This window comes from Flavitalea flava (assembly GCF_054461575.1).
This window is the reverse complement of the sequence record NZ_JBTLQH010000036.1, coordinates 1-57671: the sequence shown is the minus strand read 5'-3', so window position 1 is coordinate 57671 and position 57671 is coordinate 1. Positions and strand designations below refer to the sequence as shown.

The following is a 57671-nucleotide window of genomic DNA, read 5'->3' as shown; positions in this document are numbered from 1 at the left end:
AGAGATCAAAGAGCGCCGGCAGGTTTTCATGATGGGATGTTTCGTAGATGACAATCTTCCTCTCTGACATCAGGGGATATTAAAAAATGAGTTTTGACAAGAACTGTTTTTCCGGATGGCGATTATGAAAATGCCTGGAAAACGCTAGTTTCTTAACTTGGCTACAAGATCTGCGTATTCCTGCATGGCCGATTCTTTTGTCTTCCCTTTCAAGGCAACCCATGACTCGTATTTGGCCTTGCCAACAAAATCAAAGGGATTGGAGGGGGCTTCCGTATTCACATCCCCATCCGTAGCCTGTTTGTAAAGAGAGTATAATTGTAACAAGGTGTCATTACTGGGACGCTCGCTCAGACTTTTACTATCAGCAACCGCGAGATCGAATAATTCTTTCAAATCAGTGGTCATTCCTTGAATTTTTGTGAAAATAAGAAATATTATTGAGCTGCAGGTTTCATGCTGCCTGCTGGCAACCTGATCCGGGTTGGCTAATTAAGTCGGTTCATCGGCTTGCTGCTTGCGGCTATTTACTTACTTTTGCAGCCTATCTATAAATGGTATCAGAAGGAATGAAGAATATCAGAAATTTTTGCATTATCGCGCATATTGACCATGGTAAAAGTACCTTGGCAGACAGGTTGTTAGAGATCACCCATACCATTTCCGAAAGGGATATGCAAGCCCAGGTTTTGGACGATATGGACCTGGAGAGGGAAAAAGGGATCACGATCAAGAGTCATGCCATCCAGATAGACTACCCCCATAATGGGCAACAATATGTGCTGAACCTGATCGATACGCCCGGCCACGTCGATTTCAGCTATGAGGTTAGCCGGGCCCTGGCCGCCTGCGAAGGGGCGCTTTTGCTGGTTGACGCCACACAGGGCATCCAGGCTCAGACCATATCCAACCTCTATTTGGCTATTGAGAACAACCTGGAGATCATCCCTGTCATCAATAAGATCGACATGGATGGGGCAATGGTGGAAGAAGTAAAAGACCAGATTATCGAACTGATCGGCTGCAAACCGGAGGATATATTACTTGCCAGCGCCAAGACCGGGTTGGGCGTACAGGAGATCCTGGATGCTATCGTTGCCAGGATCCCTGCCCCTAAAGGAAACCCCGAAGCGCCTTTACAGGCTTTGATCTTCGACAGCGTATTTAATTCCTTCAGGGGGATCATCGTCTATTACCGTATTTTGAACGGTACGATTAAAAAAGGAGATATCGTAAAATTTGTGTCCACGGATCTTCAATATGGGGCGGATGAAGTGGGTGTCCTGAAGCTTGCCCTGACGCCAAAAACGGAAGTAAAGGCAGGAGATGTGGGTTATATTATCACCGGGATTAAAAATGCCAAGGAAGTAAGAGTGGGGGATACGCTAACCCTGGCCAATAACCCTACCCAGGAAATGATCAAGGGTTTCCAGGAGGTAAAACCGATGGTATTTGCAGGTATATTCCCCGTGGAAACGGACGATTTTGAAGAATTAAGGGATTGCATGGACAAATTGCAGTTGAATGACGCCTCCCTTACTTATGAGCTGGAGACTTCTCAGGCCCTGGGTTTTGGTTTCCGTTGCGGTTTCCTCGGCATGCTCCATATGGAGATCATCCAGGAAAGACTGGAAAGGGAGTTCAACCAGACCGTCATCACGACGGTTCCCAACGTAAGTTTTATCGCCCACACACATAAAGGGGAAGTGATCATCGTAAATAACCCTTCTGAGATGCCTGAGCCGACCCGCATCGAGCGGATCGAAGAACCCTATATCCGGGCCCAGATCATCACCAAGCCCGATTATATCGGTAATATCATGACCCTTTGCCTGGGCAAACGAGGCAACCTGATCAATCAGAGTTACCTGACAACTACCAGAGTGGAACTGATCTTCGAAATACCGCTCACGGAGATCGTATTCGACTTCTATGATAAATTGAAAAGCCAGACCCGGGGATATGCTTCCTTTGACTATTCTCCCATCGATAGGCGGGACAGCGATATAGCAAAAATGGATATTCTCCTGAACGGAGATAAAGTGGATGCGCTCAGTGCTCTGATCCATCGTGGTAAGGCACAGGAATTCGGAAGAAAACTCTGCGAGAAGTTAAAAGAACTGCTGCCCCGCCAGCAATTCGCGATTGCCATCCAGGCTGCCATCGGTGCCAAAGTCGTAGCTCGGGAAACGATCAGCGCTTTGCGCAAAGACGTTACCGCCAAATGTTACGGCGGCGATATCAGCCGTAAAAGAAAGCTGTTGGAAAAGCAAAAAGAAGGGAAGAAACGTATGCGCCAGATAGGTAATGTGGAAGTGCCCCAGGAAGCTTTCCTGGCCGTGTTGAAACTGGATGAATAAAGACCAAACCGGTAAATCCATATACGTTTATGCGCACTCCGCTCCAAAAAGGTGAAACAATCCTTTTGACCACCTACAGCAGTTGGACTTCTCTGATCATTCCCGTATTTATAGCCCTTGCGGCTGTCGCAGGTTCTTATTTTATAGGCTTTCTGCCCTGGGGATGGACATTAGCTCTTGCCGGTGTCCTCTATTTTCTGATCAGATATTATTCCTGGAAAGTAAATATCTGGGTAGTAACCAATTTTCGGGTGATCGATGAAACAGGTCTGTTAAGCCATTATGCGAAAGAAAGCCCCCTGGATAAGATCAATAATGTATCCTACGATCAAACCCTGATTGGCCGCTTATTCAATTACGGGCATGTAGAGATCCAAACCGCTGCTGAAGTTGGTGCCACCGATTATTTTAATGTGAACCACCCCAAACGGTTAAAAGACACGATTACCGCAGCTCAGGCAGAATATAAGATGGGAAATAATCCATACGTAATGGGTTTGAAGAATGCCGGACCTGGTATGGCAATGGAACTGGAAAAATTATTCGAATTGAAAGAAAAAGGAGCTATTTCGGAAATAGAATATAATAAGGCTAAACAAACAATACTGAACCGGAATTCCTGATGATATTTTCCTGGGAGATCCATGCGATTAATGCCCTGAGCCTTCCCTTACTGATTTCCGGGTTTTTTAACAGGATCTTTCACCGGTATTTTGGTTTTCCCCTTTTTTTGCAGATTCTTTTCGGATTGATCCATTAGTTTTTGCTCATTTGAATTTCCGGATTCATCCAGGATCTTTTCATCCATAGGAAATTCTCCGTCTTTGAGCTTAAAATTGAATAATTTATCGGCCAATTTGTCCACATGCACCCATTTCCCGTTTTTCCAGGTAAATCCTTCAAAATCTCCGTCCGGGATGTAGCTGTCCTTTTTTTCTGCTTCCCCGCCTTCAGGTATCAGATGATCAAAAACGATCATATCCATGTCCGGATCATAGTTGAAATGCGTTGACGCTTCTTTTTTATATTCCATGCTAAACCGGAATTGAACCGGCCTGCGGGCCGAATCCTCCTGAAAGGAGATAAATGGGCCGCCAAAAGCCGGTTCCCCGGAAGGGGTAAAGGTCAATACTTCCATCCATTTTTTATTGCTGGATTGGCTATAATCATCAAAACCAAGCAAAGTATAATAATTGGCGCCATTATAGGTTTTGAGGATGATCCGGTAATATATGGCCCCGATCCAATTTTTCCGTGTCCTTACGGAATCCAGGGGCTTTCCGGTAAACATGGAGACATCGAATAAGGGAAACAATTTTAAAGACCCGTCGGGCTGATTAACCTGAATTGCGCCTTCCTGCAGATACAAATAATCGTCTTTCTTAAATTGCCAGGTCAGGATCCGGAAACTGCTGTCGGGGGCATAAAGTCTTGAAATAGTTTGCAGCGAGTCAAAAGGGTAATAAAATGAATTTTTATTTTTTAAGGCCCTTACCAGTGATCTTACGAAAAGGCTGTCCGAACGTAAACGAACGGCCGGGGTATCCGAATAAACGATCTGATCGGAAAACCGTTTCAGGGAATCTTCATATTTGCGGAAAACCTTTTTTTCCGAAGTACTCAGGGGTTTGACCTTTTGGGCAGTCTGGGCAAATATACGGGTGGTGACCCCAATCAGGCATAACCCCGCCAGCAGGATAGAACGGTATTTTTTGCCGGGAAAAGACCCTGATTTGCCGGCTAAGGACCTGGATGGGGAATACCTGGTGAGCATACGATCGGAAATAAGTTAAATTGGCTAAGTTACGATTGAGAATACGGGCAATCCAAAGGGGAACGTTAAAACAGGCGCAAAATTTTGCGGATCATGATAAAGCTTTGGCAAAATCCAACAGTGAATCAAAAGCCAGGTCGATAGCGGGATGGGGGAGCGACTGTCCCGGATTAGTCGTTTTAAGGAAAACGGTATGCATTCCGGCATTTTTGCCGAACTCCATATCGCTGATATTATTACCAACCATAACTGAACGGACGAGGTCAATCTTCTCAAAATCCTTCTTCGCCTCAAAGGCCATCCCCGGATTGGGCTTACGGCAGGGGTGATCATTCGAAAGGGAATCGCAGAAATAGATCCGGTCGATCCTTCCGCCTGCTTCATCGATCTCTGCTGTCATTTTTTGATGTATATCCAGGAGATCTTCCCGGGTCATCAACCCTTTTCCCACCCCTTTTTGATTGGTGACTACCAGGATGCGGCCAAACTTTCCGGCCAGTAGTTTTAAGGCTTCTTTCACTCCGGAATAAAAAGCGAATTCTGAATAGTTAAAAATATAACTCTCCTCCTTCTCGTGATTAATGACGCCATCCCTGTCTAAGAATAGCGTCCAATCATCACCCCAACTCACCCCTTTATCCCCTGAAGGGGGTGCTGCCAATTCCTCTATGCTTGCTACCAACCTGCTCCAGGAATATTTTTGTTTTTCCTTCAGAAGCTGAGGAAGAAAATAGTCGCTCCCCGCCTGAAAAAAACGAAGGATAGCGTCTGCCAGGGCTTTTGCTTCGGGTTCTGCAACCAGGCCCGCTTTTTCATGAGGTACCAGGGCCGGCAGCCCGCCTACATTGGTGACGATCATCGGGCGCTCAAAATGATAGGCGAGAGGTGTTACACCGCTTTGTGTGGCATTCCGGTAAGGCTGGACGATAACATCGGCAGCGCAGAGATAATATTTTACTTCCCGGTCGGGAATAAAATCAGTTCTCAGGATCAGTGAATCCGCAATATTCAATTTCCCGATCTGCTCCTGGTATGGTTTAGGATCTTCATAGTATTCTCCGGCAATGAGTAATTTAATGCCTGAGGATCTGATCCTTTTATCGGCCATGGCATCCAATAATATATCAAGACCTTTATAACGGCGGATAAAACCAAAAAAAAGGATCACCTTGTCTTCCTTCCCGATATTCAGTCCCTTCCTGCTCCTGAGTTCTTCCCTGGCCGCTTGCCTGCTTATGGCTTCTCCGAAGTTATCGTACAGGGGATGAGGGACCTCCCGGGCTGGTTTGGTCGTTTCAAATTCACGAAGATCCTGCATCACCTTCGAGCTCATGGTGATAAAAGCATCACAGCTTTTCAGGAAATACCTGGTGAATGTAGTATCACCCGGACGCTTTTCATGGGGCCGTATATTATCGGTAATCGCAATGATCTTTGTGTGGTTGTTTTTTCGTACCCTTCGCAGAATCGTACCCAAGGCCGGACCCATAAAAGGGATCCAGTAACGAACTACGATAATATCCGGTTTTGCTTTTCTTAACTCTTCTCCGATACGGATCCAGTTCAGCGGATTGATAGAATTGATCCGGGATAGGATCTTTAATCCTTCAGGTGCCGGCTCATTGGAATATTGGGAAGTTCCGGGGAAAAGGAAAGATGGATATTGGAGGGAAAAGGAATAGATCGTACAATCGTATCCTTCCTGTATGAATTCACGGGCAAGTCTTTGGTTAAAAGTAGTGATCCCCCCTCCGCGCAGAGGATGTGCAGGTCCTAGAATTAAAATGCTTCCTTTCATGCGCTCATTCAGGTTTTTTTTAAATAAATTCACCTTTGGGAGCGGGTGATGGAGACTCCAATCCCAGCTTTTGTTCGATGAGATAAGAATTTCGTCCGGGAGAATTCCGGGAGAGTAACTCCGCTATAAAACCGGCCAGGAATAACTGGCTGCCGATAACCATCAGGATCAGCGCAATAAAGAAAGTAGGCCGGTTCGTTAATGAAACGGCCGGATTCAGGATCTTGGAGATCGTAAGATATATGGTAATTCCCGACCCTACCAGGAAACATAATACGCCAAGCGGTCCGAAAAAATGCATCGGACGTTTGCCGTATTTCCCGACGAACATAATGGAAGCCAAATCCAATAGACCCTTCAGACCACGACCCAGACCGCCGAACTTGGTATACCCATATTTCCGGGCGCGGTGCTGGACCACTTTTTCACCAATTTTTTTAAATCCGGCCCATTTGGCGATAACGGGAATGTAACGATGCATCTCCCCATATACTTCAATGCTCTTTACTACACTGCGGCGGTAAGCTTTCAGACCACAATTAAAATCATGTAAGGGTATCTTGGTAACTTTTGAAGCGATCCAGTTAAAGAGTTTGGAAGGAAAGGTTTTGGAAAAAGGGTCATGACGCAGCTTCTTCCAACCGCTCACCATATCGAGTTTTTCCTCAAGGATCATGCGACGCAATTCGGGAATTTCATCCGGACTATCCTGCATATCTGCATCCATCGTGATCACGACCTCGCCTTTTGAGGCTTTGAAACCTTCGTTTAACGCTGCGGATTTACCATAATTCCTTTGGAATTTGATTCCTTTGATACTGGGATTGAATTCCCGGAGATTTTCAATTACCTGCCAGGAACTATCTGTACTGCCATCATCTACAAGAAGGATCTCGCAGGAAAGCCGATTCTCCTTAACTACGCGTTCGATCCAACTGCATAACTCCGGCAGCGATTCCTCTTCGTTGAGTACTGGTATGACTATAGAGATATCCATTTCTTTTTTATTGAATATTTCCGGATTATTGAATAGTTCCGGCCTGATAATCCCTGTCCGGAAATACTTCTTTTTTCTTTTTGACAATGGCCGCTATGATAAGGGCAAAAATAAAGTGAATGATGCACCAGATCGAGAATCCCTGGATCATACTGGTAAATGAAAATTGGTCCTTTCCCCGTTGTTCTGCCATGGTCTGATCCAATTTGTCCTCACTGAGGCCAAATTTTCTAAAGACTTCTTCCGTTTTTTCAAGCACAGCCTGCGTATAGGCCTTTTTAAAAACGGGATCTATATAATTCAGCAACAATTCGGTAAAAAGCGTCTGTGCTGCCAGACCTATGACAAATACAGTAAAACAGGTCTTCAGGGCCGATTGAAATGCAATAAACCCTCCGTTCGCTTTTTTTTCAGCCAAAGCTGCAGCAACAGCAAGACCGATTAAAATAACATAGGAAAGATAGTTGCCATTTCCCATAAAAGTCTTTACCCCACCACGGTATAGAACTGTTGTAAGAATCACAATACTTAAACCTGCGATCAGGCCAAAGACCAACCCATATGATCTTCTTTTTATCGGAGCGGCAGGCTGAATTTCCATGTTCACTTTATGGTTTTAATCGGTTCCCTTGTTATTCAAAATTATTTTCTCTCCATTAATAACCCCGATAACTTTCCCTTTCAGTTCCTGACCGGTAAATGCTGTGTTTTTTGACTTGGAAAGTATCGTTTTCTCCTGAACCAGGGTGGACCCTTCAGGATCGAAAAGAGTAAGGGAACAGGTCTGGCCCTCAGCAAGCGAAGGCTGCTCCATAGCAAACAAACGTCTTGCATTCAAGCTCAAAAGGTTCACGATCTTTTCCGGGCTTAACTCCGGAAGGGCAGTCCGGACAGCGGCGTAAGTTGTTTCCAGACCGATCATTCCTGGCCGGGCATATTCGAACTCCACGATTTTGCTGTCATATTCATGCGGAAAATGGTGAGAGGCAATACAATCTATCGTTCCGTCCAATACTGCCTTTTTCAGGCTGTCGACTGAATGCTGATCCCTTAAGGGCGGGAAAACCTTAAGATTGGTATCATAATTTACGAGTGCCGCATCCGTAAAAGATAAATGGTAAGGGGTAACCGAACAACTTACGGCTAAACCCCCATCTTTTGCCCTCCTGATATAGTCAAGCGAGCGGGGAGAGGTGACACCTGTAAAATGTATCCCGGATCCTGTATAACGGGCCAGCTTAATATCCCGGGCAATGATCAGTTCTTCGGCCATCATAGGTTTGCCGGGCAAACCCAGACGGGTGGAAATAATCCCTTCATTCATCAAACCATTGGATCCTACGGACCGGTCATCCGGAACTTGTATGATCACCCCGTCGAAGGCTTTTACATACTGAAGGCCCTTTAAAAGAAGGCCTGCAGACTGAACGGGATGGGTGCCATCGCTGAAAGCGATAGCTCCGCTATTACGCATATCGTACATTTCAGCCAGATCTTTGCCTTCCAGTCCCCTGGTCATGGCTCCGATTGGCCAGATATTCACCGGAAGCCATCTGGATTGCTGGCGGATATACTCAACCTGGGACTTGGTATCGATAACAGGCCGGGTATTGGGGATCACGAATACATCCGTATACCCACCGGCAGCAGCGGCACGGGAACCCGTTTCAAGGGTTTCCTTGTATTCATAACCGGGGTCGCAAAAATGGGAAAAGATATCCACCCAACCCGGGGATACATGATATCCCGATCCCTGAATAACCAGATCTGCGCCGGTACTTTCGGAAGTGGAAATACCCTCCCGGATAGTAATAATCCGGCCGTTCTCGATTAAAATATCCCTTTTCGTTCCGTTGTGGGAAGAATTCGGGTCAATAATGGTAACCTGTTGTATGAGAATCTTCATCAAAGAAAGAATTGCGCGAAGATATATATTTCTACGGACAAAAAAGGAGGCCCGGGAAATTTCCCGGGCCTCCTTTTTGCCTGATAAATGGCTAATTAATAAGGTAAAATGATTGGTTAATAAGGTAAAATGACCGAACCTGATTTGCCTCCGCTTCCTTCCCAGCTTGCCTTGAAATAGTAAGTTCCTTCTCCCGGACAGCCTGTTGGCGCTCCGGCTGAATCCAGGCCGAAAGTAAGGGTAGCCGTAATCTCTGGTCTGACAATTTCCATCTGGCCGGCAGTAAGCCTGAAACTGCAATCCTGACGACTGATCAAAGGCTGTGTTATAAGCGTTTCAAAGTTATTGCCAAAACGATTGATACCCCACTGCTCAATTCCGGTAGCAGTTCCATCTGAATGGGTACCGGTAAGGGTAATGACAATGCCATTATTGTAGGTATAAACCCGTTTGCGGGCTACCTGCCAGGCACGTTTGGTACCGTCGTCAAAAGTAATGGACATGTTGTCACTGGTAATAGTCTCAGTGATATTTTCTCTTTTAGCGAGGTCGATAAGACGCCCTCCGTAAACATTTGTATAAATATGGGTTCCGTTCAGGGTAATACTCTTATTATCACTGACCCGGGTAATTTTCAGATTCTGGATGTTAACGGTAACAACGGCTCCGGTATCACGCCAATGAACACCTGCCGGAATGGAAATCGTCACCACCCCGGTACGGGTGCGGTTACCGGCACAATTCGTTCCATTATAAGTGATCGTGATCACTTTGGGATTAACAGTTGTATCTACCGTGACACTGGCATCACAGATTAGCGAAGCCACGCTAACCGCACCTGATGTCTGGATTCCGGAAGAATAGCCCGTCCCTATGGTAGATCCTACCCCGGGGCTGTTAAGGGACGTTTCGACGTCGTTAGAAACGGCATCATTCTCACCGGACACCCGGGACTGGTCATCAGACTGGGTTTGAAGAGCGGCTGTGGTCAGACTGGCACTATCTCCATTGTCTTTGCCGTTATTCTTATTACAGGCAAAAATGAGCCCTACCAATGCGGTAAGGGTGGCAAAACGATAAAGGACCTTTGTGTTCATAAATGTTATTTTAGCTTTTTTTATGGGTTTCAAGAATGGTTTTATTTAGGACGACATAGAAATCGCATAGTTTAACGCATAGACATATTTATTATTTTCGTTAGAGGTTGATTCGGGAAAAATTCCGCAAAGCCTTGTGGTTATTGATAAAAAAGGGTTACTTTTTACTGTTAATTTGCGGAAATCCCCGCAACAGGACAATTAAATGCTGAAAAATATTGTGCTGAACAATAAAAAAAAAATTTAAAAAAATGCTGTACAGATTAATTTCATTTATCCTTTTGCTTAATATAGGAAACCTTGTTTCCGCACAGCAAACATCAATCGTTAAGACTCCTGTCATTTTCGATACAGATTTTGGTCCTGATTATGATGATGTGGGAGCTATCACCTTACTTCATGCTTTTGCCGATAGCGGATATATAGATATTCTGGCAACCGGCGCCAGCTGTGATCATAAAAATGCAGCGGCGGCATTAAGTGTATTTAATACTTATTTTTCAAGACCTTTTTTACCGGTTGGCGTGGTAAAAGGGAAAACAGTATCTATCGGGGACTGGCAGCATTGGACAGACACGGTTATTGCCCATTATCCGCATAATCTCCATTCAAATGAAGACGTACCCGATGCCGTTTCGGTTTATCGCCGGCAATTGTCCCTGCAACAGGACCATAGTGTGACGATCATAACCGTTGGATTTTTAACGAATATGGCCAATCTGCTGAGATCAGCGCCTGACAGTTTCTCATCGCTTAGCGGGACTGAGTTGGTAAAAATGAAAGTGAAACGGATGGTATGCATGGCCGGAAGGTTTCCTGGGGGAAAAGAATTCAATGTCGAGAAGGATGCCCGCTCTTCCATGGTGGTCTTCACTACCTGGCCTACTCCTATTCTTTTTTCAGGTTGGGAGATCGGGGTTAAGATACACACAGGGCTACCCCTGATCCGGAATGGCTCCATTAAGAACAGCCCGGTTAAGGATGCATTTGCGATAGCCATACCACAGGCCAAAGAAGACTCCGCCGGAAGGATGAGCTGGGATGAAACGGCCGTACTCATTGCCGTCAAAGGCTGGGAGGAATTTTATACGGTAGAGGAAGGCCGGTTCATTTGTGCGGCAGATGGCAGTAATACCTGGAACAAAGATGGTAAAGGGCATTTTTATATTAAGGAGAAAATTCCTCCGGCTGCCGTTCAGCAAATTATAAATAAGCTGATACAGCATCAGCCTGTCCGTCCCTAAAAAGACGGTTAATAAAAGGTCTCCTCCTTATAAGAAAATGATTTTCCGGGCGTTTCTATGGTTAACGAATAGAAATCAACGGATGAAATACCCCTTACTCTTTTTGTCCTTCTTTATTTGCGTGCAATCCTTTTGCCAGGATCCCTGCAGCAAAAAATCCAAAGTATTCCGGTTCGATCCGAATATTCATCCCTGGACTTTTACGGAGAAACTCGGTAACCATCCTCAATTTCCTTTTCTTCAAAAAGAAAAAGGAGTGATTACCAGGGCCCTTTTCCTTAAAGCGGCTAAAGATCCGGAAAGCAGGAAAAAGTATCCAAAGGAATTTGCCGAATTCAATGAATTGCTGCATGAGCTGGGGTTTAAGGACGGCTATAAAGGGCTATCCCTTTCACATGTTGAAAACCTGTACATCAATCCGGGAACAGCCGGTAATCTTGGATTTTATAATAAAGAAAAGCCGCTCAATAGTTATATCTATATCAGGCTCAACCCTGCCGGAGAAGAACCGGACGGCGTAAGTGCCTGGAAAATAACCGGTCCGGGAGGTTGTTATTTATATGTCCTGCATACTTGTGGAAACGCGTTTTATCCCAGCAAACCAACAGCAGATTGTTGTAAGGAAATTACGGTGGAAACGCATGTGAGTCCGCTGGAAATAAAGAACGAGGTTATTGACAAACCCCTTCATATACGGATCAACTTCTACCAGGCAAAAGTGGTCCGGTCAAAAAACAGGAACGGTAATAACCCCGAAGGCAAAGAGTTCGACACCCTCGTAAATCTGCTCCGGTCTATCGATACGGTTACTTCATTTAAGGATACTGCCGGACGGGGTTTGAAAATAACGGCTGGCCCACTCTTCAATAAAAGCATGATCTGCAAGGATACGATTTTGCACATTTATACTGCTTTGCAGGCGGATAGTACACCCGTTAGCCGTAATCCGATAAATTATATTCTTTCCGATACTTCCTATTTAAAAGAGAAATACGGAAAAAGCAATTCTCCCTGTCATAAAAAATGGGAGCTTTCCCTGGATGGAGGCATTTCTTTTAATACCATACCGCGTTTCGATAATACAACGGTTCATTCCCGTACGAATGGCGGACAGATTGCCGGTGAATTGGCCATTTCAAGGATCTTCAGTCATTGGTTCCAGGCAGGTATATCCGCTTCTTATATTACCCTCGCTTACCAGGATGACGTACCTTATCCGGGTTCTGTTGCAGGGGTCTATAACACGGTTTACCTGGGGAAACCGATCACCCCGGTTCAGTTATTTGGGAAAGCCACAATCGGCGGCCCCCTTGGCTGGCAATCGAATATCTCCCTATCGGCAGGATATTCCATCCCCACTAAAGGGAAGATCGATAACAATGGAAACACCCTGGCGACCAAACCCTCGGTTAAGGGGGGCGTAACCGCCGGGTTTAAATTGGGGGTAGCCTATTTTTTCAATTGTAAATTTGGGATGGGCCTGTCTTTTAACGGTCAGTATTTTTCAAATTCAGGGGCTTTACAAAGTTATCATTTAGTTGCCCTTCCCATCACCCTGGGAATCCGCTACCGTTTTTAATAAGGGACTTTGTACAGATTTGGTGAACTGTTCCATTTTCCTGGCGTCCGCCACAATCCAGACGACATCGTTCCGTTTGAATGGGGTATCAGATGAAGGATTCAGTATCCGCTGTCTGCCTCTTTCTATCCCTACCACAAGACCGTTTGTCTTTTCCCGTATACCAGAAGACCGTATCGTGAGATCCTTCAACGGGCCATGTTCACTGATCACCAGTTTTTGCAGTATCACATTCAGGTCAGGTTGGTCAACCATATCTTTCCCTGTCGTTTCGATGACGGGTTTAAAAGTCTGTAATTGTACATCTGTCCCCAAAATTCCTATTTTATCAAAGGGAAACAGCCTTGCATACCGGTCTGGGGCATAGGTTTTAATTTCCCCTCTTTCAAGGGAAGTGATATTAACTCCATATTTTTCCCTCCAGGCCAATTGCTCCAGTGGTATGCCCAGGTAATCGGCATTCGGGCTGACCTCATAATAGACGATATGGGCATCCCAGGGTGAAAGATTATCCTTTACCCTCTTCAATCTCTCCTTTTCGTTTAAATTATAGAGGAATCGCTCCCTAATACGTGTATAGGAGTTTTCCAGCTTGATTCGAAAAATATAAAGCAATAAAGGCGTAACTACCAGTGTGCCGATCACCGCGGCCCAGAAGGAAAACAACCATTGTTGTACGGCTCCTAAAAGTAGGATGGCCACCAGGATTCGAAGTACTTCGAGAGCGACAAAGGATCCTTTGCGCAATTTCCGGATCGCCAGAGCCCAAAGGAACGGGGAAATGGCCGTCAGGGTAATGACAGCTGTAATGGATCTGGCCAGTAATTCTTTGTCAAAAACGGTTAACATAAAAGGCAGCAAAAACTGATAGGCCAGAATAATGAAAGCGGCTATCATGATGGTGTTGATAGCGATGATACCTATATACTTTTTCAGGATCGTTTTCCATTCACTTTCCACACTGATATTCCTGGTGGCATTACTATACCTGTTCAAGGCTTTCATCCATATGGCGGGAAGCTTTTTTTGCAGCCAGTTAGCAAAAGGCTCGGCTGATTTGATCAGATAGGGAGTGGTAAAGGTGGTAAGTGCCGAAACGGCTACTGCGATCGGGTATAAAAAGCCACTTGTTACTTTTAAGGTTAGTCCAAGCGTGGCAATGATAAAGGAGAACTCTCCAATCTGCGCCAGACTAAACCCAGCCTGAACGGAATTGTTCAGCGGTTGACCGGAAAGCAGCGCTCCTGTCATTGTACTGATTATTTTTCCTACGATAGTAACCACGGAAATCAGCAGGATGGGGCCGCCATATTGTACCAGCATATGCGGATCGATCAGCATACCTACCGATACAAAAAAAATAGCTCCGAAAAGATTTTTGACGGAGGAAACCAGGTGCTCCACTTTCTCGGCAATCTGGGTTTCTGCCAAAAGCGAACCCATGATAAATGCGCCCAGAGCAGGGGAGAAGCCAACTCCTGAAGCGAGCAATACCATTAATAAACATAAAGCCAGGGAAACGATGAGCAACGTTTCATCGTTCATGAACTTTTTTGTTTTTTTGAGGAATGTGGGTAATAGATATATGCCCACCAGGAAAATCAATACTAAGAAAAAACCGAGTTTCCCTATGGAAAAAAGCATATCCACTCCGGAAAACTGTTTGCTCACCGCCAGCGTAGTCAGCAATACCATCAGGGCGATCGCCACGATATCCTCTACGATCAGGGCCCCGAAAACCAGGCTCACAAAACTTTTGTGTTTGATTCCCAGTTCTTCTATGGCTCGAATGATAATGGTGGTAGAGGATACCGATAGGATCCCGCCCAGGAAAATGCTGTCTATAAAAGACCAGCCCAGGAGCTGTCCGGTGAAATATCCAAAGGTTAACATGAGTACGACCTCGACCAGCGCCGTTATACTTGCCGAGCTGCCCACCTGCACCAGCTTTTTAAAACTAAATTCCAGGCCCAGGCTGAACAACAGGAAAATGACTCCTATTTCCGCCCATATATTAATACTGGAGGTTTCGGTAATATTGGGAAAGAACTTAAAATTGGGGCTAATCAGGATACCGGCAATAATATAGCCGAGTACCACGGGTTGTTTTAATTTCTTAAATAAAAGGGTCGTAAAGCCAGCTGCGCTAAGAATTAAAGCCAGATCTTTTATTAATGCCGGAATATGATTCATACCTGTCTTTTCGTTTATTCTAAATCTGCCAAACAGCTAAAGTCTGCATGAATTCTTCAAAGTTATCCTGTTTTGAGGAAAAGATATATATTTATTACCGGAAATCAACCCGGAAATCAACCCGGAAACCAGCCTGGTATTATGGAAGAAAAACAAGAAATCTCCAACGAAAATGGAACCAGTACCCGAAGGATCTGGCAATGCGATGAGATCAGGCTGGGGCATTCCGTTTCAAAATTTTCTTCCCTGGTAAGTATTCCGGCAAGCAGCCCAAATGATGTCGTTCGTATGCATTTTGGTCTCAGGGGTGATTACCGGTTTACGTATAAACAATTGGGAAGATCATTTGATCTGATTGGTGGACACCATAATATCATGTTTTCACCGCAGTTCGATATGGTAGTCGAGAACAAAACCCCGGAGATTGATACCTTCGGTATTCAATTCCCCAAAAATCTTTTTATTGAGTTTACCGAAAATGCCAGTGAAGCCTTACAACGATTTGCCAGCCATATTCTCAGCGGGCAACCAGTTCTGTTATCGGAGAACTGGGGAACCATCGATCCATCCATACAGCGTGTAATTGAGCAGATCATCCATTGCGGTTACTCCGGAGATCTGAAAAAAATATTCCTGCTTTCAAAAAGCATAGAATTGCTGGTACTGGCCTCGGAATCTTATCAATCGGCTTCTGCCAGAAAAGACTTCTTCATTAAAACCAAAAGTGATAAGGAAAAAATCATTGCCGTAAGGGATCTGATCAACGAACGGGTGCATTTCCCCCCTAACTTCTCAGAGATTTCCAGAATGGTCGGGCTCAATGAGTATAAATTAAAACGGGGCTTTAAGGAAACTTTCGGAACAACTGTCTTTGGGTATCTTGCCGAACAGCGTTTATACCTGGCTCACAGATACCTTTTGGACACGAATAAAACAGCTGCTGAAATATCCTTCGATCTGGGATTCTCCACACCCCAGCATTTTAATAATGCCTTCAAAAAAAAATTTGGGGTTACTCCTTTTTCTGTCAGGAAATAATTTCCGGGGAAGGACAGTTAATCCCCTGGTTTATGGCCGGGCTATTTCATTTGCTTTTTATGACCGGAAACGGCATAGTATAAGATACAGGCATAACAGGGAACAACTATCCAGTAGGCCCGCTGCAAATCGAATACATCTGCCAGCCGTCCGTACAACAGGGGCAGCAAGGCTCCGCCGCCGACAGCCATGATCAACAGGGAAGAACCTATTTTGGTAAACCTTCCGAGGCCTGCTATCGCCAAAGGCCAGATAGAGGGCCATACCAGCGAATTGGCAAGACCCAGAAGGGCAATAAAAGCAACAGAAATTACTCCCTTGGTGGATAAAGCTAAAAATGCAAGTATTAGCCCCATGATGGAAGAAATTTTTAATACCCGGACCTGAGAGATATATTTCGGGATGCAAATGATCCCGATCACATATCCTAAAAGCATGCAGGTTAATGTACCGCTGGTAAAGAATTTGGCGGTGGACAACGGAATCCCCTGGGCTGCGCCATAATTTATAATGGTATCGCCGGCGATAACTTCAACGCCAACGTACAGAAAAAGAGTAAGAACGCCTAGCAACAGATGAGGGAAATGAAGGATACTTGTTTTGTGGGTATTGGCAATAGCCACGTCCTGATCTTCCGCATCGGTATCTAATTCCGGGAAATTGGAGAAGTAGACTAATACGGCCAGGATGGCCAGCACCAGCCCAATAATACTGTAGGGCAACAGGATCCTGTGGGTAAGACGATCCAGTTCTTCAATTTTTTGCAGGGCAGGTAATAGTAAGATCCTTTCCTTAATAATATCTGCATCTTTTAATGTAACCGCTCCCAGGATAACCGGCGCCAGCGCCCCCGCCACCCCATTACAAATACCCATGATACTGATCCGTTTGGCTGCGCTCTCTATCGGACCGAGTATGGTGATATATGGATTGGAAGCGGTTTGAAGTATGGCCAGCCCGGTTCCCTGTATGAATAGACCGGATAAAAATAAAGGGTAAAAACGCAGGAATGCGGCAGGGATAAAAAGTAAGGCCCCTACAGCCATAATACCTAAACCAAGGGACATCCCTTTTTTATAACCGGTCTTTTTTAGAATCCAGGCAGAAGGAATCGCCATGACCATATACGATATATAGAACGAAAAGGCGACAAGGTAGGATTCCAGGTTATTGAGCTGACAGGCAATCTTCAGATATGGGATTAACACTGAGCCCAGCCAGGTTACGAATCCGAATACAAAGAATAACACCCCAATAATAAAAATAGGCTGGCCGGATCGTTTCATGGTTAGTTTGGCTTATTTGGTTGTTTATCTTTGGACCTTTTGTAAATGGTCGATTGCCTTGCGGACACTTCCATGTTCCAACAGAAGAGTCCTGGCATTTTCGTATTCCGGTATTCCCGTTTTAGACATCAGCATTTTTACAGCCCGGTCAGTAATTTTATCGTTAATCAATAATACATTCACCATTTGATTGTCTTCGACCCTCCCGAGTTGGATCATGGAGGTCGTACTGATCATATCAAAAATCATTTTTTGAGCGGTAGCACATTTCATCCGGGTACTTCCTGTTATAAATTCCGGGCCGGTTATCACTTCAACAGGGTAATCCGCCTGTTTCGCAATGGGGGAGTCCGGGTTACTGACTATACATGCGGTGGTAATTCCTTGTTGTCTGCATTGTTCCAGCGCACCTAATACAAACGGGGTAGTCCCGCTGGCAGATATCCCGATCACGAGGTCCAGCCCGGATATTTTTTCGGCCTGGAGCCGTTCCCATCCTTCCATCCTGTTGTCTTCCATCTCCTCCCTGGCTTCTGCCAAACGATCAATGCCTCCGGCAAGTATCGCATTTACTATTCCCTTTTCAATGCCATAAGTAGTAGGTAATTCAATGACATCCAGAACAGATAAACGCCCTCCGCTACCGGCACCAACATAGAATAGTCGCCCGCCACCCTTTAGCTTTTCCACGACGGCCTGAATAAGTGTATTAATCCGGGGTAATTCATTGGCAATGATTAGGGGGACAGTCGTATCCTCTTTATTGATGGCCGCAGTAATTTCTTCGATAGAAAGGGTCTCCAAATGCCGGTAATGGGAGGGTTGTTCTGTAACTTTAAGCATAATTTAAGCGGAGTTATAATAGGTTTTTGCGTTTTTATTCGTTTTTGAATTGTGAAAATAGGTGATTTCGTGCAAAGAAGATAGTTTTAGACCCCAATTTTAATTGATTTATATGCTTAGAAAAGAACGCCTCAAAAATATTATGCGGGAAATCAACCTGCATAATAAAGTCCTTTCCGCAGATCTGAGCGCCCAGCTTTCTGTTTCGGAGGATACCATCAGAAGGGATTTGAAAGAACTCGCGGAGGAAGGAGTCATTTTAAAGGTACACGGTGGTGCGATGAGCAAAAGCTTCCATTATCCTTTTGAAGGGCAAAACCAGGTTTATGCCCTGGCCGCGAAACAGACCATAGCGGAAAAGGCTAATGGATTGTTTAAGAAGAATATGTCCATCCTGATCGAGGGAGGGACTACCATCATGGAGATTGCCAAAAAAATTCCGGAAAACCTGCAGGCCACCTTTTTTACGTTAAGCCCAAAGGTTGCCATTGCTCTTTCCGAACATGAACAATTGGAAGTAATGAGCATCGGTGGAAAACTGGGTAAAAATTCCAATTTACATACCGGCGCCAGTGTCATCAATGAATTATCCGGGATTAAGGTGGATCTTTGTATGATCGGTGCCAATGCCTTGTCCGTTCAGGAAGGGTTGACCGATTCAGATTGGGAAGTGGTTCAGGTCATAAAAGCGATGATCAGGTCAGCAAAAAAAGTAGCTGTCGTCAGTATTGCCGAAAAACTAAAAAGTGTACAAAGATTAAAGATTTGTGATCTAAACGCGATCGATTACCTGATCACGGAATTACCACCCGAAAACCCGGTTTTGGCAGATTTTCAGGGAGCAAAATTGATAAAATTATAAGCACCTATTTTGAAAGAAAATTGCCGGGTAAACGCATGCCTTGCTCATCTGCCAGAACTTTTTCCATAACTTTTTGGAGTCCTTTCGGGATGATCTTTTTTTCTTCAGCTGTTAAATCCTGTGTGATCTCGAAAAATTCATCTTCGTCATCGTAATAACCTAAACACAATTCGTAGCGGTCATTGGCATGTAACCGTAATGATATTTCTTTGTCCTCTTCATAGATGTGCATACTGACAAGGGACCATTGTTCATTGTCTTCGAACTCAAAACGGACCTCGACCGCATCCTTATTAATCACCTCTGTTAACAGCTTTTCAACCATTTGGCCTGTATGGTTCTTTAAGAGCTCCTCATATGTCATGTGCATCTTTTTTTATGTTCGGCAAAGATAAATAATTGCTGAACAAAAAAAAGGTTAACTATTAAACTGCCGGAGATGATGGTCGGTATGTTTGTAAGCATGATAGCCTATCTGTTCCTTGGTCATTTTTCCAAAGAAAGGATGCACCAGGTCCGGACTTGAGAAATGGGCATGTTCCTCAATAAGGGCAACCCATTTTGTCCGCTCTCCAAAAAAATCGTCATTTTCTCTGATCCTGAGCTCAGGAACGGTTATTGCATTCTTCATCATGGGTTTTTCGTCTTTTGTGGAACCTTTCAACGCTATTCTACCAAGCAAGCGCCCCATGAATAACCGTTTGTACTTTTTCCTGCCTAAGATCATCTCTTCCCAAAGCCTGCAATGTTTTACCATCTGATAAATATTCATTTTGCCCCATTGGGCCATACTGTTTTCATTAAGCGAATTAATCCTGGCGATCAATTCGTCTCTGGTCGTTTTGTCAAATATGGTTTTCATATTTCCCTTAAAATTTTGGAAATAGTAATAAAATTGTGTCGGGGGAATCGGGGTGGTATCCTATTCGTTAAACAAGTTGTGCGAGAGAAAACCAATTGCCTGAATCGTCCTTAAAAATGGCTTCCGTGCCGTAGAATTCTTTTTTAGGAGCTTTGGTGAACTCGACACCCTTTGCCTTTAATTCTTCATAGGTGGCAAAAATGTCCACACAGGTAAAAAGTCCAACGCCAAAAGTTCCTTTTTGTACCAGATCTTTCAAGACATCAGCCGTTTCCCTGGAGAACATCCCTTTGGTTACAGGAGCTAATATTATTTCAAAACCTGGTTGGTCAGGTGGGCAAACAGTTATCCAGCGTTCATCATTTCCCATGGGTACGTCCATTTTTACCTTAAATCCAAGCTTATTGGTGTAGAAATCCAAAGCACTGTCCTGGTTGAGAACAAACAGGCTTACATGTGTCATTTTTGTTATCATGTGTCTTTCGTTTTACATTGTTTTGGTAAAGAAAGCTAAGGAAGGAGAATTTCATTTCTCCAAAATTGCTGTTTTTTCAGAGCCAGCCATTTTTTTGAGCAAAGCAGCCCGGAATAAAGGCTAAAGGAGAGAGGGCCATTTGAGATTTTATTTGCAGGTGCCGGGCAGCATATGCTGTGGGTGGCATTCCGGCGATTCGTTTGAATAACCTGCTGAAGGAGCCTAAACTTTCAAATCCTACCGCATAACAAACATCAGAGACAGAAACGCCAGTTTTTAGCAACTCCATTGCTTTCTCCATTCTTACAAAAATTAAATATTGATGTGGAGTCTTGCGGTAAATATCCTTGAACTGCCGGATAAAATGAAATTTTGAAAAGTAAGCTTCGTCGGCAATATCGTCAAGGTTGATCTTATCGGCATAATGAGTATCGATGAAGAGTTTGGCCTGAACCAATCGCCTGTAAAAATATATTTTGGGATATTCACTATTTATCATCTTCCTGGCTTTTTTACAGTTGACCCGTCAGGTATACCTAAGCGGTGACTTTTTGAAGCCTAAGTTCTTAAATTTTAAACGCCTGGTCAGGAATAATTATATTGATAGATTAATTTATTGAAATTCAGCTTGTTGTATTTCCCTTGGAAGAAAATAGACCAGATATTTTTTCCGATATTAGCGTTTTATTTATATGAATATACTCTATCGTTTTCCCCCGGCACCGGCAGAAGCCACCGATCCCTCTTTTCTGACGGGCAAATCGGAAACCTATGCGAAGCTCAAGATTGAGTCAAAGGCGGGTAAAAGGACCGTTCTTATGACTGAGCATACCTTGATATTTGTCATGAAGGGAATAAAGCTATTGCATTTTTCGAAGGGGACAATTCGGATATCTCCTGGTGAAGTGATATTGTTGCGGAAGGGTATTTATGTAATGGCGGAATATATCGGGGATGGGCTTGACTTTGAGGCGATGATGCTCTTTCTGCCCGTAAAACTTTTGAGGACTTTGGAGATAGTGGATTCGGGTGACAGGAAGAAGCAGGTTGGGGACTACCTTGTATTTCCGGCAACGGAATTGATCCATGGATTCAAGGATGGATTCAGGAAATATATGGAGAAACCGCCATCAAATTTTGAAGTTTTGTTGCCTTTGAAACAAAAAGAAATCCTTCTATTGTTGATATCGGGTAGCCATGGGGAGGCAGTGAAAAGATTTATTCGCTCTGCCGTGAGCGCCGAGCCTACGGATATTGATTTTGTCGTCAATAGTTACTTATTACAGCCTGTGTCGGTGGCTGAGCTGGCCAATCTGTCGAATTGCAGCCTGGCTAAATTCAAACGGGATTTTCAACGGATTTATAATTCTTCTCCAAGGACATGGATCAGCCGTAAGCGGCTGGAGCATGCCTGTATGTTGCTCCGGAATACAGACATGCCGGTTACCGGGATTGCCCTGGATTGTGGATTTGAGAGCACCTCGTATTTTATCCGGCTTTTCAAAAAGGAATATATGTGTACACCCAGGGAACAAAGAGCTAAAATTGCTATTTTATGAGCTATCCGGGCTAACGGGGAGAGCCGTGTAGGGGCGATCTTTGTCAAAAAAATATTATGAAGATCTTATTGATCGGTGGTAATGGCACCATCGGGAAAAGAGTTGCCGAAGCCTTGAAAGCCCGGCACGAGCTGATCATTGGCGGAAGGGCCAGTGGGGATATTCATGTGGATATTGCCTCGGAAGGATCGATTGCCAATATGTTCAGGCAGGTTGGGAAATTAGACGCCTGTATCTGTACAGCCGGGACAGGTTTTTACGGGCCATTTGAAACGATGACGGCGGAGCATATGAGGCCGGGTCTGGAGGGAAAGTTGATGGGACAGGTCAATCTGGTGCTGATCGGGAAAGAATACCTGAGGGAGGGCGGTTCTTTTACATTGACGTCGGGGATAGCCTCGGAGATGCCTGCACGGAACGGAACTTGTGTAGCCATGATCAACGGGGCTATCAATAGTTGGGTCCTTGGGGCCGCACAGGAGTTAAGACAGGACAGACGCATCAACGCCGTTAGTCCCGGGTTGGTGGAAGACAGCTATGAACGGTATGGCGCCTTTTTCCCTGGATATGACCTGGTACCGATGAGTAAGGTGGTCAATGCCTATTTACTTAGTGTGGAGGGTGCAATTACCGGAAAGATATTGAGGGTATATGCATGAGGTGCCTGAACCTGATAACAAAGTGATTTGAACGTTTTAACAAAGCAGCCTGGCCCCATTGAACCGAACTTTGTTAAAAATTTAAATTATGGCAAAAGTTTGGTTTATAACGGGCTGCTCCAGCGGATTGGGACGGAGTCTGACACGCGCAATATTAGCCAGTGGGGGGCTGGTAGCTGCGACCGCCCGAAATCCGGAACAATTAAATGATCTCGCAGAGAAGTACCCTGAGCGTATATTTCCTCTAATGCTGGATGTCAGGGACAAGGCGCAGATCATTGCCGCAGTTGAAAATACGATCAAAAAATTCGGCCGGATAGATGTGCTGGTCAATAACGCAGGGTTTGGCATCCTTGGTGCCGCCGAAGCTTATTCCAATGAACAAGTGAGCAGCCAATTGGAAACCAATTTGTATGCACCGATAGAAATAACCCGTATGGTATTACCTTATATGCGCAAACAGCGTTCGGGCAGGATATTACAGATCAGCTCGATCGGCGGCAGGGTGGGTAACCCTGGCCTGACCATATACCAGGCAGCAAAATTTGGTTTGAGCGGTTTTAGTGAGGCGCTTGCTAGTGAGGTTAAGCCGCTGGGAATATGGGTAACCTGTATTGAGCCGGGTGGTCTCCGAACCGGGGCTTTTACATCCATGATCTGTGCGCCCGAAGTAGAAGGATATGAAAAGACAGTTGGCATACGGATAGAGCTGTTTAAAAGCAATAACTTTATACCCATGGGTGACCCGGAAAAAGCTGCAAAAGTGATGATCGGCTTGGTGGATAACCCGGAACCACCGGTGCACCTGGTACTTGGAAGCGAAGCCATCGAAAGGATAAAACAAAACAATGTTGTAAGAAGCGAGGAAATGGAAAAATGGTTGCCGGTAAGTACTTCGACCGATGCGGATGACGCGGTAGATTTAAGAACGCTGAGATTAACAGCTATAAATAATGCCACAAATCAATAAAAGGCCATTTCCCATAGCTTATTCCTGCTACGTTACCCGCAGCAAAGGAGGAGAGCAGTTTATACCTGATTTTGTATTTAGTTACCAGGTATCAGGGACGATGATCATGTATGACGGTAACAAGGAATATATTTTTAATCCCGGAGGCTTCAGAATCGGCAGGCGGAATCATCTGATCAAGTTTAACAAACTGCCTCCGGAAGGTGGGGAGTTCAAGTCATTTTCGGTTCATTTTGATCAGCCCTTTTTGCGGAACTTCAGTATGGAGGCCGGATATAAAGCTGAAAAGCATATCAGGGGTAACGCGGTAATCGATCTCAAACCTGCTCCCTTGTATAAAAACTATTTTGATTCTTTGCCACCCTACGTGGAGCTTAATGGGAAAGATGATGCCGGGCTGGTTACTTTGAAATTGAAAGAGGCGATACTGTTGCTATTAAAGATAAATCCGGAGATGAAAGACATACTGTTCGATTTTAGTGAGCCTGGGAAAATAGACCTTGAAGCTTTTATGAACAAAAATTTTCATTTTAATGTCAACCTCAATCGGTTTGCTTACCTGACCGGCAGGAGTCTGGCTACCTTCAAGCGGGATTTCGAAAAATTGTTCCACTTAACACCGAGCCGCTGGCTGCAGGAACGAAGGCTAAAGGAAGCGTATTACCTTATCAAGGAAAAAGGCCAAACAGCGTCAGATATTTACCTGGACCTGGGTTTTGAAGATCTGTCACATTTTTCATTTGTTTTTAAAAAACAATTTGGAGCGGCTCCGACAAAGATTTAATCCGGAGGTTATTATCTGGTATTCCAGATACCGATTGTCCTCAGAAAATTCAATAGGAGATTTCCAATTTGGCTTTGAATGTTTTTTCATCGGTTAAATGATTTACGATATAATCTGCAAGGTCTGCACGGGAAATTTTTGAAAGATTCCGTAAATGTTCGTTGATAGCAGTTCTGTATTTACCAGTGTGTTTAGTGTCTCTGAGCCAGGGAGCGCGAATAACTGTCCAACTCAGATTGGATTCAAGCAATATTTTTTCCATGATGAGCATGTCGGCATAAGGGGATCTGAATATTTTTTGAAGAATATTTTTGGTAACAAATTTTATTAATAAAGAACTTTTGGGCGGTACAATTACCGCTCCGGCCGAAAGGCAAATAAGCCGCTTGATATTCGCTTCCTGCATTGCCTCCATAATATTCCTGATACCTTCGGAGTAAACGGTCGTGGGTCCTATTTTTCGAACACCCAAACAGGAAACAACCGCATCCTGCCCTTTGATTGCATCTCCAAAACTGTTCTGCTGAAACACATCGCCTTTAATAATTTTTAGTTGTTGGTGCCGGATTGCTAACTTGTCGGGGTCTCTTACGACAACAGTAACCTGATGGCCAGCCTGCAATGCCTGTTCAACCACCAATTTACCTGTGCCTCCTGTAGCTCCGAACACAATTATTTTTTCCATGTAAGTATTATTAATTTACTAACTTTTTATAAAAGACCCTGTCAAAAAACTCTTCCAAATAGCAGCATAATTTTGATAGGGTCTGGTTTTTTCATTGTGCAAAGTTTAATTGAATTTAAAAACGCTTAATATGAATATTATAATAAACAATAACATTTGAGAAAAATGAAACAAACGGAGACTGAATCTTATTTTAAAAAGCCCCGATTCGTTATTATTCCATGCTATTCCTGCGGATAAATATTTTTTCCTCAATTTAATACCCAGTCTTCTTCCATTAGCAAGACCATTGATAATTATGATAACAACTAACCCAAATTTTATCCGGAACCAGGTTTGTTCCCCGAATGCCCCATGTGTAATAGCCATCATGGTAACTCCAGAAAGAATTAAGAGAATAATCCCAATGGCAAACAGGATTACGATTTTTGAAATGGTTTCGTAAATGGCCAGGCCTTTCGTTTGGTCCTTTGCATATTGTTTCCAGAATTGTTTAGTGATTATATAGTCCACTACTGTTGTTCCTGCCATCATGCTAAGCCCGATAATATGTATTACCAAGGCAATGTGGTAAAGTGTTTGCATTAAATTTCGTTGTTTTAGTTATAACGTTAACGTATTTTATATGGCAAATATAATACGTTTTCGGAGTAAAAAAATTATTCCAGAGTATTTTTTTTACATTTGCTACGAAAACGTATTAATTGCCATGAACAAAACGGTAGAAATAGTGAACCTATGGGGTTCTTTTGAAGAAAAACATTCGACCGGAAGCATTGAAGATTTTTGCAGACATTATCTTGCCCGGCAAAGCCAAAAAAAAATAAAAGGTCCTTTAGTCGGTGGTGTCGTACCGCCTATTAGTGACGGACTGTTATTGAAAATAATTGGAAGAATTCATAAACTGAATATGAATTATGCTAACATGGCACTAAAGGGAACAGATCTGAATCAAATGGAAGAGTTTGGCATATTGCTTACCATAAAACAGGAAAAAAATCCAAGAAAAACGGAGCTTATTTATGCCAACCTGTTTGAACTTTCAAGCGGAACAGATATGTTGACCCGGATGAAAAAAAGAGGGCTTATCAAGGAATATGATGACAAAGAAGACAAACGATCAAAAAGAATAGAGCTTACTGTCAAAGGAGAAAAGGCAATTGAAGTGTGCTTTGGTAAAGTCAGAAAAATGGCATTGATGATGATGCATGACCTGACGGAGGATGATAAAGAGCTTTGTATCCAATTATTGAAAAATGTGGAGATAAAATTTTCAGCATTATGGCAAAAACACAGAGGGAAGGGATTTGAAGAAGTTTATAAGGAAATAATTGGCGGAGAAGGAAAAATGAAATAGCCACGGCCGGGAATGGAAGCGGGCAGATCTTTGAATGTTCAGTCCAGCGTAAAAGACAGCATTAAATAGGTTGACTAAAAGATGAAACCCAGAAAACGGCTACTAAAAAAAATTATATCGATTGTTGCAATAATCTGTGCCATGGTATTTATACCTTGGATTATGCTAAGGGCGTGGTTAGCACCACTACCAGATACAATTCAGCAGCAACTTGATAATGCTTTAGATTATAATCTGGATGGCATTATCGTGTATGTAGATCAATCAGGTAAGCCACCTGCATTTTATGCAGCTGGCTGGAAAGATAGAGAAAATAAAGTGCCAGCCGATCCGCAGGCATTTTTCAAGATTGCCAGCATCAGCAAATTGTATATTGCTGCTGCTACCGCTAAAATAATCAACAACAAAAGTTTGTCGCTTGATGACACGCTGGCTAAGCTCTTGCCTGTGCTTGTCGGGAGAATACAAAATGCAAACAAAATTACCCTGAGAATGCTGCTAGAACACCGGAGCGGCATCCCTGATTATATTAAGGACCCCGCGTTTCCATGGGACAAACCGTTAACGGATGTCGACAAGATTCTGGAACTGGTATTAGATGAACCCTCGGAATTTGAACCTGACAGCCGCTATGACTATTCCAATACGAATTATCTATTGATTGGCAAGATCCTGGATAAAATATTGGGCTATAGCCATCGGCAATATATCAAAAGTGAGATTCTGGCACCACTTGGGTTAACGCACACTTTTTGCTTACTGAGTGAAGTGGGCGCCTGGGAAGTTGTTAGTGGGTACGATTCTCATTATGATAAGGATGTGAAGATGCTTGATTTTGTGTCTCCTGGCGGATCGATGGTTGCTACGGCACAGGATGTAGGCGTTTTCCTGAGGGCATTGAATGATGGCTCCTTGTTAAATAAAGAAGAGCAGGCTATATATTCCTCTATTTATAAGTATGATCATACCGGCTTATTACCAGGATACCAGAGTATTGCCCAATATCACAAGGATATTGATGCCGTGGTGATTCAGTTTGTAAACACCAGTGGCGGAAATGCATGGACGATATCAGAAATTGTATATAATAATATCATAAAGATTCTGAAAAAAAATGCTCAAAACAATGTATATACAAAATAGGTGTGATATCAGGAAATTTAACGATGTAACTTATTTATAGCCTGAAAATTTTACCTGCTTTGATCACCATGTAAATTGATAATATATTATTAATATTTTCCAGCGGGTTTTTGTCAAGAACGACAAGGTCGGCGGTTTTATTAATATCAATTGTGCCGCAATGTTGATCGAGGCCCAGGGCCATGGCTCCATTTTGTGTAGCAGCTATTAACGCATCTATCGGTGTAAAGCCAGCATCCTGCACCAATAGAATCATCTCTTTTTGTACAAATTCTTCCTGGTCGTCATCTGTCCCGGCGCTGATGATGATTCCTCGTTTATAGGCTGCGGCCGTGAAACGTTTACCTATTTCATAGGAAAACCGGTGCATACTATCCTGTTCTCCCCATTTCTTATAAGTGAGAAGGGTGGCATCCAAAATGGTATGATGGTCTTTCATTAATCTAAAAACAGGTAAGTTGTATAAAATAACAGTATCCCAAAAACCAGCCTTATGCAGATTTTTTTTCCAAACCGAGGGAATGCTGTCTTTTAAGTCATAAATAAGCAATGGGGCATGTGAAATGGAGCTAAGGCCAGCTCTGACCATGCCTGTAGGTTTGGCAGGGTTTAGCCAGGCATGGCCCCAAACCATAATGCCTTGACGGGTCGCTTCGCAGACTATCTTTGCTGCCAGTTCTTCGGAGAGGTCGGCATACAGCTTTATTCCTGTAGCACCCGTACCTTTGGCCTCTGCAATCGCCAAAATCAGGTTGGTGGAATCGGTAACAGCCTTCATGTATGGCATTTGTCCGGAAACGGCGCCCCTGGTGCTTGAAGAAGTTCTTGGATCGTTAAAGAAATCGGGTCCAGCCATCAGCGCGGAGTAATAAATGTTAGGGGAAATTATATCACCAGTAAGTGCATCGCGCGATAGACTGGCCAGTGTTCGTGCATCGCCTGCCATGTCACGGACGGAGGTAATGCCGCTATACAACATTCTGTTCAGTACATCGAGCGTTGCCGCTCTGTTATCTTTTCCGGAAGGATCTGTAGCCAAGTGAACATGAGTGTCGATCAGACCCGGAATCAAATATTTTCCTGTCAGCTTTATGATGCTCATGGAATCAGGTAGAGGCTTGCTCCCATCTGGAATGATCTGTATTATAGTACTTCCCTTTAAGATCACGGTTTGATGTTGCAGAGAGCCTTTGTGATTAGCGTCGATAATGGTTACACCTGTGAGTGCTACATCTTTTAATGAAACCTGGCTGAAGCAATTATGGTAAAACAAAGCCAAAAAGAAAATAATGTATTTCATAATGAACCTTTACTGGTTTCTTGAAGTTATAAATTTTAGTTATGTAATTGTAATTTTTATTATCCCCCGACCCGAAGGCCATTTCAATTATTGTCCTGTCCAATAGGTGCTTTAGTTGACAGGCAACCCTATATATGATGATCCGCTCGCTCTTAGATGTCCTATACCTGGAAATGATATGTGGTCACCTGCAATCCAGTAACCACCTTTTGCGGCAGCAATAAAAGCCATTTTGCGCTGGTATGCAGCAGCTTTGGGGTCAACATCATATTGAATCGTAACGGACGGGTTTGATAACTGAACGGCTGCTACATGCATGATATCTCCCAGGAATACAAGTTTTTGCCCCTTACTTTCAAAGACATAAGAAGTATGACCCGGCGTATGACCAGGACTGGCGATAGGTGTAATGCCCGGAAATAATTCGCCCGCGTATTCAAACGCCTTCACTTTACCGGCTTTTAGATAAGGATCCACCTTCTGTTCCGCATTCTGATAATAGAACTTTAGTCCTTCAGGGGCGTTAACTTTGTTTGCTGCCGTTAGCCAAAAATCGACTTCCGGTTTACTGATATAGATGGTGGCATTCGGGAAGACCATTTTTTCGCCATCTATCAATCCACCCACATGATCGGGATGAATATGGGTGATCAGTACGGCATTGATTTGTTCAGGCGTATATCCGGCGTTATTCAGGCTTTTTTTCAGTTTCCCAAGGGAGGGGCCAAACGCGGCCGCAGTGCCTGCGTCAACCAGTATCAATTGGTCATTCGTTTTTACCAGATAAGCATTTACAGAAGTTTCGACCGGGGCTGTTATGTGATTAAGTTTCAGCAGCTGTTCGATCTCGCCTGGTTTGGCATTTGTCAGCAACTTGAAAACGTCTTGCGGTATGGTCCCGTCAGAAAGCGCGGTGACCTCAAAATCACCTATTTGCATGCGATAGTATCCGGGCTGCGATAGGGATATCGTGTTTGTGCCCTGTGCAATAGAAATACATGGAGATACGATTTGGTAACCCAGAATCGTAAGAAAGGCAATGGCTGACTGTAAAACAAATTGAATTGAATATTTCATCTTATATAATTTATAAGACAAAATTCGAGTTATTGAGCAGGCTGGCGAAGGTCTTTTGTCACTTTGATTTTGTGACAAATGTCACGTCACGAGCGGTACAAACGACTTAACGTTTCCCGGGATATACCAAGATAAGAGGCTATAAATGATTTAGGGATACGATTTATCAGGTGGGGATATTGTTGGATAAAATACGCATAGCGGTCCTTGGCGCTGCCCATGATCATTACCTGCAACCGTTTCTCAAGCGATATATATCCCCAGCCAGCTTTTACTGCCATGTAATGTTCATATTTCCTCATTTCAGCACACAATTTCTCCCTGTTTTCCAGGGTGATGGCCAGAACTTCACACTCCTCCAGGCATTCTATATTAACAGTGGCGTTGGACTGTTTGGCGAAAGCTTCTCTGTCGGTGATCCACCAGTCTTCAACGCCAAATTGGTAAATGAATTCCTTACCCGTCTTTTCATCTGTAAGGTAGGCCTTCAGACAACCTTTTAGCACAAAATATATGAAGCGCACATATTCTCCTTCCTGGATGAGGAAGGAATGTTCCTTTGTCTTTTTGAGAACAAAATGAGATAGGATATAGTCAAATTCTTCATCCGACAGGGGGCTAACGGTTTCTATATGGGCTCTGAGCGGATGGACCATTAAAAGGCATTTATTTGGTGTGGTGTAAAAATATATTTGGTTTACGCAGCCTTACTTTTTCTATATTGGGTTAGGCTTAGGCTTTTGTGTTTTTTGAAGAATTTATTCAGGTGACTTTCGTCAGCAAAACCAAACTCGTCCGCTATTTCATTGATGCGTCTGTCACTGAATTTCAGACGGTGTTCAATGAGGCGGATCTTGTAGGTAGCGATAAAATGCTGAAGGGTTTCGCCACACTGGTTCTTGAAATAACTACCGAGATAGGTATCAGAAATGCCAAAATCCTCAGCAATTATGGAAGCCTTCAGTTTTTGGGGCGAAAAGATATTGTTTTGAATGTAGTTGATGATGTCCTGGATGCGCTTATCGGCATTTATTTTTAACTGAGCCGGTTTGATCTTAGCAATGTTCCTGGCGGCAATGACGATCAATGCATTGACAAAGTGCATTTGCAAATCCTCTTCATAAATATCTCTGTGGTGAATGCCCTGCAGCAAAGATTGAATGATGGACCTCACCAGCGGATAATCAGACTCATTGCGCAAGATACAACCCGTGAGGTGGGTGGAGTAGTACAATAAGCATTCAATCTCACAAATGTTCTTCCATTTGTATTTTTTCACATAATCGCCGGTGAATTTAATGAGGAGAAATTCTGTGGTTTCTTCAATATCAAAATTGTAACAGTCATTGGGAGTCAGCAACATCAGATTGCCCGTCTTGTATGCGATCCGGTGGCTATTGATGCTTAAAAAACCGTTGCCTGAAATAATGTAAGCCATCTGGAAGAAAGTAAGCTGCAAATCTTTCAGGGGACAATCATCCACCTTCCTATACAAGACTTCCAGGGATTGGTGGATATTTTCTTTTTTGTTTTCAAACATGCGGCAAAAATACCTTTTTATAGTGAAGTTGTACCGAAAAATTGGAATTATTCGGTATAGTTTTACAAAAAAATAAAACACCCATGTTAAGAGTTGATCAGACCGGGAAGAATACGGTCGCTTTGATAGCAGTATGTTTAGCGGCCCTGATGTTTGGCCTGGAGATCTCCAGCGTACCAGTGATACTTCCAACACTCGAAACGGTCTTACACAGTGATTTCAAAGAAATTCAATGGATCATGAATGCTTATACGATTGCCTGCACTACGGTACTGATGGCCACCGGCACCCTGGCCGACCGCTTTGGTCGGAAACGGGTTTTTATCATCAGCATTTTGTTATTCGGCATCACGTCATTGTTTTGCGGTCTGGCACAAACCACGCGTGTGCTGATTATCAGCCGGTTCCTACAGGGAATGGGCGGCGGAGCGATGCTGATCTGCTCTATCGCTATCCTTTCACATCAGTTCCGGGAAGGACTTGAGCGGGGTAAAGCGTTTGCTATCTGGGGCATCATCACGGGAGTAGGGTTGGGTTTTGGCCCTATCATCGGAGGGGCTATAGTAACGGTGTTCAACTGGCAGTGGGTGTTCCTGGTTCATGTGGGCATTGCCATGATCACTGCAATTCTTGTATTCAGGGGCGTACAGGAATCACGGGACCCGCAGGCCAAAAAACTGGATATTGCAGGGATTATCTCTTTATCACTGGCAGTATTTGGCCTGGCGTATTTTATTACGCAGGGGCAGGCTATCGGATTCAAGAGCATCAAGGGTCTTGGCATTCTTGGGGCTACTGCACTGAGTTTTATTATTTTTTTGAGGGTGGAAAAGAAGCATGCTCACCCTATGTTCGATTTCTCCGTATTCAGGATCCGCCGCTTCTCCGGTGCTATCATTGGCTGCATCGGCATGAATTTTAGTTTCTGGCCATTTATGATCTACCTGCCGATCTATTATCAAAGCGCTCTCGGCTATGATATCATCACGGCTGGATTATCTTTACTGGCTTACACACTTCCCACCCTGGTGGTACCACCTTTGGCAGAACGACTTACGCTCCGCTACCAGCCTCGCAATATTATTCCTTCGGGATTATTGATGATCGGGCTCGGCTTTCTGCTGATGCGCTACGGTAGTAGCGTAGCGCATGCCAGCTGGTTGACAATGCTGCCCGGTTCACTATTGGCGGGTATCGGGCTGAGTCTTACGAATACCCCCGTTACAAATACGACCACTGGGGCGGTTACACCAGACCGTGCCGGTATGGCATCGGGCATTGATATGAGTGCACGCCTGATCACTTTAGCCATCAATATCGCCCTGATGGGATTCATCCTTGTGGAAGGAATTTATTCCTACCTGGAAAGCGTTCTTTCCGGGTCTGTTGCCCCTTCCCAGTTACATACGGCAGCGGAAAGGATAGCCGCAGGGCTTTCTGCAGCGGACCTGTCCGATGCTATCGTACATGCTGCACTGGCGCAGGGGTTTGGCTGGGTCATGCTTTTTGGCGGAGTTGGCGTATGTATCCTGTCCCTGGTCAGCTTCCTGATCTTTGGTCCGAAAGAAAAAACTGCGGTCGGGGTTTCTGCCTGAGGGTATATGGCTATAACACGAATAGTCAGGATTAGTCCAAACCGTGCAACTAGTGTATCGAAATCGCACGGGCCCCGGAGGTTATTGTTGCTATGCCATTGACTATCAATTACCTAAAAGCTGGTATTTTTTTTGGCAGGAAAGAGTATGCTCAAAAACTATCTTACCATCGCCTGGCGCAATTTGTTAAAGAACAAATTGTTCTCCTCGATCAATATTATCGGCCTAGCCACCGGTATGGCGATCGCTCTGCTGATCGGCATGTGGATTAACGACGAACTTCAGTTCGATCTTTATTACAAAAACCACGACAGGCTGGCGCAGGCTGCGGTGCTACCCAGTGACAAAGGAGTTACGTATACCAATTTGACCATACAGATGCCTTTGGCCAACGAGCTTCGTACGAAATACGGGAAAGACTTGAAATATATATCCCTCGTTGCCGGGCGGGGGGCACATATACTGGCGGCGGGTGATAAAAAGTTATCTGGCGTAGGCATGTACGCACAAAATGATTTCCCGGAAATGTTCTCGCTAGACATGGTGAAAGGTAGCAGGAATGTCCTGAAAGATCCTTCGACTTGTTTGATCTCCCAGACTATGGCGATAGCGATCTTTGGCTCGCAGGATCCGATCAACAAGACGATCCTTATCGACAATGGCTTCGATCTTAAAGTGGGTGGCGTTTATAAAGACCTGCCCGAGAATACCACGTTCTATGAGACCGCCTGCATCATGCCCTGGGATAATAAGGCGAATTGGTTCAATTCAAAGGACCCGCAGAGCAATTGGTATAACCATTGCGGATTCCTTTATGTCCAGTTGAAAGATAATGTGACCATGGAACAAGCTGCTGCTTCCGTAAAAGACGCTCCTGTCAGTCATATCCAGGGATATGTAGAAAATGCTACGCTGTTTCCCCTGGATAAGCTTCATTTATTTAATGAGTTCACCAACGGTAAGATGTCAGGGGGGCGGATACAGGATGTCTGGCTTTTCGGCATCATCGGGGTATTTGTGTTACTGCTGGCTTGTATCAATTTCATGAACCTGAGCACCGCCAGGAGCGAACGTAGGGCAAAAGAGGTGGGCATCCGCAAAGCCATCGGTTCCCTGCGCCGACAATTGATCGGGCAGTTCATCAGTGAATCATTGGCAGTGGCCTTTTTGTCCCTGGTGCTGGCGCTTGTCCTGGTAAAGCTTTCCCTTCCCTTCTTCAATGGACTGGCGGACAAACAAATGTCCCTGCCCTGGAGCAATATTTATTTCTGGGAGGTCCTTCTTGCGTTCACATTCCTGACTGGCCTGGTGGCGGGCAGCTATCCTGCCTTTTATTTGTCGGGTTTCCAGCCGATCAAAGTGCTCAAAGGTACTTTCCGGGTCGGTCGTTTGGCCGCTGTGCCGCGGAAGGTATTGGTGGTAGTGCAGTTTACCGTATCCGTTACCCTGATCATCGGAACGATCATCGTTTTCCGCCAGATACGATACGCAAAGGACAGACCAGTTGGCTATGATAGGGAAGGGCTCATTACCGTTGAGATGAATACGGGCGATCTCCAAAAGAATGCCGAAACCATCCGTAGAGAATTGCTGCAAAGCGGAGCCATATCGGACCTGGGGAAAACCAATAGCCTTCCCACTGAAATAAGTTCCAATAATGGCGGTTTTTACTGGAAGGGAACCGCTCCCGAAAACTCCATTAATTTCGGGACGCTTAACGTAGATTACGACTATGGTCATACAGTGGGCTGGCAGGTGGTGCAGGGCCGGGACTTTTCCAGGAGTTTTCCCGCCGATACGGCTGGCATCATGGGTGGAGTCATCCTGAATGAAGCGGCGGAAAAAGCGACAGGACTCCAGCATCCTGTCGGGGAAATAATCAACTACAAGGGTAGTATCTTTGCCAATGTTCCGCACGTCATCGTAGGAGTGGTAAAAGATATGGTGATGGAATCTCCTTATAAAAAGCCAACACCCGTGATGTTTTTTTGTAGTGGTTGGATGGGCACCATGGTGATTCGGATCCATCCGCAGATGCCCGTACGAGAGGCGCTGGCTAAAATGGAGCAGGTATTCAAAAAATATAACCCCGGCAGCCCGTTCGAATCCCATTTCATCGATGATATCTATGCGAAGAAGTTCTCAGATGAAGAACGTGTCGGCCGCCTGGCGGGCATTTTTGCTGTTTTGGCTATTTTTATCTCCTGCCTGGGTTTGTTTGGCCTAGCTTCATTTATGGCGGAACAGCGCGTTAAGGAGATCGGTGTGCGTAAAGTACTGGGGGCAACTGTTTTCAATTTATGGAAGCTATTGTCGAAAGATTTTTTGGCCCTGGTCGTACTTTCCTGCCTGATCGCCATTCCGCTGGCCTGGTATTTCCTGCATGCCTGGTTGCAGAAATATGAATACCGTACGAACATCAGTTGGTGGATCTTTGCCGCCACGGGAGCCGGGGCCTTGGGAATCACGCTATTGACAGTAAGCTACCAGGCTATTCAGGCTGCGCTGTCCAACCCGGCGAATAGTTTAAGAAGCGAATAATTTTTTTCATGGAAGGAGGTTGTTACATAACTATAAGTATTACTTAGCCTTTACCCAAGCATCTCGGGCAAGTTATTGGCATGGGAGATTCTGATCGTTTAAATAGGCGGGTCCACCACATGGTGTGTCAAATTAACCAAAAGTTTGAAAGATTTGTGCAAAATATGTTGATTTCGCTGAGAGAGAAAGAATAGAGTAAATCTGGGAAGAAAAGCACGAACAATCTAACAAAAAAGGGAAGAACCAAGCAAAATATCGCCTAATTCTTCCCAATTTGGAACGAGCGGAAAGGGGGGACAGTTTTCGACCCTTTTTACACGTGATTTAGGAAGGATAATACAGTTTATTACCGAGTCTGACCCTATTGTATCTGATTATAATCTATCGTAAAAAAGTCTGCTAATTTGTCAATTAACCTTTTCGGATATTGGATTGCTTTTGGCAGCTTTTGGGTCTACTAGGGTATTCTGCCCGGCAGAAAGTAGCCAGGTTCCATTTTTTTTCACGTAAATTAGAATTAATAAATTGTCGGTTTCGGGCGTTCTATTAGTCACACGATCGATTCCGTCAGGAGGAAAAAGGGAGCCAACATGACAATTCAAATGAGCAATGGCGACATCATCTGTCAAAAACCGTATCTTCAAACCTGTTTTTGCGAACGGCACGCCTTTGAAGAAATGATCAAAAGTAACTTGGTGCGCTTTTTTCACAGTGTCTCTTCCTTTCCACTACATACCTACAATGTTTACCCATTCAACATCGCTAGTTGCATATTGATCCATATTTTTGAATTCCCTGGTATTCCAGTCAGAAACCAAACGATCAACCTGACCTCCAATCAATCTTTCATCAATCTGATTGCCAGACGATTTTTCTCCATTTTGGGCACAACAAAATAGGCTCTTAAATATCAATGCTATAAAAAGCGTTGTTCTGAGGATTGTCATTTTTTAAATTTAAAAGCGAGTATTTGCCTGGCTTCATCAATTATTTTTTGTTGTAATAATGAAGGGCTTTGCGGCTTAGATAAGAATGCTTTTTGGCTTTTGCTGATTGTATGAATTTTTTCCTGCTAGTTTTTTTGAGTCTAGTGGTTGAACATTGCTCGTAATCAAAATCCTTCCTGGAATCGCCCCAAATATACAAAGCTTGGGATTACTTAAAGAGGTATTTTACCGGTGGCGGAATCCAGTATGCCATTATCGTAATCTAGTGAGCAGTTGCCAGACACACTGCGGGTAGGGGCAAGATTATGGAATTTATAGCCAAGTATTGCCGGAATAGGCCCGGATGGGATGTAGGTTAAGATTTTGCCCCATCCAATTAGCATTATTTTAACTCCTACGCTCTTGTGGCCGCCGCCAATATTGCTGACTTTTATCCAGACACTAATTAGCAAAATATGCGAATAACCATTGGTTCAGCAATAATCTCCCTTTTTTTTCATGCGGTTTCTGCTAGTTCAATATTACCAAAGCTTTCCGGCCATCCTGGTATAATGACTCATATGCGGACAAATTTAACCCTACTCAACAATCTGTGTGCAAAACCGCCCGAAAAAAAAGAACGATATGAAAAAAGAAATGAGACAATGGGGCTGAAACCTTTAAACGACAGCGATACAATAATAAAGATTAAGGCCCAAAAGCTACTTCGTCACCTGCACGAAATTAATAAATACCCTATGGGTGGCCACGATACGCTCATTGACTTAAATGGAGACCACTTCAAGGATATTCTAATTGAGTTTTATAGCCTTGCGGGTACCGGCGAAAAAAATTGTATAAATGTTTTCTTATATGATAAAGTAGAACGAAAATTTATTGAAAACAAGCAGTTGAACCATCTTTGCAATCCGACATTTTATTTTAAAAAAAAATAGTAACCGGATATTACATTGGTTATGGAGGAGGTGACGCTGTCAAATTAAAATGGAGCCGACTTAAACTGGACACTCTGGAATTGATCAACGTGGAAACTCTGCATAAGTCGGGAAATCCAAAATTTAAGCTCGAGATTCATAATTATATTAGCAAAAAGAAAATGGTGGCTCTTTCTAAAATACTTAGTTTACCCAAAGAGTATAAGTATTGTACATATAGGTCAATCATTGAAGGCAACGGGTCTAAATAACAATGCTAAGAAAATTTATTTAAATTTTATTGTAAGAGATCAATTGCGGTTTCCTTTTACTTAATCAAACATAAATAGGAAGAATCAAGCACAATTCTACTCAATTCTTTCCATTTCGGCCCAATGCGGAGAGTGTGGGATTACCTTCGCCCGTTCCCGCGGGACTCGGTGATCCCGGGGTGGGGGAGGCTAGATCAAAAAGAATGCTTACACAACCGCTGGATTGTCCATTATGAAAAAACAAACTTTCTTATTGGTCAAAAAAATGGAGAGCCTTCATAATTATCCGGATATAATATGCGGACTTGGCCAGAACTCAATCCCTCTAGGGAATCTTCATCCTCAATAGCAATTATGTAAGGTCTGTTTATTTGTTTCTCTAAGAGTGCTGTATTTATGGTATTGACAGCAAGTGGGTAGGAGACGGCGTGAAAGAAGAGATTTACCGACCCAGATCCAATATCTCCACCGGTTATAGCGCCATTTCCCGTCCAAAATAGGTATTTGTCGAGATAGTCCCATATTTCATTCCGGAATTTCAAATCATCCCCATCGCCCCAGCTATCACTAGTTTTGAATTGTAAAATCAACTTGCTGATTAATTCATATTCATAATATGCTTCCTTTTTCTTCTCGTCAATAAGCATTTGATAAATTTGTTTGGTTTCCTCCAGAGATTTACCCTTGATCTCCTGATATTCCCCAACTGCCCCTACTTCTCCATGACAAACGACAAGGCCGATTGGCTCTGAAGTTCCGTATATCTGCCAATATTGGATTGATTCATCTTTGGCGTGATACAATTTTACCGTTGTGAACGGGTTGACTGGTGTTAATAGCTTTAATAACTTGTCAATTGGCATTAAAGATTTCTGTTGAAAAGACAACAAGGGGTCATAGGCTTCTGATGTAGTCGTCAGTTTTCTCAATAAATCTGTAAAATAATCGGTCAAGGTGAAAATATCTTCCATTGGGTGTAGACCAATCTGCCCTACCATACCTTGCATATCGATATGCCATATAAGATTTACTTCTAAAGCGCTATCGAGCAAGTCTTTATTGATTGTCACTACATCAAATGCTACAAATGAATTTTCGTTTCCAAATTGATTAACCCATAAAGAGCAAGTAGCAAAATAGGATGGTTCCGGGACATGGTCTCCATAAAAATCAGTGAAAGCAAGAAAATAATCATAATTATTATCCCCTGAAACGAAAACCCCGATATATTTTTCGTTAGTTGTCTTGATAGTAAGAAAGTCACCATATACATAGCCCATGTGTGTTATTTTGGGTCAAAATAATAAAAAAACGAGATACTTCTTCTAGGCGATGATAATAGACAATATGAGTCTTCATCTGTTTTTATAAAATATTTTGTAAAGTGAAAACAATTATTACCTTTGCATCATCATGAAAAAACAAACGTCATATTGTAGTACGTACAGTTCCTTTACAGAAGGAATAGACCGAGCTATGTTATGATGTAAACTATAAAAACATTCACAACCCGCTTGGTTACTTACCAAGCGGGCTTTTTGTTTTGTGCCTGTCGCAAAGGTCCTCTATGCGCTGCATTAAAGATGCAGGGATGCGGGATCGTTACCCAGGTGGCATACCAATGGGAGATCGGCTACGATGGTGGAGTAGCGCCGGACTGTAAATCCGGTACATAAGAAACACAACAGGTTCGAATCCTGTGTCTCCCACTATCGGAGAGTAGGCAAATGTTGGTTTGTTGCGGCATCCTGCTAAGGTGTTCCGTGTAACAACGGCGATGGTTCGATTCCATTGCTCTCCGCTAATGAGCATGTACCCAATGTTGGTATAGGGAATAGTCTGCAAAACTATAAAACGGCGGTTCGATTCCGCCCATGCTCTCATATTGAACTATTAATAGAATTAAATATGCTGAAGGACTTGAATGAAGATCAGGCAAAACTAGCTGAATTAATGAGCTGGATATCCGAGGAAGGTTATAGCGCAGTATGGATGAATACTCTTGAATTTGATTTGTGGGAAATAATAAATGGAGGTAATAGAAGATACGGTACCTATGACGTTACTCAAAACGACATTGATCAATTAAACTCACTATCCCAAAAATGTGGTTACTGGATAATTTTTGATGATGTCAACGATGAAACGGCAATCGACTTGAAAACTTGGGAAATAATATATGCTGATCAACGCAAAGCAAGTAAAAGGCGATTCTGACAGGTTTTACCCAAAAGGTCATCTAAATTTCTCCATCAAGCCCATCATATCCGCACTGATCTTATAATCCAATATCTTCGCATAGTGCTGCGTAGTCCTCAGATTCTTATGCCCTAACATTTTTGATACTGTTCCCATCGGAACGCCGTTACTCAGAGTAATCGTTGTAGCAAAGGTATGCCGGGCTATATGGTAGGTCAAGTTTTTACGAATTCCGCATAGATCGGCAATTTCTTTCAGATAAGCGTTCATTTTCTGATTGCTAAGTACGGGTAGAACCTTATCCGTTAGCAGACATTGGGGGTGTTCTGCATAAAGGTCTATGATTTCCTGAGCATTGGGTAGGAGAGGAATGCGTGAGAGGGTATTTGTTTTTTGCCGGTTGGAAATATCCATTTCCCACCGTCAATACCGATACTTATCTCCGAACGCTTCAACTTCTGTACATCTGCATAGGCAAGCCCGGTATAACAGCTAAAGAGAAAAATATCCCGTACATGATTCAGCCGATCAATGGGATATTTTTTATTCCCTAAAGCCTGTAATTCTTCATTCGAGAGAGCATGTCGTTCCACTTCCTTTTTTTGCCATACTGAATCCGGAGAAGGGATCACGGGGCAACCAACCATTTTGTAAACACCGTTTGACGATCTTCCGGAAATTAGCCAGGTATTTCATGGTGGTATTATGGTCTCAGTTACGGACGCTTTTGATCCAAAACTCATATTCCGTAATAAATTCGTAGTCCAGTTTCCGAATGTCTATATCTGATACCTTATATTTCCATTCCAGAAAGGAACGGGTATGTTTAAAAGAGGTGATATACCGTTCCAGAGTGCCGGGAGCATATCCTTTCCCTACCAAAGCGGCAATCTGGTCATTATTTATGGTGCCGGAAAATCTCCATCAACATACGTGGCCGGTCGTTCGCATCTCTCTGACCCATCAGCATGTTTCTAATAGTTTCGGCAGTGATCGTCTTATTCTGATCAATCAACCTTATTTTGATTTCGTAAACTTTCTCCTGCAAGGTTTCCAGGTAGGCATTCAGATGTTTGATCGTGTCTTTGTTCCCCGAGGCTCTTTCTGCCTTCTGATTCCACCGGAGGGGATCGCATTTTCTTTTCGTGGATAATTCAACGGCAGCTCCATCGACGGTTATACGCAAATAAATGTGAAACTCTGCTGTGACAATTCCTTTTGGCTTTTTAAGGAAAAAAAGCAAACCAAAACTCTGCTCAATCATGACTCATTGCTTTTAGATGATAAAATTACGATTTACTAACAGTTACGCATAAACTTTAAAATTCATAAAACGTTAATTATTAATGTTTTACAAAGGTTTAAGTGCGTAAAATGAAGTAAAGTGAAATACACCACGAATGACGCGTTTAAATACACCGAAAAAGGAGGTAAAACTGAGTCAGCGTAAAAACCAAAAAGCCAGCAAACGTTTGTCGTTGCAGGCTTTTTATCTTTTAGTTAATCTGACTTAACTGTTAAACGCGGTGAGTGCGGGATTACCTTCGCTTCGCTCCGGTGATCCCGGGGTGGGGGAGGCTAGATCAAAAAGAATGCTTACGGCACTTTCGTGCCTGGCATTTTACATTTGTCCACTTAGGCGAACACGTTCGCCACGTTCCCAAATGCAAAATGCCCACGCTTTCAGCGTGAGCATTCATTTTGATCTGCGGAGAGAGAGGGATTCGAACCCCCGGAAGTGTAACCTTCAACGGTTTTCAAGACCGCCGCATTAGACCGCTCTGCCATCTCTCCGGGCGCAAAATTAGGGTCTCTGGCTAAACAACCAAAACTTTTTCCAATTTGTCCGTAACTTTGTCAAAATTTCGTGGTTGAAGCATCTAAAAGCTGTAAATAAATATTTTTGGAAGTATCGCTTGCGTTTTTTGTTGGGGATCCTTTTTATTATCTTATCCAACTATTTCCGCATTCTCAGTCCACAGGTTACCGGCTATGTCGTCAATTCCGTCGAAAAGGAATTGCGGGACAGCGTTGCGGCCAGGCATATGGCCGCCCATCAGCTACCGGATCGGAATGCAGATGCCAAACAACGGCTGGATGACAAAAAAGATACTGCTAACTATGATATTCTGGTAAAAAAGTTCATTCACACCCTTAATGCCAGCCAGCCCTCCTTTGGCAAAAAAGTAGCGCTTTGTGGCATTACCCTGCTCATTCTTGCCGTGATCGGCGGCTTTTTTATGTTCCTGATGAGACAAACGATCATTGTTATGAGCCGGCATATCGAATATGACCAGAAGAACGAGATCTTTGCCCATTACCAACAGCTCGATATCAACTTTTACAAGACCCATAGTACGGGTGATCTGATGAACCGGGTGTCGGAGGATGTAAGCCGGGTAAGGATGTATACAGGCCCGGCCGTCATGTATCTGGCCAATCTGCTGGTCACCATTGGCTTCAGCCTCTTTTTCATGCTGAAAAAGGATCCGCTGCTCAGCTTGTATGTTCTGACCCCGCTCCCCATTCTGGCTTTCACTATATATTATGTCAATACCATCATTCATAAGAAAAGTGAACATATCCAGGCCCTGTTGAGTAACCTGACCACAAACGCCCAGGAATCCTATAGCGGTATCCGGGTTATTAAATCCTTTGTTCAGGAAAAGGCCATGCTCCGTTTCTTTGAACGGAATAGTGAAGATTACCGTAAAAACGCGGTCGGCCTTGCCAAAGTGGAATCGATCTATTTTCCATCCATGGGTCTTATGATAGGTCTGAGTACCCTGCTGACTATTATGATAGGAGGGATATATGTCATTTATGGTAAACACAGCACCGATATCGGTACGATCACCGAATTCGTTATTTATATAACTATGCTCACTTTCCCGGTGAGCGCTATCGGATGGGTCGCCAGTATGATTCAACGGGCCGCCGCCTCTCAGAAAAGGCTCAATGAGTTCCTGGATACTGATTCCCGGATAAAGAATCCGCCGGAGGCAATTGTAAAGAAGCTACAGGGAAACATATCTTTTGAACAGGTGGATTTTGTCTATCCCAATACAGGTATCCAGGCATTGAAACAGTTCAGCCTGGAGATAAAAAAAGGGGAAAAGGTGGTAATCATCGGTCGGACAGGAAGCGGTAAAACTACTGTAGCCCAGCTTTTGCTGCGCATGTATGACCCCGGAAATGGCAAGGTACTGGTGGATGGAACCGACATCCGGGCTCTTAACCTGCAGGATCTTCGGCGCCAGATCAGCTATGTTCCCCAGGACATTTTTCTTTTTAGTGACACCGTTTCGGGGAATATCCAGTTCGGGCTGAATAATAAAGACGAAGAAAAGGTCCGTTTAGCTGCCCGATACGCCAGCGTTGAAAAAGAAATTGAAGGTTTTTCTGCCCGTTATGAGACCATGATCGGCGAAAGAGGGGTGAATCTGAGCGGAGGGCAAAAGCAAAGGATTTCAATTGCCAGAGGCCTGATCAAAGATCCGGAGATCGTAGTGTTTGATGACTGTCTGAGTGCTGTAGACGCTAAGACTGAGAAAGAAATACTTGGTAATTTATATCAATATCTGCAACATAAAACCGCTATTATTATTACACACAGGATATTCTCCCTTTTTGATTTTGACAGGATCGTAGTCCTGGAAGAGGGTAAGATCGTAGAAACCGGAACGCATCAGGAACTACTCGCCCTTAATGGATATTACACCTACCTGTATGAACAACAGCAGGAAGAAAAGGACGCCAACCCGGGCGAGTCGCAAACTTGAGTTATACATCCCCTTGCCAATTAAGTTCTAATTAGGTGGTATAAATCTTTTCGCAAATTTTGTCAATTCGAAAACAATACTATATTTGTGCCTACTTTAGATAGTAATTGTTCAACTGTAAAAAAATATAATTGTGGCGTACGAAAACAACGAAAAAAGGATGGAAAGCGTTTACAGTAAGCGCATCAGAGCTGGAAAACGTAGGACGTATTTCTTTGATGTGAGAGCAACGCGTAGTAATGATTATTATCTTACTATCACTGAAAGCCGGAAAAAATTCAATGAAGATGGCTACGACAGGCACAAGATCTTCTTGTACAAGGAAGATTTTAATAAGTTCCTGAAGGCTTTGACTGAAGCCGTTGATTACGTCAAAACTGAATTGATGCCGGATTTTGATTTCGACGCATACAATCACGACACCCTCCCGGAAACCGAAGGTGGCTTACAAGAAGCCAGTTCCATCGTTGCCGATGAAAGTATCGAAGAGGTCAGTCATATTCCAACACCGACGGCTACCCCTACTGCGCCTGCTACAACCGGAGAAGAAGTAGATAAATGGTAAATTAACCGATACATAATTAAAAATGCCTCTGATCAAACAGGGGCATTTTTAATTATACCAATAAGTCAGCCACTATATTAATACGTCAGCCGCGCCTTTACCTGTTTAAGGTAAATAAGGCATTTTGGATTTACAGGTCTCCTTTTTTCTGCCCGCGGAATTAGTCTGATTTCGTTCCAGCCTTTCAGGAATCCAGGAAAATCCCATCCTGTTTTTTTTAAATATTCCAGACTCCACATAAGGCACGTGGTATAAAAGTACTTTTTGGGCAGGTATTTCCAAGCCACCTTGCTCTTGTTCACCCACATTCCTCTCAGCTTGTTACGGGGTGTCAGCCTGCCTTCAGGGGATTCTTTATGAAGGATTACGGCCCTGTCATCGTACCGGATCCTGAAACCTGCATCCAAAGCGCGGTAACTCAGATCATATTCCTCCATACCATAGAAAAAGTTCTCCGGATAATACCCAACCGTTGAAAATACTTCCCGGCGAATAGCATGGGCGCATCCTGCAAAATAAGCCGTATCGAAATGGTGCCAATCCTTTCTTTCACTAAATCTTTTATGCGGGAATGCAGTCTGCTGAAGGGTCCTGGTATCATAATAATATACCTTGAATGCGGCAATGCCTGTATTTAATCCATTTTCGTCTTGTTCGCGGAAAACAGCCAATATTTGGGCTAAAACGTCCGTGTCCCGAAAAACAGTATCATCATCTAAAAAGATCAGGATAGGGGCCTTACTCTGCTGAATAGCATAATTCCTGCCTCGCGAAACACCCAGGTTTTCGTCTGTAGTAAAATACCGGAAAGGAATCTCAGGATGTTTGCCGATGAAATCTTCTAACGCGGGATAACCGACGGAGGAGCGGTTATTCACGATGATTACTTCTTCCACCTGTTCTTCCAACCCCTGTAATCTGCTTATGTTTTCGGCCAGCATGAACATATCGTCAGGCCGGTTATAGGTGATGATCACAAAGCTAAGAGGCTTTGACATTCGTTATTTTTCTTTAGAAGGATTCCCCTTTTGCCTGGCCGTATTCCAACGTCTCCATTCGATTACGATAGCGCCGATCAGTAACAAATAAGTAAACAAACTGGACCAAATGGACAAGGTGTTCCCCAAATAGTAAGCATGCGGCTCGAACCGGAATTCGATGGAATGCTCTCCGGCTGGAACAGGCACCCCTCTCAGGATATAGTTAACCCTCAAATAGTCTGTTTTTTTCCCATCCAGATAAGCCTCCCAGCCTTTGTCATAATAAACCTCGCTGAAAACTGCGAACTGGTTGGTCCTGGCAGAAAACTTATACGTTAATTTATCATTCAGGTTCTCCGTCAACCGAATCGATGCCGCTGAATCAGGTTCCGGTTGAAATTTGATAAGGCTGGCGAATTTTTGCTGAATTATTGCCGTGTCTCTCACATTCACGCTGTCAAGCGCTTTCATTTCTTCATTTCCGTCCTTTACAAAATGGATGCCTTTCACCAGCCAGCAGGGCCCAAAAGCGGCAGGATTAATCCTTGCCTGAGGCTGCCTGGTAGCAGGATCAGATTGTATGAAATATTTGGTGTTCAGCATATTGTACACCTGCATATTTCCTTTGGATAATTGCCCATCTATAATATCTTGGTACAAGCCCAATTTGGCAGGAGAATAGCCACCGATTGAATTATGATGATAGGAGGTCCGGGCATCTTCAAACGGACTTTGTGAAGACTGATCGAATACTCTGAAGTTTTGATCAGGATCTGCCTTGATCTGAAGATCTGCGGCGGTAGGTGTAAAGGAAGATTCGAAATCAGCCTGCTCGATAAAACTTTCCTGATTCAGATAACGGGTTCCGATAGCCAGCAGGTCATAGGTGCTCAGTACGGTCAATCCAGCTATCAGAACGAATGATTTAAGTTTTCCTTTTATATAAAGCCCCAGCAGAGCGGCAGCGGCAGCCATCAATAAAATGGTTCTGATCAGATCTGCACCATAAAGAGATTGCCGGTCGGACTGGAGGTCTTTCATTAAGGCATTGGCCGTTTCATTCGCCTGTGCCTGTATTTCCTGGCCAGGTTGTTTGCCTTGTGATAACATTTGCATTTTGCCCTGCAGGAACCTTTCCTTCAATCCGGCATCCCCGACTCCTTTATAATCGTTCATAAAATAGAAACCGGTCAGGACGATCAATAATCCTCCGACGATAAACGCCGCGGTTTTGAATTTTTTCCAGATCAGTTCATTCGATTCTCCTCCGTAAAGCAGCTCATTTAGCCCCAGGGCGCCCAATAAGGGAAAAGCAAATTGAGGCATTACCAGAGATGTAGAAGGGGCTCTGAACTTATTATAAAAAGGTAAGTGGTCGAACAGGAAATAATTAAGGGCAGGAAAATTCTTACCCCAGGAAAGGGCGATTCCCACCACAGCTACACTTACCAGCCACCATTTCTGCCATCCTTTCAGAAAAACCAGCGCAAAGAGAAAAAGAAGGCAAATAATGCCTCCAAGATAGACGGGGCCTTGGGTAAAAGGCTGAGCCCCCCAATAAGCAGAGCCGTTGGCATATTGCAAAGCGTTCTCCTGCGGCATGGAAAATTCCTGGCTGAGTTTTTCGGCAAATTTAGAATTGTCACCAATCTCCTTTCCTCCATTGCTGCCTCCATAAATACCAGGGACGGCTAGGGTAAAGGTTTCCCCTAGCCCATAACTCCACTGAAAAGCATAATCCTTGTTTAATCCGTCCTTGCCTTCGATCTTGCTGTTGGTATTGGTCAGTTCTGTTCTACCCCCACGCATGGTCTCTTTGGTATATTCCTTAATGGCAAGAGTGCTGGTCATACTTGTCGCAAAAGCGATGACCCCGGCGAAGATAGAAATGACAAGCCCTATTGCTGCATCTTTGATCTGTTTCTGCCGGAAGGAATGAATTAAATAAAAGACCGTTAACAGCCCCATTGTGATAAGGGTATAATAGACGATCTGCAAGTGCTGCGATCCGATCTGCAATCCCAGGAATATGGTCAGCAAGGGCATTCCCCAGATATATTTACGCTGAAAGATCAGCAAAAGGGATGCTATTACTGCAGGTGCATAAGCGATGGCTATCATTTTGGTGACATGCCCGGTTACAATGATGACCGGGTCATAGGTGGAATAAGCATAGGCAAGGGCTCCCAGGATACCTATCCATGGGTTGATCCGAATAACTTGGGTAAGTATATAAAAACAAATGCAGGCCAAAAAGAAAAAGTTGATAGGCTGGGGTAATCCAGGGTTTAATAAATAGCCTACATATCCAATACTTACATTAGAGGTAGGATCAATGGCAATCGTATAGGCTGGCATACCCCCAAACGCACTTTCCGTCCACAATGGAAAATGCCCGTGCTTTTCCTTATATTCAAAAGATTTCTGGGCCATTCCCTTCCAGTTTACCATATCGGACTGGGATACTACCTTTCCTTCCAGGGCAGGTTTGCAATAAACAACGGCAACAACCAGGAACACCAGAATGGCGATAACATGCGGAAGCGCTTTTTTCAACAAGGGAGAATTCATAATTGAGATCTGATTATTCCCGGCAAAATAATGGAATTTTGCTTAGAATTACGGATTTTTGGTTAAATATGCAGTTATTGCGCCTTCTTTCCCGTGTAGCATTTATTTGCAATGTTTGTTTTCTCCTTGCACTCGTTATCATGGATCTTCCTCATCCGCTGGAAGGGGCATTGGTATCCCTGATCATTATCCTTGGATATGTTCTGGCAATGATCGTAAATGCAGTTGTTTGCAGCTGGGTGGCCATCCGGTTAATAACCCGTAAGCCAATAAAGGAACAATTGCCGCTATGGCTCCCGATTGCTAACTTCACCTTCCTGATTGCGCAAATAATACTTATTTTCAAATGATCCTGAACATAATTAAAGACAAACCGACCAAACTTTTTCTGGGTTTTACTGCTTTTTTTTGCTGCAATGCCCTGATCGCGGAAGCGATCGGAACAAAGTTGTTTTCCCTGGAAAAGGTCCTGGGAGTAAAGCCTGCCAATTTCACGTTATTCGGGCAAAGCGGATTATCCTTTGTCCTTACCTGTGGGGTCCTCCTCTGGCCATTCGAGTTCGTAATAACGGATATTGTGAATGAGTTTTTCGGACCAAAGGCCGTACGAAGGATCTCCATCACGGCTGTAATATTGATCTCTTATGCTTTCGTCATGTATTATCTGGCCATCGGTATCCCTCCTGCGGACGTTTGGCTGGCCAGCAGCAGCAAGCAGGGAGTGCCGAATATCCAGGATTCTTTCAACGCGGTCTTCGGACAGAACATGCGTATCATTATCGGTAGCCTGGTTGCTTTTTTAGTGAGCCAGGTAGTAGATGTGACGGTATTTCACCAGATCAAAAAGAGGACCGGGGACAAACATCTCTGGCTTAGAGCAACCGGTTCTACACTGGTCTCTCAATTAATTGACAGTTATATCGTTTTATTCATTGCTTTTAGTTCAATATTTAGCTGGCAGGTGATCCTTGCTATCGGTATGATGAATTATATTTACAAATTCACAGTAGCCATCCTTCTTACTCCGCTGATCTATTTTGTTGAAAAAAGAATTGAGAAATATGTTGGAACCGAGACGGCCCATAAAATGAAAAGGGAAGCCATGGGTCTGGAAGGAGTGCAACAGGGTTTTTAGTTATCTCTGACGGGTAACTCCATTACATAATCATTCATGAAATAATTATTGCCAATATCGATATCTTCTTCTCCAATTACTGAAAATCCCATTTTCTCATAGAATAGCCTGGCCTTATTATGGCGGTTTACATTAAGGCGAAGGCTTTTAGCTCCCTCCTCCAGGATATTTTCGAGGATGAACTGTATCATTGCTTTCCCCATTCCTTTTCCCTGGTTCACCGGCAAAACATAGAGTTTATGAAGTTTGTAAATGCCGGTTCCTTGTTCCAGAGGCGCCCAGGAGGCAAAACCGATTGGTTCCTCATCCTGCTCTACCATCAGGAATTGATGCCTGTCCTCCAGCATCTGTTGTCTAAGGGAAGCCGGACTGTAGAACTGGTTGATCATATAATCAAATTGTTCCGGGGATATAATGTCCCCATATGCTTTCGGCCAGATCTGCTGGGCAAGGAATCCGATCGTGTTAATATCTTCCAGCTCAGCCATTCGAATGGATAATATTGGGTCCATACTATAAAATTAGGAAATTGTTTGTAATCAGAATAAATCCGGCAGAGTTTTACCGGGATTAAGTTGAAATCCATTTACCGAAGAGGATTGACAGCCGAAGAATCCGTTTTAAAAAAATAGACTGCTCCATCGCCGAATACTTCCTGGCTGACCAGTTTTTTATGATGACTGATAAAGTCAATGCTTAACAGATCCGAATTTATGCTGTCATTAAACCAGACCACATAAAAATGGTCTTCGGCCAGAAATTCCTGCACATCCTTTGGAAAGTCTTTATGTGGAAGCATATCCGAACGGACTCCGGTCAGGAACCAGATTCCTTCATTGGCATTTGTATAAAGGGTGGATTTGAAATGCATTTTCTCCGTGTTATTTCGCACATAATCCATCGTCTCTGAATGGACCCATCCATCTTCGGTATATCCGGGGATACCTGCGTCCTTTACTCCATCCCAGGTCTCATAATCATCCGACAACTGTCCTGCCATGAAAATTGCCCCTCCCATCAGGGCTGCCACCAGCAGCAAACCCCGGCGTAATCCTCTCCAACTGTCCGTTGCAGCCGGTAACCAGCTTGTACTACCCCAAAGCCAGGGAATAAATAGCGGGCACAATAAGCGACTATCCAAGGCCTGAAATCTGGATAAAGTGGCCGAAGCAAGGATGAAAACCGAGTACACCACAAAAAAAGTTATGGCCTGGTGCTCATAGGTTAAGACAGGCGTTTTGCGGATCAGGGGAGCCAGGAAAAGAAAGATAAAAATAAGGATCCAGCATCCACCGATCAGGACATTCAGCCAATAATAATTACCTGAAAAAGGTGACCAATCCCAAAACACACTCCCGAAATCATGAAGATTCCTGCCGAACGGAGTAATCCCTTTTTCCCTGTATCCGGTAAGTGTACCCGTTGCCAGCCTGTTGCGGAATATATTTATCGCCAAAAACGAGGTCGAAAGAAATCCGAATAAGAACAGATGCAGGATTTTTTTACGGCATACCTGATTTCTGTCGCAAAGGATGAGGAGCCCCCCGGTTCCGATGAGGGTAATGCCTGCATATCGGGTAATACAGGCGAGCCCTGCAACGACAGCCATCAGGACAAGGGCTCCTGTAGAAGGAGACAGATGATATCGGCGAAAACTGATCAGGAATAAAAGGATGAGGATCAGGAAAAGGGTTTCAGACCATAAATAAGAGTAAACTTCTAACAGACAGGGGCTAAAGACAATGAAGCTTAACAGGGTCCATTTATACCATTTCCTTCGAACGGAGAACCGGTCCATGATCCATCCGCACAAATAGATCAGGATCCCAAACAATAGGCCATTCAATACCGGTCCGAAGTGTATACAATCCACTCCGGTAAGGAGTAGTATACAGCTTAGAAAAATAGGGTAAAAGGCAGGGAAATCCATCAGCGGAACCTTCGTGAAATCAGCTATTGCGCCATGATCGTGGATATTAGCGGCTGTACTCAGGTAAACAACCGAGTCCGGCGTTATACCAATCCCTCCATGTCGCGTAAACGCATGAATGATTAAAAAACCAATTATCGCGGCTATCAGCCCATCATAATTCCTGAACGGTGAATCGTACTTCATGGATGGCCGTAAAAATAATGAGAAAGGATCTATCAAATGGCAAATTTCGTATGCAAAACAATGAATATTCTGTTGTTTAAACTAATTTCAGGTAATCATAAAGTCTTTTCCATGATCTTTAACCGGTTGACTGTTTGTTTGCTTTTCCTGCTTTATAGCCTGGGTTCGTCTGCCCAGCAATTTGGCGGTAACCCTCCCTCCCTGAAATGGAAACAGATCAATACCGATACGGCCCGGATCATTTTCCCGGCCGGGTTGGATTCACAGGCACAGCAGGTTGCGGCTATTGTCCACCGTCTAAGCAGAACCACCCTGCCTACAATCGGTGGAAAACAGCAAAAGATAGATATCGTCTTACAAAATCAAACCATAATTCCCAATGGATATGTAGGCCTGGCCCCTTTCCGGAGTGAATTTCAGCTTACTCCCGAACAGAATAGCCTCGAACTCGGCAGCCTTCCCTGGCAAAAGCTGTTGGCTATCCACGAGTACCGGCATGTCCAGCAATATAATAACTACCGGGTCGGATTATCCAGCGCTTTTTATTATTTATTCGGAGAAGGAGGGCAGGCCCTCGCCAATAGTCTGGCTATCCCCAACTGGTTCTGGGAAGGGGATGCCGTTTACCAGGAAACTCTGGTAAGCGACCAGGGTCGGGGAAGACAACCCTACTTTTTCAACAGTTACCGGTCTTTATGGGCAGGCGATAAGGATTATTCGTGGATGAAATTGCGTAATGGATCCCTCCGCGATTATGTTCCCGATCATTATCCGATGGGATACATGCTGGTAGCATATGGCCGCCAGCGATACGGTGATCTTTTTTGGGAAAAAGTGACCCTTGATGCAGCTGCTTTTAAAGGTTTGTTCTACCCGCTGCAGAAGGCTATCGAAAAACACGCTGGTATATCCTTTCTTCAATTCCGACAGGACGCATTGAATTACTTCCGCAAACCCCTGGAAAATGAGCATGCCCTGACTGATGATTATGCCAGGAAGAACAAACACTTCCTGGCTAATGAAGAATTCCCTCAATTACTGGGTAAAGACAGCATATTGTATATGCGAAGCAGCTATAAAAAGATCCCTTCTTTTGTGATCCGTGATCTGAAGAGCGGAAAAGAAAAAAAATTGGGAACCAGGGCTATTTCGCTGGATAATTATTTTTCCTGCCGGAACGGAAGGGTTGTGTATGCGGCCTATGAATCCGATCCCCGCTGGGGATGGAGGGATTACAGTGTGATCAGGGTTCTCGATGTTCAAACCGGGAAGGATGCCGCCATCACCAGCCGGTCCCGGTATTTTGCCCCGGATATCTCGGCAGATGGCAGCCAGATTATCACGGTCCAGGAAGGGGCTAACGGAACCTGTGCCTTGCATGTATTGAATGGTCAGACCGGCAGCCTGGAAAAAGATATCCCGAATAAGGACTCCCTTTTTTACACGTATCCAAAGTTTTATACAAAAGAAAAAATAGTTACGGCCGTTCGGAATACGAAAGGGGAAATGGCCCTTGCAACAGTAAATCTGAAAGAAGGCATTACCAGTTATCTTAGCCCTTTTAGTTTCCAGACTATTGCCTATCCATCCATAAGCGGGGATACTATCTGGTTTACCGCCTCCCATAACGGCCGGGACAGGATATATGCGTTTGCGGGAGAGCATCTTTTTTTAGTCCGGTTATCTGGTGATGATCTTTCCACGGGTCAATATGCCTTCCAGGCAGACAATGGAAGATATGCCTGGAGCAATTTTTCAGCTGTAGGTTATCGAATGATAACTATCAATCCCGAACATCTCCGTCTTGAGCCAATAAGTGCAAAGGATTGGATGGAATCCCTTCCGGATCAGGGAATCGACTCACTGAACAGCGGGCCTGTTCATCTGCTTGACAAAATCGGCACTGAGGCTTACCCGGTTAAACCATACCCGGCTTCTTACCGGCTGTTGAATTTCCACAGCTGGAGGCCCTTTATCAATGATCCCGATTACACTTTTTCCCTGGTGAGTGAAAACATTCTGAATACCCTTCAAAGCGAGGTTTTTGTGAATTACAACCGTAATGAACAATACAAACAAATTGGGGTGGATGCCACCTATGGTAAACTCTTTCCCTGGATCGATATTGGGGGAGACTATATCTTTGATAGGAATACGCTTTTCAGGAACGGGAAAATTTACTGGAACCAGGCCGATGCTTACGGTGGCCTGAGTATTCCATTAAGTTTTACCCGCAATAAATCTACTACCAATCTGCAATTGGGTTCGGACCTGGTATTCCAAAAGGATTATTTTACCGGGTTCTATAAAGATTCCCTGAATGACAGGCAATTTACTTATCTGAGGAATTATCTTAGTTTCTCCAACCAGATCCAGCAATCGAAACAGCAAATCTATCCGAGGCTGGCACAGACACTTTTTGTGGGGTACAACCATTCAGTAGGATCGTTAAATGCCTACCAGTTCCTGGCCAGCGGTAATTTATATCTGCCGGGAGCGGCTTTTACCCATAATATCGTTCTGGGCGCCGCCTTCCAGGAGCATGATAAAGGAAATAACGGCGGTTTTTCCAATAGTTTTCCCTTCTCAAGAGGATATTCCGCTGAAAATTTTTATCAGATGTACCGGTTGACCGGTAACTACCATATCCCGTTGGTTTATCCGGATTGGGGAATTGGCAATATCGTATACTTCCTCCGGATCAGGGCCAACCTGTATTATGATTACACCAAAGTATGGGGATTTACCAGGACCGGAGGCACAGCGAATGCCTACTTCCGGTCATACGGATCCGAAGTTTATTTTGATACGAAATGGTGGAATCAGTTATCAGTCGGATTCGGGATCCGCTATAGCAGGTTGGTAGACCCGGATTACGAAGGAAGGGGGCCCAACCAATGGGAACTGATCCTGCCGATCAATTTGCTGGGTAAATAATTCCGAGGAACAGTAAAATATTTAGATTGTTGGTGCTTGTAAATGGGTTGGATTTGCGAAAGATTTTAGTATATTTGCAGTGAGGTTATGCCGTCAGACAACCTAAAAAGAAGGTAATAGGACAATCTATTAAACACACCGTTATGCAATTAGCTGACCTGGATTTTTCAAAGGATTATACCTATGCTGATTATCTGAAATGGACATTTGAAGAGCGCCTGGAACTGATTAAGGGAAAGCTATTTAAAATGAGCCCGGCACCCAATCGGATGCATCAGAAGTTATCTCGTGATATAGCGGGTGAATTATTTGTTTATCTGAAAGGCAAATCATGCGAAGCATATACGGCTCCCTTCGATGTGCGGCTGCCACGAAAATCCAAAAACGACCAGGATATTATAAATGTAGTTCAACCGGATATTTGCGTGATTTGTGATCCTTCCAAATTGGATGACAGAGGCTGCCTGGGTGCGCCTGATATCGTTGTTGAAATTCTTTCACCTGGAAATAATAAAAAAGAACTGCAAAATAAATACGATGTGTACGAGGAAGCGGGGATAAAAGAATATTGGATGGTGGTGCCCCAGGAAAAAGCTTTCTGGCAGTATATTTTAAATAATGATGGTCATTATATAGCATCACGGCCCAAGACCTTGGGGGATGCTGTAACCACCCCAATTTTGCCGGGATTCTCTTTGAACCTGGAAGAATTATTCGGGCAATTACCCTAACTCCTCCAAACTTTCCTCCAACACTTTAATCTTTAGTTCCGCATCCTCTTTCTTTTTCTGTTCAAATTGAACGACTTCTGGTTTGGCATTTTTTACAAAACGTTCGTTGGTTAATTTTTTATTGACTGCCTCCAGGAAACCTTTCAGATAGATCAATTCCTTTTGCAATTCTTCCTTCTGATTACCCGTGTCAACGACCTGTTCGGTAACGATATAAAATTTGTCTTTACCGCTAACAATCGCCAGGGCCCCTGGAATAGGTTCTTTTGTAAAAGCAATGTCCGGTGCGTTTACCTGACGGGCCAGGATGGGTGTGATCAACTGATAGACAGGTTCAATAGCGGATTGGATATAGAGACGTACCGGTTCCTTTGGTTTGATCTGGGCTTTATTCCGGGCATCCCGTAAAGCGGAGATCGATTCCTTCAGCAAAACACCCTGACTAAGGAATTCCGGATTAATCTTTCCTACGGAACCAAATTGTTTTATACAAAGATCATCACCGACAGTTTTTTCCGACAATATATGATAGATCTCTTCGGTTATAAAAGGCATGAATGGATGCAGGAGTTGTAACAATTGCTCAAAGAAACCAAGGGTCCGGTGATAAACCGCAGGTTCAAGCGATTGTTCAAAACCCGGTTTGATCCATTCCAGATACCAGCTGCAGAAATCATCCCAGATGAGCGAGTAAAGGGTCTTCAACGCTTCGCTAAGACGGAATTCTGAAAAGAGTTTTTCGATCTCTTTGCGAACTTCCTGCAGTCTGCTATCGAACCAGGTGACGGCAAAATCTTCATCAGATCCTTGCCCATCTGAAGTTGCTTTCTTATCCTTGCCATTTTGCTGTAGTCTTTCTTCCCATCCCCTGATCAATTTCAAGGCATTCCAAAGTTTGTTATTGAAATTACGCCCTTGTTCCAGCGCTCCTTCATCAAACAACAGATCATTTCCAGCGGGTGAGGAGATCATAATGCCAAAACGGACGGCATCAGCCCCGTATTTATCGATAAGATCCAGGAGATCAGGCGAGTTGCCAAGGCTCTTACTCATTTTCCGACCCTGCTTGTCCCGGACCATCCCGGTAAAATAAACATCCTTAAAAGGAATTCTTTTTTCGACAGGCAGGTCTTCTCCGTAAAAATACATACCGGCCATGATCATACGGGCAACCCAAAAGAAAATGATATCCTGACCCGTGACCAGAACGGAAGTAGGGTAGTAGTATTTAATTTCCGGATTACCGGGATGGGTGATTCCTTTAAATACCTCGATTGGCCAAAGCCAGGAGGAGAACCAGGTATCCAGTACATCTTCATCCTGTTTAAGATCATTAAGGCCAAAAGGAATAGTGGAACCGGCAGGAAGACCGGTCTTGAATTTTTCAAATGCACCTTCTTTGGTAGCCGCTACCCGGAAGGAGCCATCCGGAGCATACCAGGCGGGAATTTGCTGTCCCCACCAAAGCTGTCTTGAAATACACCAATCCTTAACATTTTCCAGCCAATATTTATAGGTAGCTAAAAATTTATCGCCCGGATGGATATTGATATGACCTTCGGTCACTGCCTTTAATGCCGGCTCTGCCAACTCTTTCATTTTTACAAACCACTGGGTAGATATCCTGGGTTCGACCACGCAGTTGGTTCGCTGGGAAAACCCAATTCGGGTTTGATGTTCTTCCTCTTTAACGAGGAGTCCTTCCTCTTTTAATTGTACAACGACCATTTTTCTGGCCTTGAACCGGTCCATGCCTACGAATACTTCAGCTGCTGCGCTTAATGTCCCATCTTCATTTAAAGTATCGATAATGGGAAGCCCGTGTTTCAGACCTAAATTATAATCATTGATATCATGGGCTGGGGTCACCTTCAGGGCTCCGGTTCCAAATTCCGGATCGACATACTCATCGAATATGACCGGTATTTTCCGGTTCACCAGTGGCACAAGGACAAATTTACCGGCAAGTCCCTTATAACGTTCGTCGGAAGGGTTTACGCAAATGGCGGTATCGCCCATGATGGTTTCAGGACGTTGGGTGGCAATGACAAGGCCCCCATCACCACCTAAAGGGGGATTAAGGAAGTCGCTTCCGTCTTCGTTTACAACTTTATATTTTACATAATAAAGTTTGCCCTGCTCTTCTTTATATTCTACTTCTTCATCACTTAAGGCTGTTTTGGCCTGTGGATCCCAGTTGATCATACGCGCACCTCTGTAGATCAGCCCCTTTTGGTAAAGGTCTTCGAACGTGCGTATAACGGCTGCATAATAGTCCGTATCCATGGTAAAGGATACACGGTCCCAATCAACGCTGCAGCCTAATTTTTTTATCTGGTGATAAATTATACCGCCATATTTATCTTTCCATTCATAGGCATATTCCATAAAGGCCGGCCTGGAAAGCTGATTTTTATCAATTCCCCTTTCTTTGAGCATGCCCACCACCTTAGCCTCAGTGGCAATGGAGGCATGATCACTACCCGGTACCCAACAGGCATTGAATCCGCTCATACGCGCCTTCCTCACCAGGATATCCTGAACTGTCTCGTTAAGTGTATGGCCCATATGCAAAACACCCGTTACATTAGGAGGGGGGATAACTACTGTAAAAGAAGGGCGTTCGTCCGGCCGGCTATTGAAATAACGTTGTTTCATCCAATGCTCATACCATTTCTCTTCTGTGGCGCCGGGAATATAATTCTTGCTCAATTCCATATCAGACTCGTTAAACGTGTGTTTTTTAATGGGACGGCAAAGGTACGAATTTGCCTGGGAAGGAGAGCATTTAAGCGGGGTGCTAACTGGCAAAAAAATTCCCCTGAAAGGGGCAGGGTGAACCCCTGGTTCACCAGCCGTAAGGCAAATAATAAGTGGTTTTTTTGGCAGGCGGGGTTATTTTTCAGGGAACCCCGACTGGCAAAAAAATTCCCCTGAAAGGGGCAGGGTGAACCCCTGGTTCACCAGCCGTAAGGCAAATAATAAGTGGTTTTTTTGG

General features: G+C 43.9%; 53 protein-coding genes, 4 tRNA genes and 2 pseudogenes (1 of these 59 running past the window's edge). 25 read left to right on the top strand and 34 right to left on the bottom strand.

The genetic code is table 11. The features are described 5' to 3' along the window. Both ACX0G9_RS24240 and ACX0G9_RS24235 read right to left on the bottom strand, forming a co-directional pair. A protein-coding gene (locus ACX0G9_RS24240) for a glycosyltransferase family protein (RefSeq protein WP_459067550.1) crosses the window boundary here: on the bottom strand, positions 1-70 show its start. It extends 1094 nt beyond the left edge of the window; 70 of the gene's 1164 nt are visible here — the first part of the coding sequence; the start codon lies at positions 68-70; its stop codon lies off the left edge, out of view. 74 nt (positions 71-144) lie between these two features. Then, complete coding sequence (locus tag ACX0G9_RS24235) at positions 145-408, bottom strand: acyl-CoA-binding protein (protein WP_459067549.1); 264 nt, start codon at positions 406-408, stop codon at positions 145-147. Positions 409-569: 161 nt separating this feature from the next. Here ACX0G9_RS24235 and lepA point away from each other — a divergent pair, with 161 nt between their 5' ends. Next, positions 570-2360 (top strand): translation elongation factor 4, encoded by a 1791-nt coding sequence (gene lepA, locus ACX0G9_RS24230; protein ID WP_459067548.1) that lies wholly within the window; start codon positions 570-572, stop codon positions 2358-2360. A gap of 29 nt (positions 2361-2389) precedes the next feature. Next, positions 2390-2983 (top strand): SHOCT domain-containing protein, encoded by a 594-nt coding sequence (locus ACX0G9_RS24225; protein ID WP_459067547.1) that lies wholly within the window; start codon positions 2390-2392, stop codon positions 2981-2983. 47 nt (positions 2984-3030) lie between these two features. On the opposite strand, the gene ACX0G9_RS24220 is transcribed toward ACX0G9_RS24225, so the two are convergent. From ACX0G9_RS24220 to ACX0G9_RS24195, 6 genes are all read right to left on the bottom strand, one after another. Further along, on the bottom strand, positions 3031-4134 hold the full coding sequence (locus tag ACX0G9_RS24220) for a hypothetical protein (protein WP_459067546.1): 1104 nt from the start codon (positions 4132-4134) through the stop codon (positions 3031-3033). Positions 4135-4225: 91 nt separating this feature from the next. Beyond that, positions 4226-5932 (bottom strand): HAD-IIIA family hydrolase, encoded by a 1707-nt coding sequence (locus ACX0G9_RS24215; protein ID WP_459067545.1) that lies wholly within the window; start codon positions 5930-5932, stop codon positions 4226-4228. Positions 5933-5951: 19 nt separating this feature from the next. Beyond that, a complete protein-coding gene (locus ACX0G9_RS24210) occupies positions 5952-6929 on the bottom strand; it encodes a glycosyltransferase family 2 protein (protein ID WP_459067544.1) in 978 nt (325 codons plus the stop codon). A gap of 25 nt (positions 6930-6954) precedes the next feature. Further along, a complete protein-coding gene (locus ACX0G9_RS24205) occupies positions 6955-7530 on the bottom strand; it encodes a DUF4199 domain-containing protein (protein ID WP_459067543.1) in 576 nt (191 codons plus the stop codon). Between the two features lie 15 nt (positions 7531-7545). Then, on the bottom strand, positions 7546-8835 hold the full coding sequence (locus tag ACX0G9_RS24200; RefSeq protein ID WP_459067542.1) for a dihydroorotase: 1290 nt from the start codon (positions 8833-8835) through the stop codon (positions 7546-7548). A gap of 116 nt (positions 8836-8951) precedes the next feature. Continuing rightward, on the bottom strand, positions 8952-9932 hold the full coding sequence (locus ACX0G9_RS24195) for a hypothetical protein (RefSeq protein ID WP_459067541.1): 981 nt from the start codon (positions 9930-9932) through the stop codon (positions 8952-8954). 251 nt (positions 9933-10183) lie between these two features. On the opposite strand from ACX0G9_RS24195, the gene ACX0G9_RS24190 reads away from it, so the two are divergent. After that, positions 10184-11176 (top strand): nucleoside hydrolase, encoded by a 993-nt coding sequence (locus ACX0G9_RS24190; protein ID WP_459067540.1) that lies wholly within the window; start codon positions 10184-10186, stop codon positions 11174-11176. An 82-nt stretch (positions 11177-11258) separates the two neighbouring features. Then, positions 11259-12755 carry a hypothetical protein gene (locus ACX0G9_RS24185; RefSeq protein WP_459067539.1) on the top strand — a complete coding sequence of 499 codons (1497 nt, stop codon included), beginning with the start codon at positions 11259-11261 and terminating at the stop codon, positions 12753-12755. Here ACX0G9_RS24185 and ACX0G9_RS24180 read toward each other — a convergent pair. Beyond that, positions 12711-14948, bottom strand: a complete 2238-nt coding sequence (locus ACX0G9_RS24180) for a cation:proton antiporter domain-containing protein (protein WP_459067538.1) — start codon at positions 14946-14948, stop codon at positions 12711-12713. The genes ACX0G9_RS24185 and ACX0G9_RS24180 overlap by 45 nt on opposite strands. A 141-nt stretch (positions 14949-15089) precedes the next feature. On the opposite strand from ACX0G9_RS24180, the gene ACX0G9_RS24175 reads away from it, so the two are divergent. Next, a complete protein-coding gene (locus tag ACX0G9_RS24175) occupies positions 15090-15986 on the top strand; it encodes a helix-turn-helix domain-containing protein (protein WP_459067537.1) in 897 nt (298 codons plus the stop codon). 41 nt (positions 15987-16027) lie between these two features. On the opposite strand, the gene ACX0G9_RS24170 is transcribed toward ACX0G9_RS24175, so the two are convergent. Both ACX0G9_RS24170 and ACX0G9_RS24165 read right to left on the bottom strand, forming a co-directional pair. Continuing rightward, positions 16028-17272, bottom strand: a complete 1245-nt coding sequence (locus ACX0G9_RS24170) for a sugar MFS transporter (protein ID WP_459067536.1) — start codon at positions 17270-17272, stop codon at positions 16028-16030. A gap of 24 nt (positions 17273-17296) precedes the next feature. Beyond that, a complete protein-coding gene (locus tag ACX0G9_RS24165; RefSeq protein WP_459067535.1) occupies positions 17297-18115 on the bottom strand; it encodes an N-acetylmuramic acid 6-phosphate etherase in 819 nt (272 codons plus the stop codon). Between the two features lie 112 nt (positions 18116-18227). Here ACX0G9_RS24165 and ACX0G9_RS24160 point away from each other — a divergent pair, with 112 nt between their 5' ends. Then, positions 18228-18977 carry a DeoR/GlpR family DNA-binding transcription regulator gene (locus ACX0G9_RS24160; protein ID WP_459067534.1) on the top strand — a complete coding sequence of 250 codons (750 nt, stop codon included), beginning with the start codon at positions 18228-18230 and terminating at the stop codon, positions 18975-18977. Between the two features lie 4 nt (positions 18978-18981). Here the strand turns inward: ACX0G9_RS24160 and ACX0G9_RS24155 are convergent, their stop codons facing one another. The 4 genes from ACX0G9_RS24155 to ACX0G9_RS24140 all read right to left on the bottom strand — a co-directional run bounded on the left by ACX0G9_RS24155 (position 18982) and on the right by ACX0G9_RS24140 (position 20813). Next, a complete protein-coding gene (locus ACX0G9_RS24155; protein ID WP_459067533.1) occupies positions 18982-19341 on the bottom strand; it encodes a hypothetical protein in 360 nt (119 codons plus the stop codon). 54 nt (positions 19342-19395) lie between these two features. Continuing rightward, positions 19396-19839 (bottom strand): DinB family protein, encoded by a 444-nt coding sequence (locus ACX0G9_RS24150; RefSeq protein WP_459067532.1) that lies wholly within the window; start codon positions 19837-19839, stop codon positions 19396-19398. Positions 19840-19906: 67 nt separating this feature from the next. Continuing rightward, entirely contained in the window at positions 19907-20314 is a 408-nt protein-coding gene (locus ACX0G9_RS24145; protein WP_459067531.1) for a VOC family protein, read from the bottom strand. Between the two features lie 76 nt (positions 20315-20390). Next, positions 20391-20813: a helix-turn-helix domain-containing protein gene (locus ACX0G9_RS24140; RefSeq protein ID WP_459067530.1), complete on the bottom strand. Its 423-nt coding sequence runs from the start codon at positions 20811-20813 to the stop codon at positions 20391-20393. Between the two features lie 193 nt (positions 20814-21006). Here ACX0G9_RS24140 and ACX0G9_RS24135 point away from each other — a divergent pair, with 193 nt between their 5' ends. The 4 genes from ACX0G9_RS24135 to ACX0G9_RS24120 all read left to right on the top strand — a co-directional run bounded on the left by ACX0G9_RS24135 (position 21007) and on the right by ACX0G9_RS24120 (position 24286). Next, entirely contained in the window at positions 21007-21873 is an 867-nt protein-coding gene (locus ACX0G9_RS24135; RefSeq protein ID WP_459067529.1) for a helix-turn-helix domain-containing protein, read from the top strand. 56 nt (positions 21874-21929) lie between these two features. Beyond that, a complete protein-coding gene (locus ACX0G9_RS24130) occupies positions 21930-22532 on the top strand; it encodes a short chain dehydrogenase (RefSeq protein WP_459067528.1) in 603 nt (200 codons plus the stop codon). Between the two features lie 88 nt (positions 22533-22620). Beyond that, on the top strand, positions 22621-23502 hold the full coding sequence (locus ACX0G9_RS24125) for an SDR family NAD(P)-dependent oxidoreductase (protein WP_459067527.1): 882 nt from the start codon (positions 22621-22623) through the stop codon (positions 23500-23502). Continuing rightward, positions 23486-24286, top strand: coding sequence for a helix-turn-helix domain-containing protein (locus ACX0G9_RS24120; RefSeq protein ID WP_459067526.1), 801 nt, complete (start codon positions 23486-23488; stop codon positions 24284-24286). The genes ACX0G9_RS24125 and ACX0G9_RS24120 overlap by 17 nt, the downstream gene beginning before the upstream one ends. Before the next feature lie 49 nt (positions 24287-24335). On the opposite strand, the gene ACX0G9_RS24115 is transcribed toward ACX0G9_RS24120, so the two are convergent. Beyond that, on the bottom strand, positions 24336-24971 hold the full coding sequence (locus ACX0G9_RS24115) for an NAD(P)-dependent oxidoreductase (RefSeq protein ID WP_459067525.1): 636 nt from the start codon (positions 24969-24971) through the stop codon (positions 24336-24338). A 105-nt stretch (positions 24972-25076) separates the two neighbouring features. Continuing rightward, positions 25077-25556 (bottom strand): hypothetical protein, encoded by a 480-nt coding sequence (locus ACX0G9_RS24110; RefSeq protein WP_459067524.1) that lies wholly within the window; start codon positions 25554-25556, stop codon positions 25077-25079. 40 nt (positions 25557-25596) lie between these two features. On the opposite strand from ACX0G9_RS24110, the gene ACX0G9_RS24105 reads away from it, so the two are divergent. Further along, entirely contained in the window at positions 25597-26328 is a 732-nt protein-coding gene (locus tag ACX0G9_RS24105; protein ID WP_459067523.1) for a MarR family winged helix-turn-helix transcriptional regulator, read from the top strand. 81 nt (positions 26329-26409) lie between these two features. Continuing rightward, complete coding sequence (locus ACX0G9_RS24100) at positions 26410-27471, top strand: serine hydrolase domain-containing protein (protein WP_459067522.1); 1062 nt, start codon at positions 26410-26412, stop codon at positions 27469-27471. Between the two features lie 34 nt (positions 27472-27505). On the opposite strand, the gene ACX0G9_RS24095 is transcribed toward ACX0G9_RS24100, so the two are convergent. The 4 genes from ACX0G9_RS24095 to ACX0G9_RS24080 form a co-directional block, all read right to left on the bottom strand. Continuing rightward, positions 27506-28771 (bottom strand): amidohydrolase family protein, encoded by a 1266-nt coding sequence (locus ACX0G9_RS24095; RefSeq protein WP_459067521.1) that lies wholly within the window; start codon positions 28769-28771, stop codon positions 27506-27508. Between the two features lie 111 nt (positions 28772-28882). Further along, positions 28883-29848, bottom strand: coding sequence for an MBL fold metallo-hydrolase (locus ACX0G9_RS24090; RefSeq protein WP_459067520.1), 966 nt, complete (start codon positions 29846-29848; stop codon positions 28883-28885). 86 nt (positions 29849-29934) lie between these two features. Beyond that, the gene (locus ACX0G9_RS24085) at positions 29935-30504 is read right to left on the bottom strand and encodes a Crp/Fnr family transcriptional regulator (protein WP_459067519.1); all 570 of its coding nucleotides are present in this window, start codon (positions 30502-30504) and stop codon (positions 29935-29937) included. A gap of 41 nt (positions 30505-30545) precedes the next feature. Continuing rightward, a complete protein-coding gene (locus tag ACX0G9_RS24080; protein WP_459067518.1) occupies positions 30546-31388 on the bottom strand; it encodes a helix-turn-helix domain-containing protein in 843 nt (280 codons plus the stop codon). 83 nt (positions 31389-31471) lie between these two features. Here ACX0G9_RS24080 and ACX0G9_RS24075 point away from each other — a divergent pair, with 83 nt between their 5' ends. Next, positions 31472-32983, top strand: a complete 1512-nt coding sequence (locus ACX0G9_RS24075) for an MFS transporter (protein ID WP_459067517.1) — start codon at positions 31472-31474, stop codon at positions 32981-32983. Positions 32984-33130: 147 nt separating this feature from the next. Beyond that, positions 33131-35524 (top strand): ABC transporter permease, encoded by a 2394-nt coding sequence (locus tag ACX0G9_RS24070; protein WP_459067516.1) that lies wholly within the window; start codon positions 33131-33133, stop codon positions 35522-35524. A gap of 407 nt (positions 35525-35931) precedes the next feature. Here the strand turns inward: ACX0G9_RS24070 and ACX0G9_RS24065 are convergent. Further along, positions 35932-36240, bottom strand: a pseudogene (locus ACX0G9_RS24065) (nuclear transport factor 2 family protein); the annotation flags it as partial. A 12-nt stretch (positions 36241-36252) separates the two neighbouring features. After that, complete coding sequence (locus ACX0G9_RS24060) at positions 36253-36471, bottom strand: hypothetical protein (RefSeq protein WP_459067515.1); 219 nt, start codon at positions 36469-36471, stop codon at positions 36253-36255. A 455-nt stretch (positions 36472-36926) separates the two neighbouring features. Here ACX0G9_RS24060 and ACX0G9_RS24055 point away from each other — a divergent pair, with 455 nt between their 5' ends. Then, entirely contained in the window at positions 36927-37406 is a 480-nt protein-coding gene (locus ACX0G9_RS24055) for an XAC2610-related protein (protein WP_459067514.1), read from the top strand. 508 nt (positions 37407-37914) lie between these two features. On the opposite strand, the gene ACX0G9_RS24050 is transcribed toward ACX0G9_RS24055, so the two are convergent. Further along, positions 37915-38937 (bottom strand): hypothetical protein, encoded by a 1023-nt coding sequence (locus tag ACX0G9_RS24050; protein WP_459067513.1) that lies wholly within the window; start codon positions 38935-38937, stop codon positions 37915-37917. A gap of 343 nt (positions 38938-39280) precedes the next feature. Between ACX0G9_RS24050 and ACX0G9_RS24045 the strand changes: the two genes are divergently transcribed. From ACX0G9_RS24045 to ACX0G9_RS24030, 4 genes are all read left to right on the top strand, one after another. Next, positions 39281-39366 (top strand) — tRNA-Tyr (locus ACX0G9_RS24045). Positions 39367-39371: 5 nt separating this feature from the next. Beyond that, positions 39372-39458, top strand: a tRNA-Ser gene (locus ACX0G9_RS24040). Positions 39459-39463: 5 nt separating this feature from the next. Next, positions 39464-39538, top strand: a tRNA-Cys gene (locus tag ACX0G9_RS24035). Positions 39539-39565: 27 nt separating this feature from the next. Further along, entirely contained in the window at positions 39566-39874 is a 309-nt protein-coding gene (locus ACX0G9_RS24030; protein WP_459067512.1) for a hypothetical protein, read from the top strand. A gap of 18 nt (positions 39875-39892) precedes the next feature. Here the strand turns inward: ACX0G9_RS24030 and ACX0G9_RS24025 are convergent, their stop codons facing one another. The 5 genes and pseudogenes from ACX0G9_RS24025 to ACX0G9_RS24005 all read right to left on the bottom strand — a co-directional run bounded on the left by ACX0G9_RS24025 (position 39893) and on the right by ACX0G9_RS24005 (position 41650). Next, a complete protein-coding gene (locus tag ACX0G9_RS24025) occupies positions 39893-40126 on the bottom strand; it encodes a tyrosine-type recombinase/integrase (protein WP_459067558.1) in 234 nt (77 codons plus the stop codon). Between the two features lie 68 nt (positions 40127-40194). Beyond that, positions 40195-40503, bottom strand: a complete 309-nt coding sequence (locus ACX0G9_RS24020) for a site-specific integrase (RefSeq protein WP_459067559.1) — start codon at positions 40501-40503, stop codon at positions 40195-40197. Beyond that, a pseudogene (locus tag ACX0G9_RS24015) lies at positions 40424-40738 on the bottom strand (phage integrase SAM-like domain-containing protein). Before ACX0G9_RS24015 ends, ACX0G9_RS24020 begins: the two are co-directional and overlap by 80 nt. A 16-nt stretch (positions 40739-40754) precedes the next feature. After that, positions 40755-41120, bottom strand: coding sequence for an Arm DNA-binding domain-containing protein (locus ACX0G9_RS24010; RefSeq protein WP_459067511.1), 366 nt, complete (start codon positions 41118-41120; stop codon positions 40755-40757). A gap of 445 nt (positions 41121-41565) precedes the next feature. After that, positions 41566-41650 (bottom strand) — tRNA-Ser (locus tag ACX0G9_RS24005). Positions 41651-41727: 77 nt separating this feature from the next. On the opposite strand from ACX0G9_RS24005, the gene ACX0G9_RS24000 reads away from it, so the two are divergent. Together ACX0G9_RS24000 and ACX0G9_RS23995 are read left to right on the top strand one after the other, a co-directional pair. After that, positions 41728-43638 (top strand): ABC transporter ATP-binding protein, encoded by a 1911-nt coding sequence (locus tag ACX0G9_RS24000; protein ID WP_459067510.1) that lies wholly within the window; start codon positions 41728-41730, stop codon positions 43636-43638. A 160-nt stretch (positions 43639-43798) separates the two neighbouring features. Next, positions 43799-44203 carry a DUF3276 family protein gene (locus ACX0G9_RS23995; RefSeq protein WP_459067557.1) on the top strand — a complete coding sequence of 135 codons (405 nt, stop codon included), beginning with the start codon at positions 43799-43801 and terminating at the stop codon, positions 44201-44203. Positions 44204-44280: 77 nt separating this feature from the next. Here ACX0G9_RS23995 and ACX0G9_RS23990 read toward each other — a convergent pair whose 3' ends face one another. Together ACX0G9_RS23990 and ACX0G9_RS23985 are read right to left on the bottom strand one after the other, a co-directional pair. Then, positions 44281-45201: a glycosyltransferase family 2 protein gene (locus ACX0G9_RS23990; RefSeq protein WP_459067509.1), complete on the bottom strand. Its 921-nt coding sequence runs from the start codon at positions 45199-45201 to the stop codon at positions 44281-44283. A 3-nt stretch (positions 45202-45204) separates the two neighbouring features. After that, on the bottom strand, positions 45205-47754 hold the full coding sequence (locus ACX0G9_RS23985; protein ID WP_459067508.1) for a YfhO family protein: 2550 nt from the start codon (positions 47752-47754) through the stop codon (positions 45205-45207). A 68-nt stretch (positions 47755-47822) separates the two neighbouring features. Here ACX0G9_RS23985 and ACX0G9_RS23980 point away from each other — a divergent pair, with 68 nt between their 5' ends. Continuing rightward, positions 47823-48104: a hypothetical protein gene (locus ACX0G9_RS23980; RefSeq protein ID WP_459067507.1), complete on the top strand. Its 282-nt coding sequence runs from the start codon at positions 47823-47825 to the stop codon at positions 48102-48104. Beyond that, on the top strand, positions 48101-48889 hold the full coding sequence (locus ACX0G9_RS23975) for a queuosine precursor transporter (protein ID WP_459067506.1): 789 nt from the start codon (positions 48101-48103) through the stop codon (positions 48887-48889). The genes ACX0G9_RS23980 and ACX0G9_RS23975 overlap by 4 nt, the downstream gene beginning before the upstream one ends. Here ACX0G9_RS23975 and ACX0G9_RS23970 read toward each other — a convergent pair. Both ACX0G9_RS23970 and ACX0G9_RS23965 read right to left on the bottom strand, forming a co-directional pair. After that, entirely contained in the window at positions 48886-49401 is a 516-nt protein-coding gene (locus ACX0G9_RS23970) for a GNAT family N-acetyltransferase (protein ID WP_459067505.1), read from the bottom strand. The two genes, ACX0G9_RS23975 and ACX0G9_RS23970, sit on opposite strands and share 4 nt — an antisense overlap. 74 nt (positions 49402-49475) lie before the next feature. Next, positions 49476-51005, bottom strand: a complete 1530-nt coding sequence (locus ACX0G9_RS23965; RefSeq protein WP_459067504.1) for a hypothetical protein — start codon at positions 51003-51005, stop codon at positions 49476-49478. Between the two features lie 60 nt (positions 51006-51065). On the opposite strand from ACX0G9_RS23965, the gene ACX0G9_RS23960 reads away from it, so the two are divergent. Both ACX0G9_RS23960 and ACX0G9_RS23955 read left to right on the top strand, forming a co-directional pair. Further along, a complete protein-coding gene (locus tag ACX0G9_RS23960; protein WP_459067503.1) occupies positions 51066-53942 on the top strand; it encodes a TolB-like translocation protein in 2877 nt (958 codons plus the stop codon). A 143-nt stretch (positions 53943-54085) separates the two neighbouring features. After that, on the top strand, positions 54086-54673 hold the full coding sequence (locus tag ACX0G9_RS23955; protein ID WP_459067502.1) for a Uma2 family endonuclease: 588 nt from the start codon (positions 54086-54088) through the stop codon (positions 54671-54673). On the opposite strand, the gene ACX0G9_RS23950 is transcribed toward ACX0G9_RS23955, so the two are convergent. After that, positions 54665-57391 carry a valine--tRNA ligase gene (locus ACX0G9_RS23950; protein ID WP_459067501.1) on the bottom strand — a complete coding sequence of 909 codons (2727 nt, stop codon included), beginning with the start codon at positions 57389-57391 and terminating at the stop codon, positions 54665-54667. The two genes, ACX0G9_RS23955 and ACX0G9_RS23950, sit on opposite strands and share 9 nt — an antisense overlap. Positions 57392-57671 lie beyond the last annotated feature (280 nt).

What these genes read in the sequence shown, in the direction of transcription:
- ACX0G9_RS24235 (WP_459067549.1), bottom strand. Translation starts at nt 408, where the DNA reads ATGACCACTGATTTGAAAGAATTATTCGATCTCGCGGTTGCTGATAGT.
- lepA (WP_459067548.1), top strand. Translation starts at nt 570, where the DNA reads ATGAAGAATATCAGAAATTTTTGCATTATCGCGCATATTGACCATGGT.
- ACX0G9_RS24225 (WP_459067547.1), top strand. Translation starts at nt 2,390, where the DNA reads ATGCGCACTCCGCTCCAAAAAGGTGAAACAATCCTTTTGACCACCTAC.
- ACX0G9_RS24220 (WP_459067546.1), bottom strand. Translation starts at nt 4,134, where the DNA reads ATGCTCACCAGGTATTCCCCATCCAGGTCCTTAGCCGGCAAATCAGGG.
- ACX0G9_RS24215 (WP_459067545.1), bottom strand. Translation starts at nt 5,932, where the DNA reads ATGAAAGGAAGCATTTTAATTCTAGGACCTGCACATCCTCTGCGCGGA.
- ACX0G9_RS24210 (WP_459067544.1), bottom strand. Translation starts at nt 6,929, where the DNA reads ATGGATATCTCTATAGTCATACCAGTACTCAACGAAGAGGAATCGCTG.
- ACX0G9_RS24205 (WP_459067543.1), bottom strand. Translation starts at nt 7,530, where the DNA reads ATGGAAATTCAGCCTGCCGCTCCGATAAAAAGAAGATCATATGGGTTG.
- ACX0G9_RS24200 (WP_459067542.1), bottom strand. Translation starts at nt 8,835, where the DNA reads ATGAAGATTCTCATACAACAGGTTACCATTATTGACCCGAATTCTTCC.
- ACX0G9_RS24195 (WP_459067541.1), bottom strand. Translation starts at nt 9,932, where the DNA reads ATGAACACAAAGGTCCTTTATCGTTTTGCCACCCTTACCGCATTGGTA.
- ACX0G9_RS24190 (WP_459067540.1), top strand. Translation starts at nt 10,184, where the DNA reads ATGCTGTACAGATTAATTTCATTTATCCTTTTGCTTAATATAGGAAAC.
- ACX0G9_RS24185 (WP_459067539.1), top strand. Translation starts at nt 11,259, where the DNA reads ATGAAATACCCCTTACTCTTTTTGTCCTTCTTTATTTGCGTGCAATCC.
- ACX0G9_RS24180 (WP_459067538.1), bottom strand. Translation starts at nt 14,948, where the DNA reads ATGAATCATATTCCGGCATTAATAAAAGATCTGGCTTTAATTCTTAGC.
- ACX0G9_RS24175 (WP_459067537.1), top strand. Translation starts at nt 15,090, where the DNA reads ATGGAAGAAAAACAAGAAATCTCCAACGAAAATGGAACCAGTACCCGA.
- ACX0G9_RS24170 (WP_459067536.1), bottom strand. Translation starts at nt 17,272, where the DNA reads ATGAAACGATCCGGCCAGCCTATTTTTATTATTGGGGTGTTATTCTTT.
- ACX0G9_RS24165 (WP_459067535.1), bottom strand. Translation starts at nt 18,115, where the DNA reads ATGCTTAAAGTTACAGAACAACCCTCCCATTACCGGCATTTGGAGACC.
- ACX0G9_RS24160 (WP_459067534.1), top strand. Translation starts at nt 18,228, where the DNA reads ATGCTTAGAAAAGAACGCCTCAAAAATATTATGCGGGAAATCAACCTG.
- ACX0G9_RS24155 (WP_459067533.1), bottom strand. Translation starts at nt 19,341, where the DNA reads ATGACATATGAGGAGCTCTTAAAGAACCATACAGGCCAAATGGTTGAA.
- ACX0G9_RS24150 (WP_459067532.1), bottom strand. Translation starts at nt 19,839, where the DNA reads ATGAAAACCATATTTGACAAAACGACCAGAGACGAATTGATCGCCAGG.
- ACX0G9_RS24145 (WP_459067531.1), bottom strand. Translation starts at nt 20,314, where the DNA reads ATGATAACAAAAATGACACATGTAAGCCTGTTTGTTCTCAACCAGGAC.
- ACX0G9_RS24140 (WP_459067530.1), bottom strand. Translation starts at nt 20,813, where the DNA reads ATGATAAATAGTGAATATCCCAAAATATATTTTTACAGGCGATTGGTT.
- ACX0G9_RS24135 (WP_459067529.1), top strand. Translation starts at nt 21,007, where the DNA reads ATGAATATACTCTATCGTTTTCCCCCGGCACCGGCAGAAGCCACCGAT.
- ACX0G9_RS24130 (WP_459067528.1), top strand. Translation starts at nt 21,930, where the DNA reads ATGAAGATCTTATTGATCGGTGGTAATGGCACCATCGGGAAAAGAGTT.
- ACX0G9_RS24125 (WP_459067527.1), top strand. Translation starts at nt 22,621, where the DNA reads ATGGCAAAAGTTTGGTTTATAACGGGCTGCTCCAGCGGATTGGGACGG.
- ACX0G9_RS24120 (WP_459067526.1), top strand. Translation starts at nt 23,486, where the DNA reads ATGCCACAAATCAATAAAAGGCCATTTCCCATAGCTTATTCCTGCTAC.
- ACX0G9_RS24115 (WP_459067525.1), bottom strand. Translation starts at nt 24,971, where the DNA reads ATGGAAAAAATAATTGTGTTCGGAGCTACAGGAGGCACAGGTAAATTG.
- ACX0G9_RS24110 (WP_459067524.1), bottom strand. Translation starts at nt 25,556, where the DNA reads ATGCAAACACTTTACCACATTGCCTTGGTAATACATATTATCGGGCTT.
- ACX0G9_RS24105 (WP_459067523.1), top strand. Translation starts at nt 25,597, where the DNA reads ATGGCAAATATAATACGTTTTCGGAGTAAAAAAATTATTCCAGAGTAT.
- ACX0G9_RS24100 (WP_459067522.1), top strand. Translation starts at nt 26,410, where the DNA reads ATGAAACCCAGAAAACGGCTACTAAAAAAAATTATATCGATTGTTGCA.
- ACX0G9_RS24095 (WP_459067521.1), bottom strand. Translation starts at nt 28,771, where the DNA reads ATGAAATACATTATTTTCTTTTTGGCTTTGTTTTACCATAATTGCTTC.
- ACX0G9_RS24090 (WP_459067520.1), bottom strand. Translation starts at nt 29,848, where the DNA reads ATGAAATATTCAATTCAATTTGTTTTACAGTCAGCCATTGCCTTTCTT.
- ACX0G9_RS24085 (WP_459067519.1), bottom strand. Translation starts at nt 30,504, where the DNA reads ATGGTCCATCCGCTCAGAGCCCATATAGAAACCGTTAGCCCCCTGTCG.
- ACX0G9_RS24080 (WP_459067518.1), bottom strand. Translation starts at nt 31,388, where the DNA reads ATGTTTGAAAACAAAAAAGAAAATATCCACCAATCCCTGGAAGTCTTG.
- ACX0G9_RS24075 (WP_459067517.1), top strand. Translation starts at nt 31,472, where the DNA reads ATGTTAAGAGTTGATCAGACCGGGAAGAATACGGTCGCTTTGATAGCA.
- ACX0G9_RS24070 (WP_459067516.1), top strand. Translation starts at nt 33,131, where the DNA reads ATGCTCAAAAACTATCTTACCATCGCCTGGCGCAATTTGTTAAAGAAC.
- ACX0G9_RS24060 (WP_459067515.1), bottom strand. Translation starts at nt 36,471, where the DNA reads ATGACAATCCTCAGAACAACGCTTTTTATAGCATTGATATTTAAGAGC.
- ACX0G9_RS24055 (WP_459067514.1), top strand. Translation starts at nt 36,927, where the DNA reads ATGCGAATAACCATTGGTTCAGCAATAATCTCCCTTTTTTTTCATGCG.
- ACX0G9_RS24050 (WP_459067513.1), bottom strand. Translation starts at nt 38,937, where the DNA reads ATGGGCTATGTATATGGTGACTTTCTTACTATCAAGACAACTAACGAA.
- ACX0G9_RS24030 (WP_459067512.1), top strand. Translation starts at nt 39,566, where the DNA reads ATGCTGAAGGACTTGAATGAAGATCAGGCAAAACTAGCTGAATTAATG.
- ACX0G9_RS24025 (WP_459067558.1), bottom strand. Translation starts at nt 40,126, where the DNA reads ATGAACGCTTATCTGAAAGAAATTGCCGATCTATGCGGAATTCGTAAA.
- ACX0G9_RS24020 (WP_459067559.1), bottom strand. Translation starts at nt 40,503, where the DNA reads ATGGTTGGTTGCCCCGTGATCCCTTCTCCGGATTCAGTATGGCAAAAA.
- ACX0G9_RS24010 (WP_459067511.1), bottom strand. Translation starts at nt 41,120, where the DNA reads ATGATTGAGCAGAGTTTTGGTTTGCTTTTTTTCCTTAAAAAGCCAAAA.
- ACX0G9_RS23995 (WP_459067557.1), top strand. Translation starts at nt 43,799, where the DNA reads ATGGAAAGCGTTTACAGTAAGCGCATCAGAGCTGGAAAACGTAGGACG.
- ACX0G9_RS23990 (WP_459067509.1), bottom strand. Translation starts at nt 45,201, where the DNA reads ATGTCAAAGCCTCTTAGCTTTGTGATCATCACCTATAACCGGCCTGAC.
- ACX0G9_RS23985 (WP_459067508.1), bottom strand. Translation starts at nt 47,754, where the DNA reads ATGAATTCTCCCTTGTTGAAAAAAGCGCTTCCGCATGTTATCGCCATT.
- ACX0G9_RS23980 (WP_459067507.1), top strand. Translation starts at nt 47,823, where the DNA reads ATGCAGTTATTGCGCCTTCTTTCCCGTGTAGCATTTATTTGCAATGTT.
- ACX0G9_RS23975 (WP_459067506.1), top strand. Translation starts at nt 48,101, where the DNA reads ATGATCCTGAACATAATTAAAGACAAACCGACCAAACTTTTTCTGGGT.
- ACX0G9_RS23970 (WP_459067505.1), bottom strand. Translation starts at nt 49,401, where the DNA reads ATGGACCCAATATTATCCATTCGAATGGCTGAGCTGGAAGATATTAAC.
- ACX0G9_RS23965 (WP_459067504.1), bottom strand. Translation starts at nt 51,005, where the DNA reads ATGAAGTACGATTCACCGTTCAGGAATTATGATGGGCTGATAGCCGCG.
- ACX0G9_RS23960 (WP_459067503.1), top strand. Translation starts at nt 51,066, where the DNA reads ATGAATATTCTGTTGTTTAAACTAATTTCAGGTAATCATAAAGTCTTT.
- ACX0G9_RS23955 (WP_459067502.1), top strand. Translation starts at nt 54,086, where the DNA reads ATGCAATTAGCTGACCTGGATTTTTCAAAGGATTATACCTATGCTGAT.
- ACX0G9_RS23950 (WP_459067501.1), bottom strand. Translation starts at nt 57,391, where the DNA reads ATGGAATTGAGCAAGAATTATATTCCCGGCGCCACAGAAGAGAAATGG.